Annotated in this window: 51 protein-coding genes and 1 pseudogene; 24 read left to right on the top strand and 28 right to left on the bottom strand. The window is 70.5% G+C overall.

Annotation, left to right across the window (positions count from 1 at the left end; genetic code table 11):
* Positions 1 to 252 precede the first annotated feature (252 nt).
* Positions 253 to 1,263, top strand: coding sequence for a DMT family transporter (locus ACTOWL_RS27165; protein WP_441324411.1), 1,011 nt, complete (start codon positions 253 to 255; stop codon positions 1,261 to 1,263).
* Here the strand turns inward: ACTOWL_RS27165 and ACTOWL_RS27170 are convergent.
* From ACTOWL_RS27170 to ACTOWL_RS27180, 3 genes are all read right to left on the bottom strand, one after another.
* On the bottom strand, positions 1,245 to 2,504 hold the full coding sequence (locus ACTOWL_RS27170) for a 3-phosphoshikimate 1-carboxyvinyltransferase (RefSeq protein WP_441324412.1): 1,260 nt from the start codon (positions 2,502 to 2,504) through the stop codon (positions 1,245 to 1,247). The two genes, ACTOWL_RS27165 and ACTOWL_RS27170, sit on opposite strands and share 19 nt — an antisense overlap.
* Positions 2,505 to 2,577: 73 nt before the next feature.
* The gene (locus ACTOWL_RS27175; protein WP_441324413.1) at positions 2,578 to 2,922 is read right to left on the bottom strand and encodes a cupin domain-containing protein; all 345 of its coding nucleotides are present in this window, start codon (positions 2,920 to 2,922) and stop codon (positions 2,578 to 2,580) included.
* 19 nt (positions 2,923 to 2,941) lie between these two features.
* Positions 2,942 to 3,844 carry a LysR substrate-binding domain-containing protein gene (locus tag ACTOWL_RS27180; RefSeq protein WP_441324414.1) on the bottom strand — a complete coding sequence of 301 codons (903 nt, stop codon included), beginning with the start codon at positions 3,842 to 3,844 and terminating at the stop codon, positions 2,942 to 2,944.
* 125 nt (positions 3,845 to 3,969) lie between these two features.
* Here ACTOWL_RS27180 and argH point away from each other — a divergent pair, with 125 nt between their 5' ends.
* The 6 genes from argH to ACTOWL_RS27210 all read left to right on the top strand — a co-directional run bounded on the left by argH (position 3,970) and on the right by ACTOWL_RS27210 (position 8,802).
* Positions 3,970 to 5,394, top strand: a complete 1,425-nt coding sequence (gene argH / locus ACTOWL_RS27185; RefSeq protein WP_441324415.1) for an argininosuccinate lyase — start codon at positions 3,970 to 3,972, stop codon at positions 5,392 to 5,394.
* Between the two features lie 13 nt (positions 5,395 to 5,407).
* Positions 5,408 to 6,295, top strand: a complete 888-nt coding sequence (locus ACTOWL_RS27190) for an amino acid ABC transporter permease (RefSeq protein ID WP_441324416.1) — start codon at positions 5,408 to 5,410, stop codon at positions 6,293 to 6,295.
* A gap of 3 nt (positions 6,296 to 6,298) precedes the next feature.
* Complete coding sequence (locus ACTOWL_RS27195) at positions 6,299 to 7,063, top strand: amino acid ABC transporter ATP-binding protein (RefSeq protein ID WP_441324417.1); 765 nt, start codon at positions 6,299 to 6,301, stop codon at positions 7,061 to 7,063.
* A gap of 32 nt (positions 7,064 to 7,095) precedes the next feature.
* Positions 7,096 to 7,920, top strand: a complete 825-nt coding sequence (locus tag ACTOWL_RS27200) for an ABC transporter substrate-binding protein (protein ID WP_441324418.1) — start codon at positions 7,096 to 7,098, stop codon at positions 7,918 to 7,920.
* Positions 7,921 to 7,990: 70 nt separating this feature from the next.
* Entirely contained in the window at positions 7,991 to 8,380 is a 390-nt protein-coding gene (locus ACTOWL_RS27205) for a low affinity iron permease family protein (RefSeq protein ID WP_441324419.1), read from the top strand.
* A 71-nt stretch (positions 8,381 to 8,451) separates the two neighbouring features.
* Positions 8,452 to 8,802 (top strand): hypothetical protein, encoded by a 351-nt coding sequence (locus tag ACTOWL_RS27210; protein ID WP_441324420.1) that lies wholly within the window; start codon positions 8,452 to 8,454, stop codon positions 8,800 to 8,802.
* A 13-nt stretch (positions 8,803 to 8,815) separates the two neighbouring features.
* On the opposite strand, the gene ACTOWL_RS27215 is transcribed toward ACTOWL_RS27210, so the two are convergent.
* From ACTOWL_RS27215 to ACTOWL_RS27225, 3 genes are all read right to left on the bottom strand, one after another.
* The gene (locus ACTOWL_RS27215) at positions 8,816 to 9,805 is read right to left on the bottom strand and encodes a glutathione S-transferase family protein (RefSeq protein WP_441324421.1); all 990 of its coding nucleotides are present in this window, start codon (positions 9,803 to 9,805) and stop codon (positions 8,816 to 8,818) included.
* A gap of 197 nt (positions 9,806 to 10,002) precedes the next feature.
* Positions 10,003 to 10,602, bottom strand: a complete 600-nt coding sequence (wrbA, locus tag ACTOWL_RS27220; RefSeq protein ID WP_441324422.1) for an NAD(P)H:quinone oxidoreductase — start codon at positions 10,600 to 10,602, stop codon at positions 10,003 to 10,005.
* Between the two features lie 126 nt (positions 10,603 to 10,728).
* Entirely contained in the window at positions 10,729 to 11,907 is a 1,179-nt protein-coding gene (locus tag ACTOWL_RS27225) for an MFS transporter (protein ID WP_441324423.1), read from the bottom strand.
* Positions 11,908 to 12,030: 123 nt separating this feature from the next.
* Between ACTOWL_RS27225 and ACTOWL_RS27230 the strand changes: the two genes are divergently transcribed.
* Positions 12,031 to 12,360 (top strand): ArsR/SmtB family transcription factor, encoded by a 330-nt coding sequence (locus ACTOWL_RS27230; protein WP_441324424.1) that lies wholly within the window; start codon positions 12,031 to 12,033, stop codon positions 12,358 to 12,360.
* A 193-nt stretch (positions 12,361 to 12,553) separates the two neighbouring features.
* Positions 12,554 to 13,402, top strand: a complete 849-nt coding sequence (locus tag ACTOWL_RS27235; protein ID WP_441324425.1) for a hypothetical protein — start codon at positions 12,554 to 12,556, stop codon at positions 13,400 to 13,402.
* On the opposite strand, the gene ACTOWL_RS27240 is transcribed toward ACTOWL_RS27235, so the two are convergent.
* Both ACTOWL_RS27240 and ACTOWL_RS27245 read right to left on the bottom strand, forming a co-directional pair.
* Positions 13,399 to 14,595, bottom strand: a complete 1,197-nt coding sequence (locus ACTOWL_RS27240) for an MFS transporter (protein ID WP_441324426.1) — start codon at positions 14,593 to 14,595, stop codon at positions 13,399 to 13,401. The two genes, ACTOWL_RS27235 and ACTOWL_RS27240, sit on opposite strands and share 4 nt — an antisense overlap.
* Entirely contained in the window at positions 14,592 to 15,242 is a 651-nt protein-coding gene (locus tag ACTOWL_RS27245; RefSeq protein ID WP_441324427.1) for a GNAT family N-acetyltransferase, read from the bottom strand. Before ACTOWL_RS27245 ends, ACTOWL_RS27240 begins: the two co-directional genes overlap by 4 nt.
* A 119-nt stretch (positions 15,243 to 15,361) precedes the next feature.
* On the opposite strand from ACTOWL_RS27245, the gene ACTOWL_RS27250 reads away from it, so the two are divergent.
* From ACTOWL_RS27250 to ACTOWL_RS27260, 3 genes are all read left to right on the top strand, one after another.
* Positions 15,362 to 16,255 carry a LysR family transcriptional regulator gene (locus ACTOWL_RS27250; protein WP_441324428.1) on the top strand — a complete coding sequence of 298 codons (894 nt, stop codon included), beginning with the start codon at positions 15,362 to 15,364 and terminating at the stop codon, positions 16,253 to 16,255.
* A gap of 61 nt (positions 16,256 to 16,316) precedes the next feature.
* Entirely contained in the window at positions 16,317 to 16,853 is a 537-nt protein-coding gene (locus ACTOWL_RS27255; protein ID WP_441324429.1) for a hypothetical protein, read from the top strand.
* Between the two features lie 73 nt (positions 16,854 to 16,926).
* Entirely contained in the window at positions 16,927 to 17,835 is a 909-nt protein-coding gene (locus tag ACTOWL_RS27260; RefSeq protein WP_441324430.1) for a LysR family transcriptional regulator, read from the top strand.
* A gap of 143 nt (positions 17,836 to 17,978) precedes the next feature.
* On the opposite strand, the gene ACTOWL_RS27265 is transcribed toward ACTOWL_RS27260, so the two are convergent.
* From ACTOWL_RS27265 to ACTOWL_RS27275, 3 genes are all read right to left on the bottom strand, one after another.
* Positions 17,979 to 19,454 (bottom strand): MDR family MFS transporter, encoded by a 1,476-nt coding sequence (locus tag ACTOWL_RS27265; protein ID WP_441324431.1) that lies wholly within the window; start codon positions 19,452 to 19,454, stop codon positions 17,979 to 17,981.
* 98 nt (positions 19,455 to 19,552) lie between these two features.
* On the bottom strand, positions 19,553 to 20,836 hold the full coding sequence (locus ACTOWL_RS27270) for an ATP-binding protein (RefSeq protein WP_441324432.1): 1,284 nt from the start codon (positions 20,834 to 20,836) through the stop codon (positions 19,553 to 19,555).
* A complete protein-coding gene (locus tag ACTOWL_RS27275; RefSeq protein WP_441324433.1) occupies positions 20,833 to 21,561 on the bottom strand; it encodes a response regulator in 729 nt (242 codons plus the stop codon). Before ACTOWL_RS27275 ends, ACTOWL_RS27270 begins: the two co-directional genes overlap by 4 nt.
* A gap of 210 nt (positions 21,562 to 21,771) precedes the next feature.
* Between ACTOWL_RS27275 and ACTOWL_RS27280 the strand changes: the two genes are divergently transcribed.
* The 4 genes from ACTOWL_RS27280 to ACTOWL_RS27295 all read left to right on the top strand — a co-directional run bounded on the left by ACTOWL_RS27280 (position 21,772) and on the right by ACTOWL_RS27295 (position 28,210).
* Complete coding sequence (locus tag ACTOWL_RS27280) at positions 21,772 to 22,368, top strand: Spy/CpxP family protein refolding chaperone (RefSeq protein ID WP_441324434.1); 597 nt, start codon at positions 21,772 to 21,774, stop codon at positions 22,366 to 22,368.
* A gap of 87 nt (positions 22,369 to 22,455) precedes the next feature.
* The gene (locus tag ACTOWL_RS27285; protein ID WP_441324435.1) at positions 22,456 to 23,964 is read left to right on the top strand and encodes an efflux transporter outer membrane subunit; all 1,509 of its coding nucleotides are present in this window, start codon (positions 22,456 to 22,458) and stop codon (positions 23,962 to 23,964) included.
* Positions 23,965 to 23,979: 15 nt separating this feature from the next.
* Positions 23,980 to 25,119 (top strand): efflux RND transporter periplasmic adaptor subunit, encoded by a 1,140-nt coding sequence (locus ACTOWL_RS27290; RefSeq protein WP_441324436.1) that lies wholly within the window; start codon positions 23,980 to 23,982, stop codon positions 25,117 to 25,119.
* A 13-nt stretch (positions 25,120 to 25,132) separates the two neighbouring features.
* Positions 25,133 to 28,210, top strand: a complete 3,078-nt coding sequence (locus ACTOWL_RS27295) for an efflux RND transporter permease subunit (RefSeq protein ID WP_441324437.1) — start codon at positions 25,133 to 25,135, stop codon at positions 28,208 to 28,210.
* 626 nt (positions 28,211 to 28,836) lie between these two features.
* On the opposite strand, the gene ACTOWL_RS27300 is transcribed toward ACTOWL_RS27295, so the two are convergent.
* Positions 28,837 to 29,562, bottom strand: a complete 726-nt coding sequence (locus tag ACTOWL_RS27300; protein ID WP_441324438.1) for a DUF899 domain-containing protein — start codon at positions 29,560 to 29,562, stop codon at positions 28,837 to 28,839.
* Positions 29,563 to 29,752: 190 nt separating this feature from the next.
* Here ACTOWL_RS27300 and ACTOWL_RS27305 point away from each other — a divergent pair, with 190 nt between their 5' ends.
* Positions 29,753 to 30,622 (top strand): hypothetical protein, encoded by an 870-nt coding sequence (locus tag ACTOWL_RS27305; protein ID WP_441324439.1) that lies wholly within the window; start codon positions 29,753 to 29,755, stop codon positions 30,620 to 30,622.
* A 104-nt stretch (positions 30,623 to 30,726) separates the two neighbouring features.
* Positions 30,727 to 31,422 (top strand): DNA-3-methyladenine glycosylase I, encoded by a 696-nt coding sequence (locus ACTOWL_RS27310; protein WP_441324440.1) that lies wholly within the window; start codon positions 30,727 to 30,729, stop codon positions 31,420 to 31,422.
* An 18-nt stretch (positions 31,423 to 31,440) separates the two neighbouring features.
* Here ACTOWL_RS27310 and ACTOWL_RS27315 read toward each other — a convergent pair whose 3' ends face one another.
* From ACTOWL_RS27315 to efp, 6 genes are all read right to left on the bottom strand, one after another.
* Positions 31,441 to 32,070, bottom strand: a complete 630-nt coding sequence (locus ACTOWL_RS27315; RefSeq protein ID WP_441324441.1) for an acyloxyacyl hydrolase — start codon at positions 32,068 to 32,070, stop codon at positions 31,441 to 31,443.
* Positions 32,071 to 32,159: 89 nt separating this feature from the next.
* On the bottom strand, positions 32,160 to 33,734 hold the full coding sequence (locus ACTOWL_RS27320) for a peptidoglycan -binding protein (protein ID WP_441324442.1): 1,575 nt from the start codon (positions 33,732 to 33,734) through the stop codon (positions 32,160 to 32,162).
* A 3-nt stretch (positions 33,735 to 33,737) separates the two neighbouring features.
* Positions 33,738 to 34,952 carry a flagellar motor protein MotA gene (locus ACTOWL_RS27325; protein ID WP_441324443.1) on the bottom strand — a complete coding sequence of 405 codons (1,215 nt, stop codon included), beginning with the start codon at positions 34,950 to 34,952 and terminating at the stop codon, positions 33,738 to 33,740.
* 11 nt (positions 34,953 to 34,963) lie between these two features.
* Positions 34,964 to 35,662, bottom strand: coding sequence for an OmpA family protein (locus ACTOWL_RS27330; RefSeq protein WP_441324444.1), 699 nt, complete (start codon positions 35,660 to 35,662; stop codon positions 34,964 to 34,966).
* A gap of 113 nt (positions 35,663 to 35,775) precedes the next feature.
* Positions 35,776 to 36,603, bottom strand: a complete 828-nt coding sequence (locus tag ACTOWL_RS27335) for an inositol monophosphatase family protein (RefSeq protein ID WP_441324445.1) — start codon at positions 36,601 to 36,603, stop codon at positions 35,776 to 35,778.
* A gap of 9 nt (positions 36,604 to 36,612) precedes the next feature.
* Positions 36,613 to 37,179 (bottom strand): elongation factor P, encoded by a 567-nt coding sequence (gene efp / locus ACTOWL_RS27340; RefSeq protein ID WP_441324446.1) that lies wholly within the window; start codon positions 37,177 to 37,179, stop codon positions 36,613 to 36,615.
* 199 nt (positions 37,180 to 37,378) lie between these two features.
* Here efp and epmA point away from each other — a divergent pair, with 199 nt between their 5' ends.
* Both epmA and ACTOWL_RS27350 read left to right on the top strand, forming a co-directional pair.
* The gene (gene epmA / locus ACTOWL_RS27345) at positions 37,379 to 38,470 is read left to right on the top strand and encodes an EF-P lysine aminoacylase EpmA (RefSeq protein ID WP_441324461.1); all 1,092 of its coding nucleotides are present in this window, start codon (positions 37,379 to 37,381) and stop codon (positions 38,468 to 38,470) included.
* Positions 38,471 to 38,521: 51 nt separating this feature from the next.
* Complete coding sequence (locus tag ACTOWL_RS27350; RefSeq protein WP_441324447.1) at positions 38,522 to 39,466, top strand: alpha/beta hydrolase; 945 nt, start codon at positions 38,522 to 38,524, stop codon at positions 39,464 to 39,466.
* Between the two features lie 6 nt (positions 39,467 to 39,472).
* Here the strand turns inward: ACTOWL_RS27350 and ACTOWL_RS27355 are convergent, their stop codons facing one another.
* From ACTOWL_RS27355 to ACTOWL_RS27370, 4 genes are all read right to left on the bottom strand, one after another.
* Entirely contained in the window at positions 39,473 to 39,928 is a 456-nt protein-coding gene (locus tag ACTOWL_RS27355) for a hypothetical protein (RefSeq protein ID WP_441324448.1), read from the bottom strand.
* A gap of 18 nt (positions 39,929 to 39,946) precedes the next feature.
* Complete coding sequence (locus ACTOWL_RS27360; RefSeq protein WP_441324449.1) at positions 39,947 to 40,393, bottom strand: NfeD family protein; 447 nt, start codon at positions 40,391 to 40,393, stop codon at positions 39,947 to 39,949.
* Entirely contained in the window at positions 40,390 to 41,412 is a 1,023-nt protein-coding gene (locus tag ACTOWL_RS27365) for an SPFH domain-containing protein (RefSeq protein ID WP_441324450.1), read from the bottom strand. Before ACTOWL_RS27365 ends, ACTOWL_RS27360 begins: the two co-directional genes overlap by 4 nt.
* Before the next feature lie 142 nt (positions 41,413 to 41,554).
* Positions 41,555 to 42,343, bottom strand: a complete 789-nt coding sequence (locus tag ACTOWL_RS27370; RefSeq protein ID WP_441324451.1) for an NAD kinase — start codon at positions 42,341 to 42,343, stop codon at positions 41,555 to 41,557.
* Between the two features lie 141 nt (positions 42,344 to 42,484).
* Between ACTOWL_RS27370 and ACTOWL_RS27375 the strand changes: the two genes are divergently transcribed.
* Complete coding sequence (locus ACTOWL_RS27375; protein WP_441324452.1) at positions 42,485 to 42,613, top strand: hypothetical protein; 129 nt, start codon at positions 42,485 to 42,487, stop codon at positions 42,611 to 42,613.
* Between the two features lie 9 nt (positions 42,614 to 42,622).
* Here the strand turns inward: ACTOWL_RS27375 and moaA are convergent, their stop codons facing one another.
* Positions 42,623 to 43,660: a GTP 3',8-cyclase MoaA gene (moaA, locus tag ACTOWL_RS27380; protein ID WP_441324453.1), complete on the bottom strand. Its 1,038-nt coding sequence runs from the start codon at positions 43,658 to 43,660 to the stop codon at positions 42,623 to 42,625.
* Between the two features lie 108 nt (positions 43,661 to 43,768).
* Here moaA and ACTOWL_RS27385 point away from each other — a divergent pair, with 108 nt between their 5' ends.
* The 3 genes from ACTOWL_RS27385 to ACTOWL_RS27395 are packed head-to-tail and all read left to right on the top strand — an operon-like array spanning position 43,769 to position 45,383.
* Positions 43,769 to 44,485: a hypothetical protein gene (locus tag ACTOWL_RS27385; protein ID WP_441324454.1), complete on the top strand. Its 717-nt coding sequence runs from the start codon at positions 43,769 to 43,771 to the stop codon at positions 44,483 to 44,485.
* Entirely contained in the window at positions 44,482 to 45,123 is a 642-nt protein-coding gene (mobA, locus tag ACTOWL_RS27390; RefSeq protein ID WP_441324455.1) for a molybdenum cofactor guanylyltransferase MobA, read from the top strand. The genes ACTOWL_RS27385 and mobA overlap by 4 nt, the downstream gene beginning before the upstream one ends.
* A complete protein-coding gene (locus ACTOWL_RS27395) occupies positions 45,120 to 45,383 on the top strand; it encodes a CDGSH iron-sulfur domain-containing protein (protein WP_441324456.1) in 264 nt (87 codons plus the stop codon). Before mobA ends, ACTOWL_RS27395 begins: the two co-directional genes overlap by 4 nt.
* Here ACTOWL_RS27395 and ACTOWL_RS27400 read toward each other — a convergent pair whose 3' ends face one another.
* The 5 genes and pseudogenes from ACTOWL_RS27400 to ACTOWL_RS27420 all read right to left on the bottom strand — a co-directional run.
* Entirely contained in the window at positions 45,384 to 46,298 is a 915-nt protein-coding gene (locus tag ACTOWL_RS27400) for a TonB family protein (RefSeq protein WP_441324457.1), read from the bottom strand.
* Positions 46,295 to 46,789 (bottom strand): protein TolR, encoded by a 495-nt coding sequence (tolR, locus tag ACTOWL_RS27405; protein ID WP_441324458.1) that lies wholly within the window; start codon positions 46,787 to 46,789, stop codon positions 46,295 to 46,297. Before tolR ends, ACTOWL_RS27400 begins: the two co-directional genes overlap by 4 nt.
* Entirely contained in the window at positions 46,789 to 47,457 is a 669-nt protein-coding gene (locus ACTOWL_RS27410; RefSeq protein ID WP_441324459.1) for a MotA/TolQ/ExbB proton channel family protein, read from the bottom strand. The genes tolR and ACTOWL_RS27410 overlap by 1 nt, the downstream gene beginning before the upstream one ends.
* 11 nt (positions 47,458 to 47,468) lie before the next feature.
* Positions 47,469 to 47,915, bottom strand: a complete 447-nt coding sequence (locus tag ACTOWL_RS27415; RefSeq protein ID WP_441324460.1) for a Tat pathway signal sequence domain protein — start codon at positions 47,913 to 47,915, stop codon at positions 47,469 to 47,471.
* Positions 47,916 to 47,922: 7 nt separating this feature from the next.
* Positions 47,923 to 48,310 (bottom strand): annotated as a pseudogene (locus ACTOWL_RS27420) (heme ABC transporter ATP-binding protein); the annotation flags it as partial.

The following is a 48,310-nucleotide window of genomic DNA, read 5'->3' on the forward strand; positions in this document are numbered from 1 at the left end:
TAGCGGCCGTCGTGCTCTGGCCTTCGGGACTCTGCATCATCGCCTCCAGGGTTGGTTCAGCAACCTCAACCTCTCACAGGCGCGGTCGCTATCCACTCCCCATAGGGTCTTGACCCGGGCATCCAGAGGGTCTCGACATTCTCTGGATTGCCGGGTCAAGCCCGGCAATGACAGTAAAAGTCAGCCGCGCATACTCCTTGCTAGACCATCCGGTGCCGCCGGTGCTCCGACGCTTTCACGGGCCAGTCCTGCATGGCGGGATTCGGCCGCAAGAACCGGGTGGCGGGCCTCTCCGGTCTCGGCGAGAACAACGGCATGAGCATCACCAAACCCGCAGCCCCGCCCGCGATGGCTCTCGCCGACTGGCTGCTGCTGATCGCCCTGTCGGTCGTCTGGGGCGGGTCGTTCTTCTTCGCCAAGATGGCGGTGGCCGAGCTGCCGCCGCTGACCGTCGTCCTCGCCCGGGTCGGGCTGGCGGCCGCGGCGCTGCTGCCGGTGCTGTGGCTGACCCGCCAGGCCCTGCCGCGCGACCGTGGCACCTGGGCCGCCTTCTTCGGCATGGGGATCCTGAACAACCTGATCCCGTTCTGCCTGATCGTCTGGGGCCAGACCCGGATCGGCAGCGGCCTCGCCGCCATCCTGAACGCCACCACGCCGCTGTTCACCGTGCTGGTCGCCCATGTCCTGACCGCCGACGAGAAGATCACGCCGAAGCGGCTGGCCGGGGTGCTGCTCGGCCTCGCCGGGGTCGTGGTGCTGATCGGCCCGCAGGTGCTGGGCGGGCTCGGGGGTGAGGTGACGGCCCAGATCGCCATCCTCGGCGCCGCCCTGTCCTATGCCTTCGCCGGCATCTTCGGGCGGCGCTTCCGCCGCCTGCCGCCGATGGTCACCGCCACCGGCCAGGTCAGCGCCACCAGCCTGATGATGCTGCCGATCGTCGCCCTGGTCGACCGGCCCTGGACCCTGCCGATGCCGAGCGGGACCACGGTGGCATCGCTGGTCGGCCTGGCGCTGCTCAGCACCTCGCTGGCCTATGTCCTCTATTTCAAGCTGCTGGCCCGGGTCGGCGCCACCAACACGGTGCTGGTGACGCTGCTGATCCCGCCCAGCGCGATGCTGCTGGGCCACCTGGTGCTGGGCGAGGTCCTGTCCGGCCGCGCCTGGGCCGGCATGGCGCTGATCGCGCTCGGCCTGGTCGCGCTGGACGGACGGCTGTTCGCGAAGCTGTGGCGCGGCGTGCCCGGTCAGGCCACCTCGTCATAGGTCACACCCAGGGATGCCAGGGCATCCCAGAAGCCGGGATAGGTCTTCGCCACGCAGCCGGGGTCGAGGATGGTGATGCCGCCGATCTTCAGCCCGGCCAGGGCGAAGCTCATGGCGATGCGGTGGTCGGCATAGGTCTCGATCCGGGTCGGCAGCATTTGGCCGGCCAGGGCAGGGTCGGAGGCGACGATCAGGTCGTCGCCCTCCTCGCGGCCCAGTCCGGGGCGGATGCGCGACAGCTCGGTCGCCAGCGCGGCGACGCGGTCGCATTCCTTGACCCGGAGATTGGCGATGCCGGTGAAGCGCACCGGCGTCTCATTGAACGCCGCCAGCACCGCCAGGGTCGGCACCGCATCCTGCATCTGCGATCCGTCGATCACTGCCGGCAACTGCGGGAACCGCGCGATCAGCGCCTGGGCCTTGGCGTCCGGCTGGGTGAACGCGGGCACGCCCAGGTCGATGGCGCCGCCGGTCAGCACCTCGGCGCCCCACAGATAGGTCGCGGCCGAGGCGTCGGGCTCGATCACATGGTCGGCGGCGCGGTAGCCGGTCGGCTGCACGCGCCAGGTCGCCTCGTCCAGCTGCTCGACCTCGGCGCCGAAGGCCCGCATCGCCGCCACGGTGAGGTCGACATAGCCGCGGGCGCCGATCTCCTTGCCCGTCAGCGCCACCTCGACCGGCCCGGTGCCGCAGGCGGCGGCCATCAGCAGGGCGGAGATGTACTGGCTGGACAGGCCGCCATCGATCTCGACCCGGCCGGCGGCGAAGGGCCCATGGCCGCGCACGGTCACCGGCGGATATCCGTTGCTGTCGGTGATGTCGATGCCGAGCGAGCGCAGGGCCTGCACCAGCGGGCCGATCGGCCGCTTGCGCATATGCGCGTCGCCGTCGACCACCACGGTGCCGTCGACCATGGTCACGGCGGCGGTCAGGAAGCGCGTCGCGGTGCCGGCATTGCCCAGGAACAGCGGCCCGGCCGGGGCCAGCAGCCGGCCGGTGCCGGTGACGGTGAAGCTGGTCTCGTCCGGCTCCTCGACCGTCACGCCCATGGCGCGCAGGGCGGTCGCCATCAGTTTGGTGTCGTCGCTCTTCAGCGCCCCGGTCAGGCGGCTGGTGCCGCGGGCCAGCGCCGCCAGCAGCAGGACGCGGTTGGTGATCGACTTCGACCCCGGCGGAGTCACCCGGCCGGTCAGCGGCCGGCCCGGCGCCTTGATCGTCAAACCGTTTGCGCGCGCATCCATGCCGGTCGTCCAGATCTCTGGTGTGATCGTCCTGTCCTAGCGGTCTCCGCGGCCTTCAACCAGCGCGATCGGCTCATTCGAGCCATTCGGTGATGAAGCTGCCGTTCTCGTGGATATCGATGGTCTGCAGCGGGCCGGGGCCGGGATTGGTGAATTTGTGCGGCGTGTTGGCCGGCACCACCACGATCTGCCCGGCCTCGGCCAGGATCTCCTGGGCGCCCAGGGTGAACAGAACACGGCCGGCGCGGATGATGAAGGTCTCGGGATAGGGGTGGCGGTGCAGCTTCGGGCCGCCGCCGGGCTCGGCCCGGTCGAAGAAGATCACCGAGACGCCGGCGCCGTGCTTGCCGAGCTGGATCTCACCATGCCAGCGCTCGGGATCCTCGGCCCAGGCCTGGCGGTCGATGACGGGCTTCATGACGGTCTCCCTTTGCGTTTCATGGATCCGGCCCGAGTGTCCGGGCCTCGCCCAGCAGCCAGTCGCGGAAGGCGACCAGGCCGGGCCGCGGTACCCGGTCCGTCGGCACGGTGAACCAGTAGCCGTGGCGGCTGTGGAAGCCCAGCCCAGCCGGATTGACCAACCGCCCGGTCAGCAATTCCTCGCCGATCAGGCAGCGCGGCACCAGGGCCAGGCCCTGGCCGCCGATGGCGGCGCGGATCACCAGCGCGTAGAAGCCGAAATGCACCATATGGGCCGGGGTGAACTCCACCAACCCCTGCGCCTCGGCGAACTCGCTCCAGCGCAGCGGCGTGTGGCGGTGGTCCAGCACGGTGTAGCGGCACACATCCTCGGCCGTGGCGATGCCGCCCATCCGCCCCAGCAGCGCCGGCGCCCCGACCAGCGCGACATCGCGGCCGAACAGGTACTCCGCCTCCTGGCCCGGCCAGTCGCCCTCGCCGAAGCGGAACACGCCATCGGCCTCCTCGACCGTGTCGCCGGTGGCCTGGGTGGTGAACTGCACCTCCAGCTCCGGCCGCGCCTTGGCCAGCTGCGACAGGCGCGGCACCAGCCAGCGATCGCCCAGGATCGGCAGGACATGCAGCCGGATGGCGTTGGGCGACCCGCGCAGCGCCGCGATCCGCCCGGCCGCGGTCTCCAGCGCCCCCAGCGCGATCCGCGCCTGGGCGACGTAGATCCGCCCGGCCTCGGTCGGCACCAGGCCGCGGCCGGTGCGGGCGAACAGCGGCAGGCCGGCGATCTCCTCCAGGCTGCGCAGCTGCTTGCTGACCGCGCTCTGGGTCAGGTGCACGCTCTTCGCCGCCTCCGAGGCCGAGCCGTGCTCGACCAGCGCGGCCAGGACGCGCAGCGCGGTGGTGGAGGGCAGGGGGATCTGCGGCATCTCTCGGGCTATGAGGGTTTGGACTGGCACGCACGATATTCCATTCCGGACTATCGCGGGGAAATCATTTCCATTGTCGCTGCCCCCGCCGCTTGCCAGCATCCCTGCCGAACAGGGAGCCGAGCATGACCGAACCGACCCGACTCTGGGGCGCCCGCTTCCGTGCCGCGCCCGCGCCGGAGCTGATGGCCCTGTCGCGCTCCGACCCCAGCCATTTCCGCCTCGCGCCCTACGATCTCGCCGCCTCGGCCGCCCATGCGCGCGAGCTGGTGCGGGCCGGCATCCTGACCGGGGCCGAGGGCGAAACCATCGCCGCCGCTCTGTCCGATCTGGCGCGCGACACCGCCGCCGGCACGGTCCGCCCGAACGAGGGCGACGAGGACGTCCACACCTTCCTCGAGCGCGCGCTGACCGAGCGGCTCGGGACCCTCGGCGGCAAGCTGCGCGCCGGAAGGTCGCGCAACGACCAGGCGGCCAACGACCTGAAGCTGTATTTGCGCGACGTCGCCCGCCGCCTGGCCGGCCATGTCATGCTTCTGCAGCAGGCGCTGGTCGGGCAGGCCGAGGCGCATGTGGCGACGCTGGCGCCGGGCTTCACCCATCTGCAGCCGGCCCAGCCGGTCACCTTCGCCCACCAGCTGCTGGCCCACGCCCAGACCTTCGCCCGCGATGTCGAGCGGCTGCAGGACTGGGACCGGCGCAGCGCACGGTCGCCGCTCGGTGCTGCCGCGCTGGCCGGCTCCGCCATCGCGCTCAGGCCCGACCTGTCGGCGGCCGAGCTGGGTTATGACGGCCCCTGCGAGAACTCGATCGACGCGGTCGGCAGCCGCGACCATGTCGCCGAGTTCCTGTTCGTCGCCGCGATGCTGTCGGTGCATCTGTCGCGGCTGGCGGAGGAGGTGTTCCTGTGGTCGTCGCGCCAGTTCCGCTGGGTCGAGCTGGACGACGCCTACGCCACCGGCTCCTCGATCATGCCGCAGAAGAAGAACGCCGACATCGCCGAGCTGACGCGCGGCCGCGCCGCCCGGCTGATCGGCGGGCTGACGGCGATGCTGACGGCGCTGAAGGGCCTGCCCTTCGCCTACAACCGCGACCTGGCCGAGGACAAGCGCGCCGCCTTCGAGGCGGTCGACACGCTCGACGCCGTGCTGCCGGCGATGGCCGGGATGCTGCGCACCTTGCGGGTCAATGTCGACACGCTGAAGCGCCAGTCGGTCGAGGGCTTCACGCTGGCGACCGAGGTGGCGGACTGGCTGGCCCGGCGCGGCGTGCCCTTCTCCGAGGCGCATGAGATCACCGGCGCCCTGGTCCGAAGCTGCGAGGACCGCGGCATCGGGCTGGAGGATCTGGCGGATGCCGATTTGGCGGCGGTCGACCCGCGGCTGACGCCGGAGATCCGGTCCTGCCTGACGCCGGAGGCGGCGGTGGCCGCCCGCAGCGGCCATGGCGGCACGGCCCGGGACCGGGTGCGCGAGCAGCTGGCGCGGCTGCGCGAGCTGCTGGTCGAGCAGGACAGCTGGGCCCAGGCCTATGATGGCCCGCGCGGCTGAACGGAGAGGGCTCATGACCGACACCACCGGCACCTCGCCCTATTCGATCGCCCATCTGCGCCATGTGCCGCGCCGGCACTACGGCCGCTGGGTCGCGGCGGCGCTGATCCTGCTGGCCCTGGCGGCGATCGCAAAAGCCTTCGCCGAGGGCCAGATCGCCTGGCCGGTGGTCGGGCAGTTCTTCACCGCCCCGGCGATCCTGTCCGGCCTGGCCAACACCATCCTGATGACGGTCTGCGCCATGGCGCTGGGCATCGCGCTCGGCGTCCTGTTCGCCATCATGGTGATGTCGCCCAACCCGGTGCTGAAGACCGTGGCGATCGGCTACATCTGGTTCTTCCGCGGCACGCCGCTGCTGCTGCAGCTGCTGCTGTGGTTCAACCTGGCGCTGGTGTTCCCGATGATCGGCATCCCCGGCCTGTTCGAGGCGCGGACGGTCGATCTGATGACGCCCTTCATGGCGACGCTGCTGGGCCTCGGCATCAACCAGGGCGCCTACACCGCCGAGGTGGTGCGCGGCGGCATCCTGTCGGTCGATCTCGGCCAGACCGAGGCGGCCAAGGCGATCGGCATGACCCGGCTGGTGGCGCTGCGCCGCATCGTGCTGCCGCAGGCGATGCGGGTGATCATCCCGCCGGTCGGCAACGAGGTGATCAGCATGGTCAAGCTGACCTCGGTCGCCAGCGTCATCCAATACGCCGAGATGCTGCGCAACGCCCAGACCATCTACTACGCCAACGCCCGGGTGATCGAGCTGCTGATCGTCGCCGCGATCTGGTACCTGGTGGTGGTCACGGTGCTCAGCATCGGCCAGCACTTCCTGGAGAAGCGCTTCGCCCGCGGCCGCGGCGACAACCGGGCCAAGCGCGCCGTGGTCATCGATCAGCCGAAGGAGGCCTGAGCCATGCCGCCGATGGTGGTCGCCGCCGATGTCGACAAACATTTCGGGTCGCTGCACGCGCTGCAGGGCGTGTCGCTGGAGGTCGAGCGCGGCGAGGTGCTGTGCATTATCGGTCCGTCCGGCTCGGGCAAGAGCACACTGCTGCGCTGCATCAACCAGCTCGAAAGCGTCGATGGCGGCGCCGTCTGGGTCGATGGCGAGCTCGCCGGCTTCCGGCAGGAGGGCGACGCCCTCTACGCCCTGACCGACCGCGAGGTGGCGCGCCAGCGCCTGGCCAGCGGCATGGTGTTCCAGCGCTTCAACCTGTTCGCGCACCTGACCGTGCTGGGCAACATCATCGAAGGCCCGGTGACGGTGCAGAAGCGGCCGAAGGCGCAGGTGGTGGCCGAGGCGACGGCGCTGCTGCAGCGCGTCGGCCTGGCCGACAAGCGCGACGCCTATCCGGCCGAGCTGTCCGGCGGCCAGCAGCAGCGCATCGCCATCGCCCGCGCCTTGGCGATGAAGCCGAAGCTGATGCTGTTCGACGAGCCGACATCGGCGCTCGACCCCGAGCTGGTGGGCGAGGTGCTGGCGGTGATGCGCGACCTCGCCGCCAGCGGCATGACCATGATCGTGGTGACGCACGAGCTGGGCTTCGCCCGCGAGGTTGCCGGCCGGGTCGTGTTCATGGATCGCGGCCGGATCGTCGAGATCGGCCCGCCGCAGCAGGTGCTGGGCAGCCCGCGCGAGGCACGCACCCGCGACTTCATCGCCGCCGTCCTGTCGTGACCGGCGGAAAACCAACAACAGGAGAGGCCTCAATGTTTCGTTTCGCCCTGCTCGCCGCTTCCGTCGCTGCGCTCGCCGCCGCATCCGCCTCGGCGCAGACCGTGCCCGACCGGATCAAGCAGGCCGGCAAGATCATCATCGGCACCAACAACAACTACCCGCCGATCATCTTCAAGGACCCGGCGACCAACGAGCTGCAGGGCGTCGACATCGACCTCGGCAAGGCGATCGCCAAGCAGCTGGGCGTCGAGGCCGAGTTCCAGGAGATCGCCTTCGCCCAGATGCTGCCGTCGCTGCAGACCGGCCGCATCGACATGGTGATGGCGGGGATGAGCGACACGCCGGCGCGGCGCGAGACCGCCGATTTCATCGACTACATGAAGTCCGGCGCGCAGTTCTACACGATCACGGCGCTGGCGGGTGAGATCAAGTCGACCGACGATCTGTGCGGCAAGGCGGTGGGCGCCAGCCGCTCGACCAACTGGCCGCAGCAGATCGGCGAGTGGAGCGACGCCAACTGCGTCGCCAAGGGCAAGCCGGCGATCACCGTGGTCGGCACCGAGGGCTCGGCCGACGCCCGCACCCAGCTGAAGACCCAGCGCCTGCAGGCCGCTGCACAGGGCAACGAGACGCTGCCCTATTTCCAGAAGCTGGAGCCGGACACCTATGTGCCGATCGGCCAGGCCTTCACCGAATCCCTGGTCGGCATCCCGGTGCTGAAGTCCGAGCCGCAGCTGCGCGACGCGGTCAAGGCCGCGGTCGAGACGCTGCAGGCCGACGGCACCTACGACCAGATCCTGGCCAAGTACGGCCTGCAGACCAACGCCCTGCCGGCGGCCCTGAACCAGGGGCAGTAACCGCCCCGCCTCGGCACGATCCGTCCGGTCGTCCCGTTCTCATGGCATCCACCCTTGCCCGGAGGATGCCGTGAAGGACAGTCCCTGGTTCGCCCGTTTCGCCACCCGCATCTCCCATCTCGCCGGCCACCCCATCACCTTCGGGGCGGCGGCAGGGTTGATCGTCTTGTGGGCCGCGATCGGGCCGTTCGCCGGCTTTTCCGACGCGTGGCAGCTCACCGTGAACACCGCCACCACGATCGTCACCTTCCTGATGGTGTTCCTGATCCAGAGCACCCAGAACCGCGACACCGCGGCGTTGCAGATCAAGATCGACGAGCTGATCCGCGCCACCAGGACGGCCCGCAATTCCCTGCTCGACCTCGAGGATCACTCCGAGGAGGAGATCCGTCAGATCCGCGAGGAATACGAGAAGCTGGCGAGCAAGGCGCGGTCCCGCGGAAATCGTATGGAGACTTGATGCCGGGGCGGCGCAGGGTCGCGCTCCGACACGGCCGCGATGACGCGACGGGCCGGTCAAGGATGACGATCATGCATGACACGGAAACCTCCCGGGCGGCCGCCCAGCCGGCCCCGGCCGGGACGATCTGGCAGCGCACCGACCCGGAGTCCCGCCGCCGCATCGCCAGCTTCGGCCTGCGGTTCGGCGCCGTGCTGGCCCTGCTCGGGGTGATCGCGCTGCCTGGCCAGCGCTCGCTCGCCGACATGCTGGCGCTGCTGCAGATGGTGATGTTCCTGTCCGCGATGTGGACCGCGCTGTTCGCCTGGGCCGCGCGCGAACCGCCGCAGCCGGGCCGCCTCAACCTGTGGGACGAGGCTCTGGCCTTCACCGCCCTGTTCCTGCTGGTCCGGATCCTCCGCACCGCGGTGCTCGGGGTCTGACCGGCGATCCCGGTCACCGCCCCTCCGGCAGACGCTCCCGTCCGTGCGGGGCCGCCAGGTCCAGCACCGGGCCCTTCGGCACGATGCCGGTCGGGTTGATGCTGTGGTGGCTCTCGTAATAGTGCCGCTTGATATGCGTCATCTCGATCGTCGCGGCCACGCCCGGCCGCTGCGCGATCTCGCGGGTGAAGCCCCACAGCGCCGGATACTCGTGCAGCGGCCGCAGGTTGCACTTGAAGTGACCGTGATAGACCGGGTCGAAGCGCAGCAGCGTGGTGAACAGCCGGATGTCGGCCTCGGTCAGCCGGTCGCCGACCAGCCAACGATGCGCCGACAGATGCGTCTCCAGCCGCTCCAGCGTCTCGAACAGCCGGGTCACCGCCTCCTCATAGACCGCCTGGTCGGTGGCGAAGCCGGCCTTGTAGACGCCGTTGTTCACCCGGTCGTAGACCTCGGCGTTGATCGCGTCGATCTCGGGCAGCAACGCGGCCGGCGATAGATTGACCGATCGATCGGCGAATTCCTCGAACTCCGAGTTCAGCATCCGGATGATCTCGGCCGATTCGTTGTTCACGATCGTGCCGGTCTGCTTGTCCCACAGCACCGGCACGGTGACCCGGCCGGTGTAGTCCGGCCTGGCCAGGGTGTAGACTTCGTGCAGCGCCGCCTTGCCGTTGACCCGGTCGCCGGTGGCGCCGGGCGAGCGCTCTCCGGTGCGGAGATCGGCGAAGGTCCAGCCCTGGGCGCCCATGAAGGGGTCGACCGCGTCGACCGAGACCACGTCCTGCAGCCCCTTCAGCGCCCGCACGATCAGGGTGCGGTGCGCCCAGGGGCAGGCGTAGCAGACATAGAGGTGGTAGCGGCCGGGCTCGGCCTTGAAGCCGGAGCTGCCATCGGCCGTGACCTTGCCGCGGAAGGCGCTGTCCTGCCGCACGAAGCGCCCGCCGGTCGATCTGGTGTCGTACCACTGGTCGGCCCAGCGGCCCTCGATCAGCAGGCCCATCGAATCCTCCATCCGCCGCCGAGCAGGACCCGGCGGCATCATCCAACAGATTCAGAGCCCGTTCGAGACTGCGCTGGTGTGAGTCGGCTGGCGGTGGTTTCGAGAACCGGCGCGCAGCGGACGTTAAAGTCCGTGAGCACCGGAAGCGGAGAAACCGCCGTCAGACGGCCGCACCAGTAGCAGTATCGGGCGGGCTCTCAGCCGGCGAGCTTCGCGGCGATCTTGGTCACATGCGCGCCCTGGAAGCGGGCGCCGGCGAGCTCGTTGGCGCTCGGCTGGCGCTGGCCCTGGCCACCGGCGATGGTGGTGGCGCCGTAGGGCGACCCGCCGGAGATCTCGTCCAGCGTCATCTGGCCCTGGAAGGAGTAGGGCAGGCCGACCACCACCATGCCCTGATGCAGCAGGAAGGTGTGGAAGCTCAGGATCGTCGCCTCCTGGCCGCCATGCTGGGTCGCGCTCGAGGCGAAGACGCTGCCGACCTTGCCGATCAGGGCGCCCTTCATCCACAGGCCGCCGGCCTGGTCGAGGAAGTTCCGCATCTGCGCCGCCATCATGCCGAAGCGGGTCGGCACGCCGAAGATCACGGCGTCGTAGTCGGGCAGCTCGTCGATCGTGGCGATCGGCGCCGCCTGGTCGAGCTTGAAGTGGGAGGCGCGGGCGGTCTCTTCCGGCACCAGCTCGGGCACGCGCTTGATGGTGGCTTCGCCGCCCGCCTCGCGCACGCCTTCGGCCACCGCCGTGGCCATGGTCTCGATATGGCCGTAGGAGCTGTAGTAGAGGACCAGGACCTTCGTCATCGCATGGATTCCCTTCGGGCTGGCAGCCTGTGCTGCGGCTGAAAGGTAGTCCTCGGAGCGAGGCGGGGGAACCCGCCGATCCGGCACAGGATTGTTTCCTGGGAGGCGACGATCCGGCTGGCGGCTCTACGCCGCCTGGGTCGCCGCAGCCGTCTCCCGCCGCCGCGCCGTCGCCGCCAGCAGGACGAGGGCGATCGCCGCCGACAGGGCGCCGACCCAGCCGAGCGCCGTGACTCCGCCCCGATCCAGCGTCGCCGCCCCGAGCGCCGAGCCGAAGGCGATGCCGGCATAGAGCGCCGAGGCGTTCAGCGACGCCGCGATCATCCCGACCTCCGGCGCCAGCCGGATCAGCCGCGTCGTCTGCGCCGGGTGGAAGGCCCAGCCGGCGATGCTCCAGACCAGCATCAGCGGCGCCACCGCGAACAGCGCCTGGCCGCTCGGCAGGGCGGTGGCGGCGCCCAGGCCGGCCAGGGCCAGGGTCAGGAAGACCAGGGCGCCGAGCTGCAGCCGCACCGGGCCGATCCTGTCGGTCAGCTGGCCGCCGAGGGCGTTGCCGATGGCGGAGCCGATGCCGAACAGGAACAGCACGGCGCTGACCCCGTCCGGGCCGATCCCGGCCGTGTGCTCCAGATAGGGCGCGATGAAGGTGTAGAGGACGAAGGCGGCGGCGATCCAGAAGAAGGTCACGACCAGCGCCTGCAGCACCGCCGGCCGGCGGGCCACGGCCAGCCGTTCGGCCAGGGTGCTGGCGCCGAGCGGCAGCTTCGCCGGCAGGCCGAAGCGCAGCCCCGCCACCCCGGCCAGGCCGAGCACCGCGACGATCACGAAGGTGGCGCGCCAGTCGAAATGGTTGCCGATCCAGGCGCCGAGCGGCACGCCCAGCGCTGTGGCGATGGTCATGCCGCTGGTCACCGCGGCGATCGCCCGGCCGCGCCGCTCGGGCGGCACCAGCGAGGCCGCCACGGCATAGGCGGTCGGCATGAACAGCCCGGCGCTGAGCGCCAGCAGCACCCGGGCGGCGACCAGCTGCCACAGGCTCCCGGCCAGCGCCGCCAGCAGGTTCGAGACGGTGAAGGCCAGCAGCGCCATGACCAGCAGCCGGCGCCGGTCGAGGCCGCCGCACAGCGCCGACAGGATCGGCGAGCCGACGGCATAGGCGAGGGCGAAGATCGTGATCAACTGCCCGGCGGTGGCGACGGAGCTGTGGAAATCCGCGGCGATCGCGGGCAGCAGCCCGGCGATCATCAGGGCTTCGGTGCCGATGGCGAAAGCGCCGATCGCGAGCCAGACCAGGGAGGCGGGCATCGACCGTGTTCCATTGTTCAATGATCTTTGAACCATACCCCGTCCCGCCGGCCGGCCGTCAAGCGGATTGTTCAAAATTCGTTGAACATTGAAACGCTGCGGCGGATCGGCTAGATCTGCCGCATGCGCCCGCCCTTCCAGCCCGATCGCGACCAGCTCGACCTCGTGACCATCCTGGCCGCGCTCAGCGACCCGACCCGGCTGGGCATCGTCGCCACGCTGGCCGAGGTGGGCGAGGTCTCCTGCAGCAGCTTCGGCGACGGGGCCACCAAGACCGCGCTGTCCTATCACTACGCCAAGCTGCGTGAGGCCGGGGTGACCTGGACCCGGATCGTCGGCACGCAGCGCTTCATCTCGCTGCGGCGCGACGACCTGGACGAGACGTTCCCCGGCCTGCTCGACTCCGTCGTGACAAATGCGCGCAGGACGAAGCCCTCCGGACCGGCGTCATAGCACGTCCCTGTCCAGCGAATCCGCGGCTGCCCGGAAACTTTCGGTTACGAAACGGTAATTTCGCGACACCCACCCCGCCGGTTATGGTGCCCCCCGCAAAGGCTCGGGAACGCTGCGGGTCCCCATGCGTTTCGAGCCCAAGACCCAGCGCAATCCCCAGATGATGACGCCCTTGCGTCGTCCGAGTCAGCCCATGCGGACATTCTCAGTCGTCACAACCTGCCATGCCGCCGGCTATGCCGAATACGGCCGGCGCATGATCGAGACCTTCGATCGGCACTGGCCGGACGAGATCCCCTTGATCCTGTATCGCGAGAACTTCGTGCCCGAGGTGCGAAGCGACCGAGTCACCGTGCGCGACCTGGTCAGGAGCTGCCCGGACCTGATGGCGTTCAAGCGCCGGCACGCCGACAACCCGCTGGCGCATGGCCAGACCCAGCGCTACCGCTTCAAGCTGTCGCGCAACCCCTACAAGAACCGGATCAAGCTGGGCGAGCGCAACTGGGGCGCCGGCTTCCGCTGGGACGCCGTGCGCTTCGCCCACAAGGCCTTCGCCATCTTCCACGCCGCCAGGACCTGCGACAGCGACGTGCTGATCTGGGTCGACGCCGACAGCCTGTTCTTCGCCGCGCCGACCTGGCAGGAGCTGGAGGGCTTCGTCCCGCCGGACTGCTTCGTCGGCCATCTGCACCGGCCGACCTACACCGAATGCGGCTTCATCGCCTACAACCTGCGCCATCCGGCGACGCAGGAGATGCTGGCGGCGTTCGAGCGGCTGTACACCGAGGACGGGCTGTTCCGGGAATACGAGTTCCACGACGCCTATCTGTTCGACGTGGTCCGCCGCCAGGTCGAGCAGGCCGGCCACCGGTCCCACGACATCGCCGAGGGCATCGGCGCCCGGGCCAAGCATGTGCTGATCAATTCGCGCCTCGGCCGCTTCATGGACCACGTCAAGGGCGGCCGCAAGGATGCCGGCCACAGCGGGCGCGGCGACCTGGTGGTCGACCGCCGCGAGGCCTACTGGGCCAACTCCGCCTAAGGACCTGACACGGGCGCCGTCCGGCCGGTCCGGCACACGGCGCACAGCCCCGCCGCCGCGGCCAGGGTGACGGCCGCCAGCGCGGCCGAGAGCCACAGCGCCGCGGCCTCGCCCAGCCTTTCGATCACCGCGGCATAGGCGATCGGCGCCGCGGCCGAGCACAGGAAGCCCGGCACCAGCAGCCTTCCGGCGATGGCGCCGTAGCGGCTCGGGTCGAACAGCACCAGGGGCAGCGTGCCGCGGGTGATGGTCAGCAGGCCGTTGCCGGCGCCGTAGAGGAAGGTGAAGGCGATCGCCGCCGCCGCGATCTGGCCGCTCCACAGCCCCGCCACGAAGCACACCGGCAGCACGGCCGCCGCCGCCAGGGTCAGCGCCGGCGGCGACAGCCCGCCGCCGAACAGCACCTCCGCCAGCCGGGCGCCGGACTGGCCGATGCCGCGCAGCGTCGCGATCCAGACCGCGACCGGCGCCGCCAGGCCGAGCCCGGCCAGGATGCCGATCATATGCGCCGACATGCCGGCGTTCAGGATGTTGGTCAGGGTCACGATCAGGGCGTAGAGCGCGCCGGCGATCCAGGGCTCCCGCCGGCTGCCGGCCAGCGGTGGGGGCGCCGCCGCGGCCGGCCGCGCGCGCTCGCCGCTGCGGCCGGCGGGCAGGGCCAGATGCAGCGGGATGGTCAGCAGCGCGAAGCCGGCATAGGCGAAGACCGCGCCGCGCCAGCCGAACAGCGTGGCCAGCTGCTCGCCGATCGGCCAGAAGGCGGTGGAGGCCAGCCCGCCCAGCAGCGTGATCTGCGCCATCGGCTTCCGCGCCTCCGCCCCGCCGATCCGCGCCAGCGCGGCGAAGGCGGCGTCGTACAGGGTGCAGCGCATCGCCAGCCCCAGCACCAGCCAGGCGCCATAATACGAGACCGGGTCCCGGGCCAAGGCGAGGCCGGCACAGCCGAGCGCCGACAGCACCGATCCCGCCGTCATCACGAAACGGCCGCCACGGCGGTCGATCAGCCGCCCGACCCAGGCGGAGGACAGCCCCATCACCAGCAGCGCGGCGGAGAAGCCGCCATGCACCAGGGTGTGGCTCCAGCCGGTCTCGGCGATGATCCGCGGGCCGAAGCCGCCGATCAGGTAGTAGGTGGTGCCCCAGCTGATCAGCTGGGCCAGGCCGAGTCCGAGGACGGTGCCGCGCCGGATCAAGCGCCCGGCCAGGGCTGGGGCGGGGCCGTGTCGCCGGGGCCGAGCGCCCGCTGCATCAGCACGGTGTCGACCCAGCGCCCGAGCTTGAAGCCGGTCGATTGCAGGAGGCCGGCCCGGCGGAAGCCGAACGCCTCGTGCAGCGCGATCGAGCCGGCATTGCCGCTGTCGCCGATCACCGCCACCATCTGGCGCCAGGGGCCGGTCTCGCAGCGCTCGATCAGCGTTCCCAGCAGGGCCCGGCCGATGCCGCGGCCGGCCAGGCCGTCGGCGACATAGACCGAATCCTCGATGGTGTGGCGATAGGCCGGGCGCGGCCGGTAGGCGCCGGCATAGGCGTAGCCGGCCACGCGGCCGTCGATCTCCGCCGCCAGATAGGGCAGGCCCTGGGCCAGCACTGCCGCCCGCCGCGCCGCCAGCTCCGCCGTCTCCGGCGGCACCTCCTCGAAGCTGGCGAAGCCGTGCAGCACGTGCCGGGCATAGATCGCCTGGACGGCCGGCAGGTCCGTCTCCGCCGCATCGCGGATGGTGATCGGGGAGGCGAGGGGACGGTCGGGCATCATGGTCTCTCGGTCAGGATCGGCGCGGCCGCGCAGCACCTCGATCTGGCGCCGGCGCGACTGCGGCGAGGCGGACAGCCAATGCAGCATCTCGGACAACACAGGGCAAGGCATCGGGCAGGGCCGTGGTGGGGACAGGCCGAGATTGCGCTTCCGTGACGGATAAGAGAAATTCGGATATCCAATGCAGAGCATAAGGAATTCTTTGGATGCGCGGGCTCAGCCTCGACCAGCTGCGCACCTTCGCCGAGGTGATCCGGGCCAGCAGCTTCTCCGGCGCCGCGGCCCGGCTGAACCTGACCCAGCCGGCGGTCAGCCTGCAGATCCGGCAGCTCGAGACTCGGCTCGGCATCCGGCTGGTCGAGCGGGTCGGGCGGCGGGCCAACCCGACCGCGGCGGGGCGGGACCTGCTGGTCCATGCCGGGCGGATTGAGGCCGAGGTCGCGGCGGCGGTCGAGGCGATGGCGGAGCACGCCGGCGGCACGATCGGGCGAGTCCGGTTGGGCACCGGCGCCACTGCCTGCATCTACCTGCTGCCGTCGGTGTTGCGGGCGCTGCGCCGCCGCCTGCCGTCGCTCGAGATCGTGGTCTCGACCGGCAACACCGCCGGCATCCTGCGCCTCTTGGAGGAGAACGCGCTCGACCTCGGCCTCGTCACCCTGCCGGCGCCGGGCCGCGCCTTCGCCGTGACGCCGCTGATGGAGGAGGAGTTCGTTGCCGTCGCCCCGGCCGAGGCCGACGACCTGCCGCCGATGGTGACGCCGGCTTCGCTGGCCGGCCGGCCGGTCGTGGCCTATGAGCCCGGCGGCCACACCCGGCGCATCGTCGACGACTGGTTCGCGCGGGCCGGGATCAGCCTGAAGCCGGTGATGGAGCTGGGCAGCGTCGAGGCCATAAAAGAACTGGTCGGCGCCGGCCTCGGCTGCGCCATCCTGCCCTCGATGGCGGTGGCGCAGGCGCCGGGCCTGGCCGTCCATCCGCTGTCGCCGCGGCTGCACCGCCGGCTCGGCCTGGTGCTGCGCCGCGACAAGCCGCTGGCCCGCGGCCTGCGCGAGACCATCGCCGCGCTGAACCAGGCGGTGGCGGAGCGATCCACAGTGTGATCTCTTGCCGAGGCTCCGGGACTAGGCGAAGCTTCCCTACGTCTCGGTGGGGCACGCGCTGATGAAACCTCTTCGGTTTCTCCTTCCGGTTATAGCCGCATGCTCGATCATCGCGATGGCAAGCTGCGCACCGGCAAGCAAGACGGCTTCCTCCCGCCCGAGCCCGACGCCATCGAAGTCGTGGGCGCTGCTGGCGGAGGGGCATCGTGAGCAGGGCAGGGTGGCGGATTTCCAGTCCGGGAGCTTTCTGGACCTCCGTCTGGACGACGGGACGATACGATTATTCGAGCTCGATTTCGCTCCTCCGGTGACCGATGCGATCCGGGCTGGAGATCGGGTTCAGGTGGTGTGGTTCGATGTGTTGATGATCATGCCGCCGTCGCCAAATGAGCCCGAAATCCTTACCGCCACCGCCACCGCAATCCGGACGAATGGCAGCACCACGACGGTCACGCTGCAGGCGCCAACCGGCGAATCCCTCACCATCAGCGGTACCGTCGAGGCCGGCGACGCGGATCTCTCCTTTCTCAAGCCCGGCGACCGGGTGCATGCGGAGCATTCGGTTGCCGTCCGGGAGATCACCAAGATTCCTCGTTGAGAGCCTGCCCTTATCCCTCGGAGCCGGCGTCGAGGCGTTGACCCCGCGCTGCGCCTCGTAGACCTTGCCGGTCATGGACATGCCCGGCGCCATGATCGTCTTCGCCCAGGTCGTCGACAGCCGCAGCTTCTCGGCCGCGGCGGTGCGGCTCGGCCTGTCGAAATCCGCGGTCAGCAAGCAGATCGCGAAGCTGGAGGACCGGCTCGGCGCCCGGTTGCTCAACCGCACCACCCGCACCCTCAGCCCGACCGATGCCGGGCAGGATTTCTACGAGCGCTGCATCCGCGTCGCCCGCGAGGTCGAGGAGGCGGAGCGGGCGATCACCCATCTCTCGGCCGAGCCGCGCGGCCTGCTGCGGCTGAACGCGCCGGCCAGCTTCGGCCGGGAATACCTGGCGCCGCTGGTGCCGGAGATGCTGGCGCGCTGGCCCGAGCTGCGGATCGAGGCCCTGTTCGAGGACCGCTTTGTCGACGTCGTGGCCGAGGGCTTCGACCTGGTGATCCGCATCACCCGGCTGCAGGATTCCAGCCTGGTAGCCCGCCGCATCGCCCCCTGCCGGCGGCTGGTCTGCGCCGCGCCGTCCTATCTCGAGCGCCACGGCGTGCCGCGCACGCCGGCCGACCTCGCCCGGCACGACTGCGTCCTCTACAGCTATGCCGCCGACCAGAACGAGTGGGAGTTCCTCGGCCCGGACGGGCGGCTGGAGACGGTGCGGGTCGACGGCCGGCTGCGCGCCAACAATGCCGAGGTGACGCTGGCGGCGCTGCTGGCCGGCGCCGCGCTGGCCCTGTCGCCGGACTTCATCGTCGGCCCGGACATCGCCGCCGGGCGGCTGGTGCCGCTGTTGACCGACTACGAGAACCCGTTCGGCGCGATCTACGCCGTCTGGCCGCACAACCGCAACCTGGCCCCCAAGGTGCGGGCGGTGGTGGATTTTTTGGTCGAACGCTTCGCCGCCGAGCCGATCTGGGAGCGGCGTTAGGAGCCCGTTCGAGAATGCGCTGGCGTGAGTCGACTGGCGGTGGTTTCGAGAACCGGCGCGCAGCGGAAGTTTGAGTCCGTGAGCACCGGAAGCGGAGAAACCGCCATCAGGCGGCCGCGCCAGTAGCATTATCGGACGGGCTCCTAGCCCGCCCCGCTGTCGGCGTTGTGGGTCTGGCTGCGCAGCGGCCGGTGCTCGACCCGCAGATAGGTCACCAGGCTGAGGGCGAAGACCGCTGCCACCGCCGCGAACAGCACGGCGAAGGCGCGGGCGATCTCGACGCGCTCGGCCTCGCTCAGCGGCCGGCGCACCAGCTCCTCCAGCCCCGAGACCGAGGCGACCGACGGGCTCCAGGCCACGATCAGCCCCAGCACCAGCGCCGACCCGGCCGCGACCAGGATGGCTCCGCCGAGGGCGCGGGAGAAGCCGACGGCCCCGGTCACGGCGCCGAGGTCGCGGATCGCCGCGGCGTTCTGCGACGCCACCATGCTGGCCGGGAAGATCGGGCCGACGCCGAGCCCGATGATCATCAGCAGGCCGGAGGCGACCAGCGGCGTGGTGTGCGTCGCCACCGCAGCCAGCACCAGCGCCGCCACGATCGCCACCGGCAGCCCGACCATCGGCGGCCGGCGATAGGTGCCGGTGCGGGTGATGTAGCGGCCGCACAGCGAGGCGGTGACGGTGGTCGACACCATCAGCGGGATCATCAGCAGTCCGACCTCGCCGGTTCCGGCCTGCAGCGCCACCTGCAGATAGGTCGGCGCCAGCACCGCCAGCACCAGATATCCGCCGAAGGCGAGGAAGACCGCGGTCAGCACCGGCCCGACCACGGCGTCGCCGAGGAAGCGCGGCGGCAGGATCGGTTCCGCCACCCGGCTCTGGCGGCGGAAGAACAGCCAGCCGCCGAGCCCGGCCACCGCCACCGCGGCGACCACCGGCAGCGAGGCCCAGGGAAAGGCCGTGCCGCCCCAGGACAGGCCGAGCAGCAGCGCCGTGGTGCCGAGGGTGAGGAGGGCGATCGAGATGAAATCGATCCGCGCCTTGACCCGCGGCACCGGCAGCTTGCGCAGCGCCCGGTCGACGATGCCCAGCGCCAGCAGGCCCAGCGGCAAGTTGATCCAGAAGATCCAGGGCCAGCCGACGTACTGGGTCAGGGCGCCGCCGAGGGTCGGGCCGATCAGGGCGGAACCGGCCCAGACCGTGGCGAAATAGGCGGCATAGCGGCCCCGCTCGCGCGGCGCCACCACATCGGCGATCACGGTCTGGGCCAGGGTCAGCAGGCCGCCGCCGCCCAGCCCCTGCAGGGCGCGCGACGCGATCAGCATGGTCATGGAGGTCGAGAGGGCGCACAGCGCCGAGGCGGCCAGGAACACGATCAGGCAGCCCAGCAGCATCAGCCGGCGGCCGTACAGGTCGCTGAGCTTGCCGAGGATCGGCGTGGCGCAGGTCGAGGTCAGCAGATAGGCGGTGACGACCCAGGAGATCAGCTCGAAATCGCCCAGCTCGCGCCCGATCGAGGGCAGGGCGGTGGCGACGATGGTCTGGTCGAGCGCCGACAGGAACAGCGCCAGCAGGGCGCCGAGCACAATGGTGTGGGTCTCGGACTGGGTCAGGTTCATTTTTTGCCGCTTCCTCCCGCCCCGCGCGAGTCGGGACGCCTATCCTAGCGGCTCAGGCAAGCGGGGAGGGCGGCGAAGGACCGGGACCAGCCTTGCGGCTAGGCCGCCGCGTCCTTCAGCGGCAGCGTCACGATCTGGACCAGGCCGCCTTCCGGCCGGTTGGCGATCTCGATGCGGCCGCCGGTGCGGTCGACGATCTCCTTGGCGATGGCGAGGCCCAGCCCGGCGCCCGGCACCGTCTGCCGCCGCGCCGGGTCGACCCGGAAGAACGGCTCGAACACCCGGGCCAGCAGCTCCGGCGGGATGCCGGGGCCGCGGTCGGCGATGGTGATGCGGGCCTCGCCTTCGCCCTCGCCCCGGGCAGCGTCCAGCGTCACTTCGGCCCCCTTGCCGTGGGTGGCGGCGTTGATCACCAGGGTGCGCAGCGCGCGCTTCAGCGCCAGCGGTCCGGCCTTGACCGAGGCCGGCTCGGCCCGCAGCAGCGTCACCGGCAGCCCCTGCTCGGCCAGCTCTGTGCTGACGGTCTCGACCAGCCGGTCGAGCCGCAGCGGCTCGGCGTCGCCGCCCTCGACCTCCTCGCGCACCAGCCGGATGGCGCTGTCGGCGATGCGGTCGAGCTCGTCGAGATCCTTCAGCCAGGCGTCGCGCTCTTCCTCCGGCAGGAACTCGGCGCGCAGCCGCATCCGGGTCATCGGCGTGCGCAGATCGTGCCCGGCGGCGGCGACCAGCCGCATCCGGCTCTCCATCGCCGCGCGCAGCCGGGCCGACAGGCGGTTCAGCGTCCGCGCCGTGGTCTTCATCTCGGCCGAGCCGGTCTCCGGCAGCTCCGGCAGGGTGCCGTCCGGGCCGATCCGGGCGATGGTGCCCTCCAGCAGGGCCAGGGGCCGGATCACCCGGTCGGCGGCGACCGCGGCGATACCGGTCGCCCCCAGCACCAGCAGCAGCATCCAGCCGGCGAAGGCCGTCGGCAGGCCCTGCGGCAGCGGCAGGTCGGACATCGGCAGCCACAGCCAGCGGCGCGGGTCGATCTGCACCGACAGGGTCGGCGACATGTCGGGGGACTGCCGGCTCACGATCACCGGCAGCACCGGGCCGGTCTTGCGCATCGCCTCCTGCAGGAACTCGGCGATGCGGGGGTTCGGCTCGCCGGGAGCGGGGCCCGGATGCAGCTCGAAATCCGCCGTCCGCCCGGGATTGTCGACCGGCCCGATGCCGTTCTCGACCAGATCGGCGATCAGGCGGACCTGGCGGGCGAAGGGATCGATGGTGCGGGTGGGCGAGGGCTCGCGCAGCAGCAGCAGGGCGACGAAGCTGGCGATGCCGACCACGGCGATGATGGACACCGCCAGCAGCAGGATGATGCGGGCGCGCAGCGAGTTCACGCCGGCCCTCCCATCTGCTCGACCGAGACGGCGAGCTGGTAGCCGCCGTTGCGCACCGTCTTGAACAGCTGGAACCGGCCGCCGTCGCCGAGCTTGCGGCGCAGCCGGCTGACCAGCACGTCGATCGACCGGTCCAGCGGCTCCGCCTCGCGGCCCTGGGTCAGATCCAGCAGTTGGTCGCGCGACAGGATCCGGCCCGGCCGCTCCAGGAAGGCCAGCAGCAGCTCGAACTCGGCGCCGGTCAGGATCACCTCCTCGCCGGTGTCGTCGACGATGCGCCGCGTGGCGGGGTCGGCGACGAAGCTGGCGAAGCGATAGTGGCCGAGCGGCGGCGTTTCGTCCGGCACGGCCACCGCGGTCCGCCGCAGCACGGCGCGGATCCGCGCCACCAGCTCGCGCGGGTTGAACGGCTTGCCGAGATAGTCGTCGGCGCCGATCTCGAGGCCGATGATGCGGTCGACATCCTCCTTCAGCGCGGTCAGCAGGATCACCGGCAGATGCGGCTTGCGCCGGCTCAGCTCGCGGCAGATCTCGAGGCCGGAGCCGTCGGGCAGCATGACGTCGAGCACCAGCAGGTCGATCCGGCCCGCGGCCAGACGCTCCTCGCATTCGCGCCGGTCGGCGGCCAGGGTGACCCGGAAGTTCTGGCCGTCGAGATAGCGGCCGAGCAGACGGCGGATCTCGGGGTCGTCGTCGACGACAAGGATATGGGGAGAAGTCTGCATCGATCGTGAAGTCGCCAAGGCTGTTGTCATGATCTTTACGGTGTCGAAGACGGCAAGCGGCGAATTTTGTGCAACGGAGTATTGCCGGCGGCCGGATGGCAACGTTGGGCAACCAATTTCCTCTGGCGGTCCACATTCGGCAATGGGCGGACCAATGGCAGAAACATCGCAGGCCTAGCTTCGCCTCGTTCACAGCAACAGGAGTCATCGATGAAATCCACTGTCGCCATCATCGGGGTTGCGACGGCCGGTGTCATCGGTCTCACCCTCGGCACGGTGATGAGTCCGGGCGGCACCGCCCTGGCCGACCCCGTCAACGTCGATGCGATCCACACTGCCGCGCCGGACGCGCTGCCGCCAAGCCCTGGAGGCATGGGCGGTCCGGACCGGCCCGGCCCCGGCTGGCGCCGCGGTCCGGACTTCAAGATGAAGCTGGCCCGCGACCTCGCCGGTCTCGAGACCCTGATCGGCATCCGCGCCGACCAGCTCGACGCCTGGCGCGACTACACCAGCGCCCTCCTGGCCGTGGCGGGGCCGACGCGGCCGCCGATGGGCACGCCGGCGGATGGCAAGGAGGCCTTCGCCCCGGCCGAGCGCCTGGCCGATGCCGCCATCGCCCGGGCCGAGGCGGCGGAGACACTGAAATCGGCGATCACGACCCTGCGCGACAAGCTGACGCCGGAGCAGATCGCCCTGCTGCAGCAGGCGGAGCGGCACATGGGGCCGCCGCCTCCCTTCCCTGGTCCCGGTCCGCAGGATCAGCGCTTCGGCCCCCCGGCCGAGCGTCCGGCGCCCCACGCCGGCTGACGGACCGGTCGGGCCGGCCCGGTGTTCCCCCCACGCAACCGGGCCGGCCCGATGGTTTCTATCTGTTCCCGACACTGATCGGTCATCGTGAGATCACATCTTCTGCGGGGCGCCGCGTCGCTCACCGCCCTGATCCTGGCGGGCTGCGCGGTCGGTCCCGACTTCGAGCGTCCGGCCGCGCCCGGCGTCGGCCAGTACACGCCCGGCACGCCCTTGGCGCAGACCGCCTCTGCCAATGTGCCGGGCGGCGCCTCGCAGCGCATCCAGAACGGCCGGGACATCCCGGGCGACTGGTGGCGCGTGTTCCGGTCCGACCCGCTGAACCGGCTGGTGGCCGAGGCGCTGAAGGCCAATCCCGACATCCAATCGGCCCAGGCGACGCTGCGCCAGGCGCAGGAGAACGTTGCCGCCGGGCAGGGCGCGCTGTTCCCGACCGTCAGCGGCTCCAGCTCCGCCACGCGGGAGCAGAGCAACAGCACGGTGTCGACCACCGCCGGCTCGCAGACCGTGACCTCGGTCTACAACGTCACCGGCGCCTCGGTCGACGTGTCCTACGACCTCGACGTCTGGGGCGGCACAAGGCGCAACATCGAATCGCTGCAGGCCACGGCCGATTACGAGCGCTACCAGCTCGAGGCCAGCTACCTGACGATCAGCAGCAACGTGGCGACGGCGGCGATCCAGGAGGCCTCGCTCCGGGCCCAGATCGCGGCCACCGAGGACATCATCAAGACCGAGCGCGCCTTCCTCGGCATCCTGCAGCAGCAGTTCGCGCTCGGCGGCATCTCGCAGGCCGATGTGGCGGCGCAGCAGGCCACGGTGGCGCAGGACGAGGCGCTGCTGCCGCCGCTGCAGAAGCAGCTGGCGCAGCAGCGCAACCAGCTGGCCATCTATCTCGGCCGCTTCCCCAGCGAGATCTCCGGCGACGATTTCGAGCTGACGTCACTGACGCTGCCGAGCGACCTGCCGCTCAGCCTGCCGTCCCAGCTGGTCGAGCAGCGGCCCGACATCCGGTCATCGGAAGCGCAGCTGCACACGGCCAGCGCCAAGATCGGCGTCGCCATCGCCAACATGCTGCCGCAGATCTCGCTCAGCGCCAGCTACGGCAGCAGCGCCAGCAGCTTCGGCGACCTGTTCTCGCCCGGCACGGTGGCCTGGACCCTGGCCGGCAGCATCACCCAGACCATCTTCGACGGCGGCACGCTGCTGCACGACAAGCGCGCGGCCGAGGCCGGCTTCGACATCGCCGCCGCGCAGTACCGCAGCACCGTGCTGTCGTCGTTCCAGGACGTCGCCGACACGCTGCACGCGATCCAGTACGACGCCGACACGCTGAAGGCGCAGCTGGCGGCGGAGCAGGCGGCCCAGCGCAGCCTGACCATCGCCCTCAGCCAGTACCAGGCCGGCGCCACCACCTACACCACCGTGCTGACCGCCCAGACGGCCCTGCTGAACGCGCGGATCAGCCGGATCCAGGCCCAGGCCCTGCGGCTCAGCGACACCGCGGCGCTGTACCAGGCGCTCGGCGGCGGCTGGTGGAACCGCACCGACACCCCGGCCGGCCGGAAGCAGCCGACCCCCAGCCTGCCCGATTGACCGACGGATAGAGAGATGGCCAAGAGCAGAACGGCTTCGCTGATCATCCGCATGGGGATCATGCTGATCGTGATCGGCGTGATCCTGGGCGGCATCTTCGGCTTCCAGGCCTTCAAGAGCCAGATGATCGCGCAGGCGATCGCGGCCCGCAGCAACCCGCCGCAGACGGTGTCGACCACCACCGCGACGTCGTCGGACTGGCAGGAGCGGCTGGAGGCGGTGGGCAGCTTCCGGGCGCTCAACGGCGCCGACCTGTCCTCCGAGGTGGCGGGCATCGTCGAATCCTTCAGCTTCCAGGACGGCCAGGACGTGGCCGCCGGCACGCCGCTGGTGCAGCTGCGCGCCGAAGAGGACATCGCCACGCTGCGCCAGTACCAGGCGGCGGCCGACAACGCCCAGGTCACCTATGACCGCGACCTGCGCCAGCTCAAGGCCCAGGGCGTCAGCCAGGCCACGGTCGACAGCGACCTGGCCACCCTGAAGGCCGACCAGGCCCAGGTCGCGGCGCAGCAGGCGCTGATCGACAAGAAGACGGTCAAGGCGCCCTTCGCCGGCCGGCTGGGGACGCGCCAGGTCGATCTCGGCCAGTACCTCTCGGCCGGCACCACCATGGTCACCCTGCAGTCGCTGGACCCGATCCTGTTCGACTTCACCCTGCCGCAGCAGGCCCTGGCCAAGCTCAAGGTCGGCCAGCCGGTGTCGGCGACGCTTGACGGCTATCCGGGCCGCGGCTTCGACGGCACCATCACCGCGATCAGCCCGCTGGTCGACAGCACCACCCGCAGCCTGACGGTGCGGGCCAGCTTCGCCAACCCGGACCACCTGCTGCTGCCCGGCATGTTCGCCAAGGCCGCGGTCGCGGTCGGCCAGCCGCAGCGCTACGTCACTTTGCCGACGACGGCGATCGTCTCCAACCCCTATGGCGACATCGCCTACATCGTCTCCGGCGCCGCGCCGGGCCAGACCGTGAAGCAGATCTTCGTCACCACCGCCGGCAGCCGCGGCGACCAGGTCGCGGTGTCGAAGGGCGTGGCGGCGGGCGATACCGTCGTCACCTCCGGCCAGCTCAAGCTGCAGAACGGCTCGCCGGTCACGATCAACAACGCGGTGACGCCGCCGAACGACCCGAACCCGTCCGTGGCGGACCCGAGCTGAAGGCGTCACCCCGATGAACTTCACCGACATCTTCATCCGGCGCCCGGTGCTGGCCCTGGTGGTCAGCGCGCTGATCGTGGTCCTCGGCTACCAGTCGTACCAGTCGCTGGCGGTGCGGCAGTACCCGAAGACCGAGAACGCGGTCGTGACCGTGACCACGACCTATTACGGCGCCGACCCGGACGTGGTCGCCGGCTTCATCACCACGCCGCTGGAGAACGCCATCGCCCAGGCGAACGGCATCGACTACATGACGTCGTCCTCGACCAGCGGCACCTCGATCATCACCGTCAACCTGCGGCTGAACTACAATTCGGACGCCGCGGTGACCGAGATCAACACCAAGGTCAACTCGGTGATCAACCAGCTGCCGGCGGCGGCGCAGCAGCCGACCATCACCCTGTCGGTCGGCCAGACCATCGACGCCATGTATATCGGCTTCTACTCCGATGTCCTGGCGGCGAACCAGATCACCGACTACCTGACCCGCGTGGTGCAGCCCAAGCTGCAGTCGGTCGAGGGGGTGCAGACCGCGGAGCTGCTGGGCCCGAAGGTGTTCGCGCTCAGGGTCTGGCTCGACCCCGACAAGCTGGCCGGCTATGGCCTGACCGCGACCGACGTCTACACCGCGCTCAGCAACAACAACTACATCTCCGGCGTCGGCACCACCAAGGGCCGGATGACCGAGATCACGTTGACCGCCTCGACCGACCTGCACGATGTCGAGGAGTTCAAGAACCTGGTGGTCAAGCAGGCCGACGGCGCGGTGATCCGGCTGAAGGACCTCGGCAACATCGTGCTCGGCGCCCAGGACTATGAGAGCCGGTCCACGGTCGACGGCAACACCGGCGTCTTCATCGGCATCCAGGTGGCGCCGACGGCCAACCTGCTCGACGTCGTCGCCGGGGTGAAGGCGGCGCTGCCCGGCATCCAGGCGCAGCTGCCGGCCGGGCTGCACGCCACCGTGATCTACGATTCCAGCGCCTTCGTCACCAGCTCGATCACCGAGGTCGCCACCAGCCTGGGTGAGGCGCTGGTGATCGTGGTGCTGGTGGTGTTCCTGTTCCTCGGCTCGCCGCGCTCGGTCTTCATCCCGGTGGTGGCGATCCCGCTGTCGCTGGTCGGCACCTTCGCGATGATGCTGGCCTTCGGCTTCTCCATCAACCTCCTGACCCTGCTGGCGCTGGTGCTGGCGATCGGCCTGGTGGTCGACGACGCCATCATCGTGGTCGAGAACGTCAACCGCCACATCGAGGAGGGGGCCAAGCCGCTGCAGGCGGCGATCGACGCGGCGCGCGAGCTGGTCGGGCCGATCATCGCCATGACCGTGGTGCTGGTCGCGGTCTATGTCCCGATCGGCTTCCAGGGCGGGCTGACCGGCGCGCTGTTCACCGAATTCGCCTTCACCCTGGTCGGCGCCGTCGCCGTGTCGATGGTGGTGGCGCTGACCCTGACGCCGATGATGTGCTCGCGCATCCTGAAGCCGCATCTGACCGACCGCAGCGGCTGGGAGGAGCGGCTGTCGGACTTCATCGACCGGCGCTTCGAGGGCATAAGGCGGCCCTATCAGCGGATGCTGCACGGCAGCCTGAACACCGTGCCGGTGGCGCTGGTCTTCGCCGCCATCGTGCTCGGCAGCATCTATTTCCTCTATGCCGGGGCGCAGACCGAGCTGGCGCCGAACGAGGACCAGGGCGCGGTGCTGGTCTCGACCACCAACCCGCCGCAGGCCTCGCTGGACCAGAAGGCGTCGAGCTCCGACCAGGTGGCGGCGGCGATGCGGGCTTATCCCGAGACCGGCCACACCCTGGGCATCGACAGCAGCGCCACCTCGATCGCGGTCCAGGTGCTGAAGCCCTGGGACCAGCGCGACCGCACCGCCGGCACCGTCCAGACCCTGCTGCAGCAGGACATCGCCAAGATCGCGGCGGCCCAGAGCGTGGCGTTCCAGCCGGCGCCGCTGCCGGGCAGCAACGGCCTGCCGATCCAGTTCGCGATCGGCACCACCTCCGGTTTCGAGGAACTGAACGACGTCGGCGCCGCCTTCCAGCAGGCGGCGCAGAAGACCGGCCTGTTCATCTTCCTGACCCGCGACCTGCAGATCGACAAGCCGCAGGCCGAGATCGTGATCGACCGCGACAAGGCGGCCCAGCTGGGCCTGACCATGAACAATGTCGGCAGCGCGCTGGCGGCGATCCTCGGCGGCGGCTACGTCAACTATTTCAGCATCGAGGGCCGGTCCTACCAGGTGATCCCGCAGGTGCAGCAGATCTCGCGCCTCAACACCGACCAGATCCTGAACTACCCGATCACCGCGGTGGACGGCACCCAGATCCCGCTCTCCTCGATCGCCACGATCAAGACCGAGGCGGCGCCGCGGGCGATCTCCCACTTCCAGCAGTTGAATTCGGCCACGATCTCGGGCGTGCCGGCGCCCGGCGTCTCGACCGGCCAGGCGCTGGCGGCGCTGAACGACCTCGCGACGAAGACGCTGCCGCCGGGCTACTCGGTCGATTACGGCGGCCAGTCGCGCCAGGCGGTGCAGGAATCGAGCGGCCTGGTGCAGATGTTCGCGCTGGCACTGATCATCATCTTCCTGGCGCTGTCGGCCCAGTTCAACAGCTTCCGCGACCCGCTGATCATCCTGGTCTCGGTGCCGATGTCGATCGCCGGGGCGCTGGCCTTCATCAGCGTCGGGGTCGGCGGCGCCACCATGAACATCTACACCCAGGTCGGGCTGGTCACCCTGATGGGGCTGATCAGCAAGCACGGCATCCTGATCGTCGAGGTCGCCAACGGCCTGCAGAAGGCTGGCAAGACCAAGCGCGAGGCGATCGAGGGCGCCGCCTCGATCCGGCTGCGTCCGATCCTGATGACCACGGGTGCGATGGTGCTGGGCGTGGTGCCGCTGATCCTGGCGACCGGTGCGGGCGCGGTGTCGCGCTTCAACATGGGCCTGGTGATCGCCAGCGGCCTGACCATCGGCACGATCTTCACCCTGTTCGTGGTGCCCGCCGTCTACATGCTGCTCGCCGCCAACCACCATGCCGAGGGCGCGGTGGAGGCGGAGCCGAAGCCGACGGCGGCGTGAGCGCGCGGCCGGCGGGCCGTTGAACTCTCGCCCCCGAACCGCCGCTGCGAGGAGGCACAGCCGACGAAGCAGTCCATAGGGCCGATGCGGGCGGCCCCGGCAGCTTGCTTGCTCGCAAGTTCTCGGCAATCATTCGAAAGGCGGTAGCTCAATTTTCCAGGTCGCGTACGAGTTGAAGGCGTCACATGGATTCGAGGGCTCTCGGCAACCTGATTTTCATGAGTTACCGGCGGGCGGACGTCGCACCGCAGACCCTTGCCATCAAGCTCGAACTTGAAAATTGCGGTGACATTGCATGAATTCGTCGGCTCCGGATGGGATGGGGAGCGCTGTGGCTCGGCCGGCGCGCGCGGTCTTTCCGAGCTTCCCGCTATGTCGCCCGGTGCGAGCCGCACGGGCACTTCCGTCAAGCAGGGCTGCAGGTCCGCCAGAAATGCACTGTCGCCGCAATTTCCGCCGTCCACCATGCCGAGGGCGCGGCCGGCACGGCGCCGGAGCCGACGCTAGCGTGACGGCTCCGGCGACCAGCCCGGCGAACGAAGCCGACGGCTCCCGCCGCCGGACCTGTCTCACGCCTTCGGGCCCTTGTCCTTGTCCCGGAACGCAGCCTCGCCGGCGTCCGACACCTATTTCCGGTCCGGCGCGGCGCCCTCGACGTAGCTGTCGTGCCAGTTCCACCAGTTGTAGGCCGGGGTCTGCGGATAGCCCTTGGGCGAATCCTCCCAGGCCTCCTGCCGGCCCAGCGGCGTGATGTCGAGGTAGGTCCAGGTGCTCCCCATCTGCTCGTCGCCGCGGTTGTTGATGAAGTAGGTGCGGAACACGCGGTCGCCGTCGCGGTAGAACACGTTCGTGCCGTGCCACTCGTCCACGCCGAAATCGGCGTCGAAGCTGTCGGTGAGGGTGACCCACGGCATCGTCCAGCCCATCCGCGCCTTCAGCCGCGCGATCTCCGCCTGGGGCGCCCGCGAGGCGAAGACCAGGGTGGTGTCGCGGGCGTTCAGATGGGCGACATGGGCGACCTGGTCGGCCACCATCGAGCAGCCCTTGCAGCCGTGGTCGGGCCAGCCGGACACCCCCGGCTCGAAGAAGGCGCGGTAGACGATCAACTGGCGCCGGCCGTCGAACAGGTCGAGCAGGCTGGCCTTGCCCGCCGGCCCCTCGAAGGCATAATTCGTCTCCACCGCCATCCACGGCATCCGCCGGCGCTCGGCGGCCAGGGCGTCACGGGCGCGGGTCTGGGCCTTCTCCTTCACGAGCAGCTGCTCGTGGGCGGCCTCCCAGGCCTCGGGCGACACGACGGGCGGCGTGTCCATGGCGGTCTCTCTTCGTCCGGTCTCGGCTGATCTGGTCATGGCGTTTCCTCCGAATTCGGGCGAGGCCTTGCGGCCGAAGCGCAAGGCCGCTGATCGCCCGGTGTTGCTGGTGAGATAGGGTGATGCCGGGCCTTGGACAGCGGGAGTGACAAGTGTGGCGCGAGTCCCGTGCCGGCCCGGGACGGCTCGTAAACGCAATGTTCATTGCGCGCTCTACCGAATCTCGTTCATGATACGTTCCATGGAGCCCGCACCAGCAGATCTCGACGTCCTGGCGTATTGCCGCAGCCTCGCGCTGCAGCAGATCCAGATGCTCACGCGCCTGGCCGAGATCGGCATGCAGCTGGCCGAGGCCGAAGGTGCGCGGGCGCTGGCCGCCCAGTCCCAGGCCGCCTGGCCCAAGGCCGACGCGGCCGCGGTGGAGGCGGCCCGGGCCGAGGCGCAGGAGGCCGGGATGGCCTTCAGCCGCTTCTCCCGCTCGGTGCAGCGCTCACTCGCCCTGCGCAGCCGCGCCGCCGACCAGCTCTGTGCCCGCGAGAAAGTCCAGGCCGCCGACCGCGAGGCCGCCCAGCAGGCTCGCCGTGACGATCACCGCAACCAGGTCGAGAGCACCCTGGGCGAGATCATCTGGCAAGAGATCAAGGATCGCGATCGCGCCGCCACCCTCCAGGACGAGCTCGAGGAGCGGGTCGAGGATCTCTACGACAGCGACGAGCAGGTCGAGGACCGGCCGCTCGGCTCGGTGATGGCCGAGCTGGCCTGCGGCCTCGGCCTCACCGAGGAATGGCGCCTCTGGGCCCGCCCCTGGCAGACCACGCCGCGGCCGGCCCGGCCGGCCGGCGACGAGGCCGAGATCCAGGCCGAGCGGGCCCGGCGCCGGGACGCCGCCAGCGCCGCCGTCGAGCAGGCCTTCGCCAAGCTCGATCCGGCCCGCATCCCCGGGCTCAGGGCCGGGCTGGCGGTCCGGCTGCAGGAGGCCGATGTGGTCGGATGGTTCGACACCGAGACCATTTTCAGCATCGCCGAACGACTCTCCCGCTCCCTCGGCATCGACCCCTATCTCTGGCTCGACGATCCGGACGCTCCCGACACCGGGTGATCGGCGCGGCGTCGGCGCGGCGCAACGGTCCGGATTTTTCCTCTGGATCGATGCGGAGGGAGAGGCTCTCCTGTCCGCCTGCGCCGAACCGGAGGACTGCGGGCATGGGTGATTTCGCCAAGATCGTCGCGCTGGCGGCGGAGCGTCGCGGCGGCATGGACGTGCTCGAACGCGCCCTCGCCGAGACGAAATCGAAGACGCCCGCCGAGATCGCCGCCACGCCCGACGACCGCATCCTGGCGGAGATGACCCGGCGTATCTTCAACGCCGGCTTCGCCTCCAAGGTGATCGCCGCGAAATGGGATGGCTTCGAGGCCGCGTTCGACGGCTTCGATCCCCGCCGCTGTGCCGCGCTGTCGGAGGAGCGGTCCGATGCGCTGTTGAAGGACAGCCGCATCGTCCGGCACGGCGCCAAAATCCAGTCGGTCACGGCCAACGCCCAATTCCTGCTGGACCTCGCGGCCGAGCACGGCAGCGCCGCGAAATTCCTCGCCGATTGGCCGGATGCCGATTATGTCGGCCTGCTCGAGATCCTGAAGAAGCGCGGCAGCCGCCTGGGCGGCGACACCGGCATGCGCTTCCTGCGGGCGATCGGCAAGCCGGCCTTCATCCCGACCGGCGACGTCGTGGCCGCGCTGATCCGCGAAGGCGTCCTGGCCAAGGCGCCGGGCGGCAAGGGCGACTTCAAGACCATGCAGCAGGCCTTCAACCGCTGGTCGGCGGATTCTGGCCGCGACCTGACCGAGATCAGCCGCATCCTCGCCATGAGCACCGGCGACGTCGGCCACGGCCGCCGATAGAGCCGCGACGTTGGCCGCTCAGTTCAGCGGGATCGAGAGGTTCAGCGTCAGAGTCTCGACGCCCGGGTTCACGTCGCCGATGCCGGCGTTGGAGATGTGATGGAAGGCGGCGCCGATCCGCATCCGGTTGTCGAACTCCCACGCCGCCTCGATGCCGGTGCGGAATTCGAGGGTCGAGCCCATGTCCCGGCCGTCGCCGTTGAAATAGGCGCCGACCGCGGCATTCGGCGACAGGATGAAGTGCTCGCCGAAGCGGACGTCGAGCATGCCGCCGCCATAGACGTAGGTGGCCGACTCGGTGTTGCCTTCGATGCCGATGAAGGGCCGGATGCGCAGGAACTCCTGGTTGAACCGCAGCTCCACCCGGCCGATGCCGGCGCCGCCCTTGTCGCGGTCCTCGTGGCCCGGCTCGCCCTTGTCGTTCAGGATGTTGTAGTAGCCCGCGCCGAGCGTCAGCGACAGCGGCAGGTCGGTGGCGCCGTTGCCGACGCGGATGTCGCCGATGTCCGAATTCTCGCCGAGGATGCCGGCGGCGAGGATCGCGGCCGAACCGATGCCGATCCAGATGGGCACCGACTGGGCCTGCGCCGCCTGCACGGATCCGAGCACGACGGCAGCCACGGCGACGCCGGTCAGGAGCTTCTTCATTCCACACCCTTCATTCCTGCCGGAGCCAGGCCCCGGGGTTGGGGATGATTACGGGCGTGCGAAACCCGACGCAACGCTTTTCCGCCCGCTCACTGCGCCACGGCCGCGGTGTCCGGGCCGCTGTCGCCACGCTGGTCGAGGCGCAGCTCGATGCGGCGGTTGCGGCGATAGGCGTCGGGCGTGTTGCCGGTGTCGAGCGGCTGCCACTCACCGAATCCCGCGGCCGCCATGCGCTGCGGCGGGATGCCCTGGCTCGACAGGAAGTTCAGCACCGACAGCGCCCGGGCGGTCGAGAGCTGCCAGTTGGTCGGGAACGGCCCGCCGGTGATCGGCTGGCGGTCGGTGTGGCCGTCGATGCGCAGCAGCCAGTCGACATCGGGCGGGAACTGGGCCGCGATTCGCTTCAGCGTCCCGGCGAAGGTGGCCAGCTGCTCCTCGCCGCCCGGCTGCAGATCGGCCGAGCCGACCGGGAACAGCACCTCCGACTGGAACACGAAGCGGTCGCCGACCACCCGGACGTCCTGCCGGTCGCCGAGCACGTCGCGCAGCCGGCCGAAGAAGACGGAGCGCGAGCGATTGAGCTCGTCGACCCGGCGCACCAGCGCCTGGTTGAGGCGCGAGGTCAGGTTGGCGATCTCGACATCCTTGTCGCCGACCGTCTTCTCCGAATCGCGCAGCGTGCCCTCGATGTCCGAGAGCTGCTGGCGCAGCGCCGCCGCCTCGGCCGCCAGCTGCTCGCCGCGGCTGTGCTCGCTCTCGCTGGTCGACTTCTCGGTCGCCAGCGCCGCGGTGGCGCGGTCGAGCGTGCCGCTGAGCTCGGCGATGCGGGAGTCGAGCTGCGCTACCTGGGCGGTCAGGTCCTGCACGTCCTGCTGCGAGGCGGCGACCTGCGACTCCAGCGCCTCGGCGCGCTGCTGCCCGGCCTTGACGTCCTGCTGCGAGGCGGCGAGCTGCGTCTTCAGCGCCTGGGCACGCTCCTGTCCGGTCTTCAAATCCTGCTGGGCGCGGTCCCGCTCGGCCTGGGTGCGGTCCAGGTCGGTCCGGGTGCGATCCAACTCGGCGCCGAGATCCGAGGCCTCCTTGCGGCTGGCGTCCAGCGCGGTCGAGAGGTTGCCGACGGTCAGGTCGCGGTCCTGGGTGCCGGTGCGCAGCGTCGCCAGGTCGGATTGCAGCTGGGCCAGCTCGCGCCGCTGCCGCTCGATCGTCGCCTGGTTGTCGCGGATCACCCGCGTCGCCTCCTGCAGCTGGGCGTCGCGGTCGGTGGTGCCGCCGGTCAGGGTCTCGACCTGGGCGAGGGTGGTGCGCAGCTGCCGGTCGATGGCGTCGCGGTCCTGCTGCACGGCGGCGAGGCGGCTGCCGAGATCGGTCCGCTCGCGGGCGCTGCCCTCGAGATCGGCGGACAGGCGGTCGATCCGGGTCTTCAGGTCGCGCCCGCTGTCCTGCTCCAGCGCCAGCCGGTCGGTCAGCTCGGAGACCTGGCGGTTCAGCCGGCCGACGGTCTCGTCGCGGCCGCTGACCACGGTCGACAGGTAGAATTGCGAGGCCAGGAACACCATCAGCAGGAAGATGACGACCATCAGCAGGGACGACAGCGCGTCGACCCAGCCGGGCCAGACATCGACCTGGCGTCGATCGTTGAAGGAGAACCGGCCGCGCATCGCCATGCGTCAGCGCCCCTCGGTGCCTTCGGCCAGGGCGGCGATGGTGCGGGCCAAGAGCTTGATCTCGCCCCGGATCTCGCCGGAGAGCTGGATCCGGCCGGTCGACATCTCCTCGATCATCCGGCGCACCGTGGTGTCCAGGCTGCGGATGTGCTGGCGGGTCGGCTCGTCGATGCCGAAGCGGTCGGATTCGAGGGCGGTGGCGAGGCGGCTGAGCACCGCGGCGGTCGCCGCCTGGCCCTCGGCCAGCCTGGCCGTCATCGCCTGCTGGCTCTGCAGATGGTCGTCGATCGTCGCCAGCTGGGTGGCGACGGCGCCGAGCGCGCCACCCTGGCCGCGGCGCTCCTCCTCCGCCTGCACGGTCAGGCGGCGCAGCGCGTCGAGATTCTCTGCGGTCTGCGCCACCACCGATTCGATATAGGCGGGGAACACCGGCTCGCCGGCCTCGATCTCGTAGCCGCCTGCCTGCGGGCCGGCGGACAGGCGGGTGTTGGCCGACAGCCAGTCCTCGAGCTCGTTGTAGAAGCGGTTCTGCGCCTGGCTCGCCTGCAGCTCGAGGAAGCCCAGGGCCAGCGAGCCGGCGAGGCCGAACAGCGAGGCGCTGAAGGCCGTGCCCATGCCCGTCAGCGGCGCCTCCAGCCCATGCTTCAGGGTGGCGAAGGCGGCGCTGGGATCGGCGGCCTCCATGTCCAGCCCGGCGATCACGCCGCTGGCCGAGCGCACCGTCTCCAGCAGGCCCCAGAAGGTGCCGAGCAGGCCGAGGAAGATCAGCAGGCCGATCAGGTAACGCGAGATCTCGCGGCTTTCGCTGAGCCGGGCGCCGATGGCGTCGAGCAGGGAGCGCAGCGCCATCGGCGACAGGCTCAGCTCGCCCTGCTGCTCGGCGATCACCCGGGCGATCGGGGCCAGCAGGCGCGGCTGCACCGGCGCGATCCGGCCGCCCTGGGCGCGCTGCGCCAGATGCGCCTCGATCCAGCGGATGTCGGGCTCGAGGTTCACGACCGCCCGGAAGCAGAACACGATGCCGAACACGGTGGTGGCCAGGATCACGCCGTTCAGCGCCGGATTGGCCATGAAGGCGGAGGACACGCCCGGCCCCAGCACGGCCGCGACGATGGCGACGATGATGACGAAGGCCGTCATCCGGACCAGATACCGCCGCGGGCTGGACATCGCCGGGCGTATCGAGGTCGGGCGGGCTGCCAGGGCGGTGATCGACATCAGGCGGCTCTCTACTGGATCCGGAGGTCGACGCGGTCCGCGGGCTGGTCCGGCGGCGAGGTGTTGCCGAGCGCGCGCAGGGCGATGCGCTTGCTGTCGACGCCGCGGTCGATCAGGAAGGAGCGGATGTTGAGCGCGCGGCTGAGCGAGAGGCGGCGAGCATTGGCCGGGTCCGGCTTGGCCCCGGCATAGGCGCGGATCTCGATCTGGCTGGCGCCGTCGGCGGCCAGCTTCTCGACCAGGCCGGACAGCAGGTCGCCGGCCTCGGTGCCGATCTCCTCGGTGCCGGGGGTGAAGCGGATGCGGAAGCCGTCGCCGACGATCAGGCCGACCATGTCGCCCGGGGCCATCCCCGGCACGGCCTTGGCCTTGACGTTGGGGTCGGCGAAGCCGGCGCCCTTGACCACCACGTCGGCGTCATAGGCCGGCGCCGGCTCGTCGACCACGCCGGGCAGGGACGGGATGGCGGGCTGGTCCGGCTCCAGGAACGGGATCGGCCCGGTCACCGGCCCGGCCGAGGTCGGCACCGGCAGCGGCGCCGGGGGCGCGGCCTCGCCGCGGGTCAGGATGCGGGTGTCGAGCGGCAGGTCGCCGGCGGCGAGCGGATCCTCCGCCCTCGCGGTCGCCGCCCCCAGGATCAGGGCGGCGGGAAGAACCAGGACTGCCACGCGGGCCCACGCCCGCTGGTCGGTCTGCTGACGGTGGGCCAAGCCGAACCTCACAACGCTACGGACCATGGATCATACACCCGCATGCAACGGGGCGGACCATAGCCTAGCGGATAAGGGCGAAACAATCGTGAACCAGCGTCAGGACGCCAGCGTCAGGACGCAGCCGCGGCCTTCGGCGCGCGCGGGCCGCGGGCCTTGGCCATCGCCATGGCCAGGGTCTTGTGGATCAGCGCGTTGCCGGCCACCACCGTCTCCGCGGTCAGGGCCGGGCCCTTGCCGTCGATGTCGGTGACGAAGCCGCCCGCCTCCTGCACCATGACGATGCCGGCGGCGATGTCCCACGGGTTCAGCCCGGCCTCCCAGAAGCCGTCGAAGCGGCCGGCGGCGACATAGGCGAGGTCGAGCGAAGCCGCGCCCATGCGGCGGATGCCGGCGACATGCGGCATGATCATCGCCAGTTCGCGCTGATAGGCGACGCTGTCGCCGCGGCCCATGAACGGCATGCCGGTGCCGATCAGCGCGTCGGGCAGGTTCTTGCGGGCGGAGACGCGCATGCGCCGGTCGTTGAGGAAGGCGCCGGCGCCCTTCTCGGCCCAGTACAGCTCGTCGGACACCGGGTTATAGATCACCCCGGCCACCGGCACGCCTTCCTGCTCCAGCGCGATCGAGATCGCGAAATGCGGGATGCCGTGCAGGAAGTTGGTGGTGCCGTCGAGCGGGTCGACGACCCAGCGCCGGTCCTTGTCCTCGCCCTCGACCACGCCGCCTTCTTCCATCAGCCAGCCGAAGCGCGGGCGGGCGCGGGTCAGCTCCTCGCGCAGGGTCGCCTCGGCCTTGAGGTCGGCGGCCGACACGAAGTCGGCGGGGCCCTTGCGGCTGACCTGCAGGTTTTCGACCTCGCCGAAATCGCGGACGAGGCCGCGCCCGGCCTTCTGGGCCGCGCGGATCATGACGGTGATGAGGGGGGAACGTCCGGCCATAAGAGGAGATCAGTCCTTCGCGCGCTCGAGATAGGTGCCGTCGGCCGTGTTGATGACGATCCGGATGCCCGAGGAGACATGCGGCGGCACCATCACCCGCACGCCGTTCTCCAGCACCGCCGGCTTGTAGGAGGAGGAGGCGGTCTGCCCCTTCACCACCGGATCGGCCTCGGTGATCTGCATGGTGACGGTCTGCGGCAGCTCGACCGACAGGGCCGAGCCCTCATACATGGTCACGGTGCAGACCATGCCTTCCTGCAGGAAGCGCGCCGGCTCGCCGACCGTGTCGACCGGAACCTGGGTCTGCTCGAAGCTCTCATTGTCCATGAAGGTGAAGTGGTCGCCTTCCTGGTATAGGAACTGCATCTCGTGCTCGTCCAGCCGGGCCCGCTCGACCGTCTCCTGGGTGCGGAACCGCTGCTGCGTCTTGGTGCCGGTGCGGGCGTCGCGCATCTCGACCTGGATGACGGCGTTGCCCTTGCCCGGCTGAATGATCTCGATCTTGGTCACCAGCATCAGCTTGCCCTCGTATTCGAGGACGTTGCCGGGACGGATCGTGATGGCGTTGACCTTCATGGCGGATCTTCTGCAGATAAATGCGTTTCGCGCCCCACTGGCGCGCCGGGGCGGCACGACAGGGCGGCGCGATGGGCGCGGACCCTAGCAGCAAGTCCCGCCAAGGGCAACGTCGAGTCGGGGCCGCCATAGCAACGCTGCACCGCGCGCCGCGACCTGCTATCGAGGCGGCATGACGGGATCGGATCGAACCATGGCGATGGAAGCAGGCATCCGCGGGCTGCGCGGCCGCTGGTGGCAGAGCGGCGTCTATGCCCGCAAGCGGCCTTACCTGGAGGCGCGGGCGCGGATCACGGCCGCCGTGCGGCAGGTCTTCGCCGAGCGCGGCTTCCTCGAGGTCGACACCCCGGCGCTGCAGGTCTCGCCGGGGCTGGAGCCGCATCTGGTCGCCTTCGCGACCGAGCTGCGCGGCCCGCATCCGGACGACGCCCAGCGCCTGTACCTGCACACCAGCCCCGAATTCGCGATGAAGAAGCTGCTCGCAGCCGGGCTGGAGCGGATCTTCCAGCTGAGCCATGTGTTCCGCAACGCCGAGCGCAGCGCCACCCATCACCCGGAATTCTCGATGATCGAGTGGTACCGGGCGGGGGAGGGGTACGAGACGCTGATCGACGATTGCCGCGCCCTGTTCCAGGCGGCGGCACGCGCCGCCGGGCGAGACCGGCTGAGTTGGCGGGGGCAGGAGTGCGACCCCTTCGCCGAATGGCGGGTGCTGACGGTGCAGGAAGCGTTCCTGGAATTCACCGGCATCGACCTGCTGGCGACGGCGCCGGATCCGCTGAGCCCGGACCTGGCCCTGCTGAACGCGGCGACCACGGCGATCGGCATCCCGGCGCGCGACGGCGACCGCTGGGACGACCTGTTCTTCCGCGTGTTCCTGGAGCGGATCGAGCCCCGGCTCGGCCTCGGCAGCCCCTGCGTCCTGACCGAATACCCGGTGTCGATGGCGGCGCTGTCGCGGCCGAACCCGGCCGATCCCCGCACCGCCGAGCGATTCGAGCTCTATGTCGCCGGGCTCGAGCTGGCGAACGCCTTCGGCGAGCTGACCGACGCCGAAGCCCAGCGCGCGCGGTTCGAGGCCGACATGGACCTGAAGCAGCAGCTCTACGGCGTGCGCTACCCGATCGACGAGGACTTCCTGGCGGCGCTGGACCCGGACCGCGGCGGCGGCCTTCCCGATTGCAGCGGGATCGCGCTAGGGTTCGATCGCCTGGTGATGCTCGCGACCGGGGCCGACCATATCGACGACGTGCTGTGGGCGCCCGTCATCGGAACGATGGTCGCGCGCTGAACGTTTCGGCCGGGCTATACGAGGGGCCGTTCCGTCGATCCGGAGTTCTTGATGATCCTGCATCCCGACTGCGAGACGTATCTGGAGGCGGTGGAGCGGTGGCGGGAGAAGACGAGCATCCAGTCCTGGGCCGATATCGGGGCGGACCGGGCCAGGGCGGTGTTCAGCGAGCTGAAGCTGTCGCGGATGCCGAAGCTGCCGGAGATGGACCTCGTCGAGGATTATGAGATCGAGGGCCGGGCCGGCCCCCGCCGGCTGCGCATCCTGCGGCCGAGGGGGGCGGAGACGCGCCCGCTGCCGGTCGCGCTCTATTTCCACGGCGGCGGCTATGTCCTCGGCGGCATCGAGGAGAGCGAGGACGAGGCCCGGCGGATCGCCGCCAACACCCCGGCCTTGGTGATCTCGGCCAGCTACCGCCTCGGCCCCGACCATCCGTTCCCGGCGGCGATCGACGACGCCTATGACGCGCTGCTCTGGGCCGCGCATCACGCCGCGAGCTTCGGTGGCGACCCGCGCCGGCTGATGGTCGGCGGCACCAGCTCCGGCGCCGGCCTCGCCGCCGCGATCAGCCGGCTGGCGGCGACCGAGAACGGGCCGCGCATCGCGCTGACCTATCTGCTGTGCCCCTGGCTCGACATGACCATGAGTCAGCATTCGGTGCTCGATTACGGCGAGGGCTACGGGCTGGACCGGGTCGACCTCGAATGGTTCCGGCAATGCTATCTCGGGCCGGACGAGGCGCCGGACCACCCGCTGGCCTCGCCGATCCTGCACCCGATTCCGGCGCGGCTGCCGAAGACCTTCGTGCTGGCGGCGGAATGCGACCCGCTGCGTGACGAGGCCCGGGTCTATGCCCGGATGCTGAAGGAGGCGAAGGTGCCGGTCACCTATGTCATGGCGCCCGGCATGATCCACGCCTTCAACGCCCTGATCCACCTGATCCCCGGCGGCCTGCCGCAGATCGCCGCGATTGACGAGGCTCTGAGATCGATATGACGCCCGTCACGACATGAAGCGCAGGACGATCCCGCTGGAGGCGACGACGTCCGCGACCCAGGGCCCGACAAGATAGATCAGGGCCGCGGTGATCGCCGCGGCGCCGAAGAACACGGTCACCGTCAGCGGCGTGGCCGGCTGCTCGCTGTCCAGGCGCCATTTCACCGGCCCGACGGGCTGGTAGGGCGCTGATGGTTGAATCCGGAATGTCTTGGGGATTGCGATCACAGCGACCGCGGAGCCGACCATGAAAAGGTACATCAGCAGCGACAGCCCGATCGTCTCCGCGGCCGAGAGATAGACGTAATGGCCATGGCTGTTCGAGACGTAGATCAGACCCGACACCGGGTCCGGATGGGTCGGCCGCGTGACATGATACTGCTCGAACAGGATGAGATGCCCGGCGAAGCTGGTGACGGCCAGCGCCCCTCCTGCAGCGGCGATCGCACGTCTGATCTCCATGGCCGACCCGATCCGTGGCTATCCGAAATCCTGCTCGACCCTGAACCGGGTCCCGACCACGGCGGCGATGCGGATGCGGGTGCCGGCGGGCAGATCCGGGCCTTCCACGCCCCAGGTCGCGTCCGCGACCCGGATGCGGCCGACGCCGTTGGCGATCGGCTCGGTCAGCGTCAGCACCCGGCCGACATACTGCTCGCCGCGGCGGTTCAGCGTCGGCTGGTCGCTGGCCTCGGTGTGCGGCTTCAGCCAGACGCGCCAGGCCACGACGCTGACCACCGACAGCACGGCGAAGATCAGCACCTGGGTTTCCCAGCCGATCGACGGGACCAGCCAGGACAGCAGGCCGACGATGCCGGCGGCGATGGCGAGCCAGAGGAAGAAGGTGGCGGGCGCCATCACCTCGAGGATCAGCAGCAAGACGCCGGCGATCCACCACCACCAGAATTCCGGGCCCTGGACGATCATGCCTTCGGCCCCCACGGCCCGCCCTCGGGCGCCGGCGCGGCAGGATCGGCCGGCGGCCGCCGGGACGCCGGCGGCGGGTTCCCGTCGGTCCTTGAGCCAGAGGGGCCGAACGCTTCCCGCGCGATCTCGGCGATGCCGCCGATGGCGCCGATCACATTGGCGGCGTCGAGCGGCAGGAACAGCACCTTGTGGTTCGGCGCACTGGCCATTGCCTTCAGCGAATCGACATATTTGGTGGCGACGAAGTAGTTGAGCGCCTGGACGCTGCCATTGGCGATGGCCTCGCTGACCATGCCGGTCGCCTTGGCTTCCGCCTCGGCCGAACGCTCGCGCGCCTCGGCGTCGCGGAAGGCGGCCTCGCGCCGGCCCTCGGCCTCCAGGATCGCCGCCTGCTTCAGGCCCTCGGCGCGCAGGATCTGCGCCTGCCGCGTGCCCTCGGCCTCGAGGATGGTGGCGCGGCGGTCGCGCTCGGCCTTCATCTGCCGGCCCATGCTCTCGACCAGGTCGCGCGGCGGGGTGATGTCGCGGATCTCGATGCGGGTGACCTTGACGCCCCAGGGCTCGGTGGCGTCGTCGACCACCTTCATCAGCTTGACGTTGATCTGGTCGCGGTTGGACAGCAGCTCGTCCAGGTCCATCGAGCCCATCACCGTGCGGATGTTGGTCATGGTCAGGTTGATGATCGCGGTTTCGAGGCTGCCGACCTCATAGGCCGCCTTGGCCGCGTCCAGCACCTGGTAGAAGATCACGCCGTCGACCGTCACCATGGCGTTGTCGCGGGTGATGATCTCCTGCTGCGGCACCTCCAGCACCGTCTCCATCATCGACAGCTTGGCGCCGATCTGGTCGACGAACGGGACGATCAGGTTCAGGCCGGGGCGCAGGGTGCGGGTGTAGCGGCCGAACCGCTCCACCGTCCATTCTCGGCCCTGGGGCACCGACTTGACGCCCATGAAGATGACGACGATCGCCAGAACCAGGATGGCCAGGACGATGATCGCAAACGGCGAGATCGGCATGATGGAGTTCCGCTCCTCTTGGCGCGGCCGCAGTGTGCCATAGCGGCCACAGGGCCGGCCGGATTATTTCACCGGAACTTTGTGGCGGAATCGCAGCCGGGCGGGGCAACGTAGCAGGGCGACCCAGGGGGCCGGAGGCGGATCAGGGCTCGAACTGCTCCTTCAGGATCCGTTCCTCCAGCGTCTTGCCCGGATCGAACAGCAGGTGCAGCGACACCGAGCGGTCCTCGGCGATCTCGACCCGCGCCACGTCGCGCACCTCGGTCGAATCGGCGACGGCGCTGACCGGGCGCTTCGGCAGCTCCAGCATGTCGAGCACGATCTTCGCGCGCTGCGGCAGCAGGGCACCACGCCAGCGCCGCGGCCGGAAGGCGCTGATCGGCGTCAGCGCCAGGATGCCGGCGCCGAGCGGGATGATCGGCCCATGCGCCGACAGGTTGTAGGCGGTGCTGCCGGCCGGGGTGGAGACGATGGCGCCGTCGCAGGTCAGCTCCGGCATGCGCACGATGCCGTCGACCGTGATTCGCAGCTTCGCCGTCTGCCGCGTCTGGCGCAGCACCGAGACCTCGTTGATGCCGAGCGCCTCATGTACCGTGCCGTCGACCGTGGTCGCCCGCATCCGCAGCGGGTGCAGGATCACGGTGCGCGCCGCCGCCACCCGGCTGGCCAGATCCTCCTCCTGGAAATCGTTCAGCAGGAAGCCGACCGAGCCGCAGTTCATGCCGTAGATCGGCCGGCGCCGGTCGACGCAGCGGTGCAGCGTCTCCAGCAGGAAGCCGTCGCCGCCCAGCGCGACGATGACGTCCGCCGATTCCGGGGGGTGCTGGCCCCAGCGGGCGACGAGCCGGGCCTGGGCCGCCAGGGCCTCGGCGGAATCGGCGGCGAGGATCGCCATGCGCGGCGGGGCCGGATCGGGGGAAGCGAGGGTCATGGCCGGTGACTGTAGTCGAAGTGGAGCCGCGGTCCACCCCGGCCGTGAGGCAGTGTGAATCGGCCGTTCACGGTCGTTTCACGGAAGGTGGGGGAGAGTGGCCGGGTCATCAACGGGGAATGCCAGTGGGAGGGCAGTTGGATGATGATTCCGGCTTTGGTGGGAGTGTTCGCGACGGTCGCCGTGCTGCTGTCCCGGTGCGGCCTGAGCTTCGCGGTGGTGACCGCCGGCACGGCGCTGTCGGGGACCATTCTGATGCTCACCCTGTGACCGGCGGAGCTAGCCGCCGGTCACGCTCATGTGCCGCGCCACGGCGGGCTGCGTGTGGCGGCGGTCGATGAAGAAGTCGTGTCCCTTCGGCTTGCGCAGGATGGCCTCGCGAATCGCGGCCTCCAGCGCCGCATCGGTCGGATCGGCGCGCAGCGGCGCCCGCAGATCGGCGGCGTCGTCCTGGCCGAGGCACATATAGAGGGTGCCGGTGCAGGTCAGCCGCACCCGGTTGCAGCTCTCGCAGAAATTATGGGTGAGCGGGGTGATGAAGCCGAGCCGCCCGCCCGTCTCCTCGACCCGGACATAGCGCGCCGGCCCGCCGGTGCGATAGTCGGTCTCGGTCAGGGTCCAGCGCCGGGCGAGATCGGCCCGCACCTGCGACAGCGGCAGATACTGGTCCAGCCGGTCCTCGCCGCCGATGTCGCCCATCGGCATCACTTCGATCAGCGTCAGGTCGTGGCCGTTCTCGCCGCACCAGCGGATCAGCGAATCGAATTCGTCGTCATTGACGCCCTTCAGCGCCACGGCGTTGATCTTGACCTTGATGCCGGCGGCCTTGGCCGCGGCGATGCCCTCCATCACCTTCTCGAACTTGCCCCAGCGGGTGATGGCGAGGAACTTGGCCGGGTCCAGCGTGTCGAGGCTGACATTGATCCGGCGGATTCCACAGGCGGCCAGGTCCTCGGCGTGACGGGCGAGCTGGCTGCCATTGGTGGTCAGCGTCAGTTCCTCCAGCGCGCCGGTGCCGAGATGCCGCGACAGGCTGCGGATCAGCGTCATCACGTCGCGCCGGACCAGGGGCTCGCCGCCGGTCAGGCGCAGCTTGCCGACGCCATAGCGGATGAAGGCGCTGCACAGCCGGTCCAGCTCCTCCAGCGTCAGCAGCTCCGCCTTCGGCAGGAAGGTCATCTCCTCCGCCATGCAGTAGACGCAGCGGAAGTCGCAGCGATCGGTCACCGACACGCGGAGATAGCGGATGGCGCGGCCGAACGGGTCCACCAGCGGGGCGCTGGAGGCGGGGGACGGATCGATCCTTGGCGTCGGCATCTGGAGCGTCATATACGACAATATAGGACGCCCCCCCGGCGAACGCGATAGGCCGCCCTTCGCCGAACGCGTATGATTTTTCGCAATGTGAGAAGACGGCGGGGACCGATGATCCGCAAACTGGTGGGTGTGCTGCTGCTGCTGATGGGCGCGTTCCTGGCGTTCGGCGCCGGCAAGGCCGCCTGGGACCGCGAGCAGTGGCGCGAGGACGCGGTGGAGGTCCAGGGCCTGGTTGTGCCGCCCGGGGCCGGGGACCGATCGTCGCCGGCGCTGGCCGGGGCGCAGACGGTGGTGCGCCTGGGCACGCTGCGCGCCGTCTACGCCGCCGTCGACACCGGCCTGGCGACGGCGCCACAGCCGGGGCAGCGGGTGGCCGTGCTGATCGACCCCGACCAGCAGGACCGGGCCGTGCTGGACCACCCGCTGGCGATCTGGGGCGACCAGCTGATCGCCGGCGGCATCGGCTTGGTGCTGGCCCTCGTCGGCTTGGTTTGGATGCGCTCCCGGTCGCGCCAGCCGGTCGCGGCGGGGAGTGCCGCGACGGCAATCGCGGCGGCGCTGCGCCAGGTGACGGCGCGGCGGACGGAGGCCAAGCCTGCGCCGCAGAAACCGCCGCAGCAACAGGCCGCTGCGTCGTTCCGGGTCGCGCGCCCGGTCACCGCAGCGGCCGTGGTCCAGCGCATGCGCGACAGCCCGGTCACCGTGCAGCGGGTCGGCGAGCCGGCCGTGAGCCGCATCGTCGAGCGGCCGAGCGGCGTCGGCCCGATTCTGGTCGCCGCCCTCGTGGTGGTTGCCCTGGCCGTCGTCCTGGTCGCCGTGGCATGAGCCCGGCCGGCGCGGTCCCGCCGGTGCTCGGCGTGATTCTGGCCGGTGGCCTGGCCCGGCGCATGGGCGGCGGTGACAAGGCGCTGCGGCCGCTGGCCGGCGTCACGCTGCTCGACCGGGTGATCGCCCGGGCGGCGCCGCAGGTGGCGGCGCTGTGCCTCAACGCCAATGGCGACCCGTCCCGCTTCGCCCGCTGGGGCCTGCCGGTGGTGCCGGATGATGTGCCCGGCGCGCCGGGGCCGCTGGCCGGCATCCTGGCGGCGCTGGACTGGGCGGCCGTGACCAGGCCGGAGATCGATCTGATGGCCAGCTTTCCCTGCGACGCGCCCTTCGTCCCCTGCGACCTGGTGCCGCAGCTGGCGGCGGCGCGGCGCGACCACGGGGCGGAGATCGCCGTCGCCGCCTCGGGCGGCCGGACCCATCCGGTGGTGGCGCTGTGGCCGGTGGCGCTGCGCGGCGACCTGCGGCGGGCCCTGGTCGAGGAGGAGATCCGCAAGGTCGAGCGCTGGATGGCGCGCCACCGGACCGCGGTGGTCGAGTTCGCGCGTGACCCGGTCGACCCCTTCCTGAACGGCAACACCCCGGAGGATCTGGCGGAGGCGGAGCGCCTGCTGGCGCGGCATCCGGAGCTGGCATGACAGCCGAGCCGGTCTGCGCCGGCGACGCGCCGATCCCGGTCGAGCTGGCCGAGGGCCAGGCGGTGCGCTGGTGCGCCTGCGGCCGCAGCGCCGCCCAGCCCTTCTGCGACGGGGCGCACAAAGGCTGCGGCATCGGCCCGGTCGCCTTCGTGGCGCCCCGGGCCAAGACCTATTTCTTCTGCACCTGCAAGCGCAGCGGCCGGCAGCCCCTCTGCGACGGCCGCCATAACTTCATGGCGCCGAGTAGAGCCCGGTTGTGATCAGCGGGGTGGGCGAAGGTCGAAGGGGAAGGCGTAGTTGGCCATGCGGGCCGGGGGAGCAGGGACGGGTGACGCGGCACGCACCTTCCGCAGGAGCTCCCTGTCCACGGAGGCGGATCCCGAGGACTGGGTCAGCTCCACCGCGCTCAGGGTCCCGTCGGCTTCGATGGTCACCGTGACCGTGGCAAACGTCTGTTCCCGCACCAGCGAGTTGACCGACCTCATGCGCGGTCGAAGGTAGGCGCCGAGCCGGCTCGTGTAGTCCGCTTTCGCCTGAACGCTGGGCGCGGATGCGGCGGCGGGCGGAGGGGAAGCCTGCGGCGGCAGCGCCGCGGTCTCGGCGGGCGCTGCCGTGGGCTGCTCCGCCCGGCGCGGCTGCTCGCGCCGCGGCCGACGTTCGGCGCGGGGCTTCGGCTTGGTCGGCGGCGGCACCACCTCGGGCTGCACCACCTCCGGCTCCACGGCCTGGACGGTGTCCGGCACGGCGGCGACCACGGCCTCGGTCTCGCCGGTCGTGGTCACCAGCTCCGGCGGCGGGGTCTCCGGCGCCGGCTCCGGCGGCTCGACCTCGGCCGCCTCCGTCACCGGTGTCTCGGCCGGCGGGGGCGGCTCCTCGACGACGGTCTCGACCGGATCGGGCTGGGCGGTCTCGACCGGCTGGGTCGGCGCGGTCTCGACGGGCACCGCCTCGGTCGGCTCGATCTGCTCGGGCTGCGCGGTCTCGACCGGTTCCGCCGTGTCCAGCGCATCCGCCGGCCCGCCGAAGCCGGCCATCTCGATCGCCATCGGCGTCTCGGCCGGCGTCGGCTCGGCCGACCCCGTCAGGCTGGGCAGCAGCACCGCGACCACGCCGGCGTGAATCAGCGCGGACGCGGCATAGGCGACGCCGCGTCCCGTCACGCGCAACCGGGTCATGGCGCGGTCGGCGCGGCGCCGGCCCCGGTTGCAGCAGGCGCGCCGGCGGCAGCGGCCGGCTGGGGCGCCGCCCCCTGGGCGATCAGCGACACCTTGGTGAAGCCGGCCTGGCCGACCACGCCCATCGCCTCCATCACCTTGCCATAGGGCACGTCGCGGTCGCCGCGGACATAGACCATGGCGTCCGGATTGGCCTGGTGCGCCGCCTGCAGCGCCGCCGGGGCGGTCTCCGGCGTCAGCACCTGGCCGTTCTCGATCGACCAGGTGCCGGCCTTGTCGACGGTCAGGATCACCGGCTTCTGCGGCTGGCCGATCTTGGCGGCGCTGGTCTTCGGCAGGTCGACCGGCACGCCGACCATCATCAGCGGCGCCGCGACCATGAAGATGATCAGCAGCACCAGCATGACATCGACCAGCGGCGTGACGTTGATCTCGGCCAGCGGCGCGTAGTCGTCGCCGCCGTCGCCGGAATCGAGCAGGGCGCCGGCCATTACTCGGCGGCCTCGCGCCGGGCGGCGGCGGCACGCCGCGTGCCGGACAGGTGCTCGGCCATCTGGCCGATCGCGGTGATGAAGGTCTGGTTGATCCGGCGCAGATCGGTCGAGAACTTGTTATAGGCCATCACCGCCGGGATCGCGGCGACCAGGCCGATCGCCGTCGCGAACAGCGCCTCGGCGATGCCCGGGGCCACCACCGCCAGGCTGGTGTCCTGCGAGCTGGCGATCGAGGTGAAGCTGTTCATGATGCCCCAGACCGTGCCGAACAGCCCGACGAAGGGCGCGGCCGAGCCGATGGTGGCCAGGAACGGCAGCCCCAGCTCGCGCCGGCGGATCACCTCGCCGGCGGCGCGGCGCATGGCCCGCTCGATCCGGTCGCGGCATTCGGCCCGGCTCTCCTCGGGGTCGAGCGCCCGCCACTGGGCCAGGCCGGCCTCGACGATCGGCTTGGCCGGGTCGGCCGGGATCACGTCGACCTCGTGCTCGGTGTCGACCCGGCGGCGCAGCGCGGTGGCGGCGCGGCGCAACCGGCCGATGGTGAACAGCTTGTCGAGGACGATGCCCCAGCAGCCGATGGAGGCCAGCACCAGCAGCGCCAGCACGCCCTGGACGATGATGTCCGCCTGCTGCACCAGGGTGATGATCGAGAGATCGTGCGACATCGGTGGCCTCCTCAGCGCATCAGGGCGACGGGCAGGCGCGACCTGGTCTCGACCCGGTCGATGCAGTCGGCCACGGCACCGGCCTCGGTGCGGCAGTCGAGCACGTCGTTGACCAGGACCGAGCCGATCGCGTCGCAGGCCAGGCCCGAGACCTCGAAGGCCTTGACGCTGGTCTTGCGGGCGCGGAGCGGTGCCGCGTCGACCGCCAGGCGCTTGCGGATAGCGCCGTCGGTGCCGAAGAAGACGAGGTCGAGCTTGAACGACTGGTAGGCGTCGTCGCCGGTGCCGAACACCATGTTCACGGCGCAGTTCTGGCCGCGCGGCTCGAGCGTGTTGAGCTCCAGGCTGACGCCGTTCGGGGCCGCGGCGGGGGCAGCGGCTTCGGCCAGGGCCGGCGCCGCGGAGAAGGCCAGAAGCAGGGCGAAGAGCGCGGACACTGATTGGCGTCGGCTGGTCATGATGTCCTCAGAGCGGAACAAGGAAGGGCCTGTCGGATTGCGGATGGGAAATGACCTCGACCGGGCAGCCGAACACGGCCTCCACGGTCGCGGCGGTGAGCACCTCGGCCGGCGGGCCGGCGGCGAAGACACGGCCGCGGCGCAGCAGCACCACCTCGTCGGCGAAGCGGGCGGCCTGGTTCAGGTCGTGCAGGATCGCCAGCACGCCGGTGCCGGAATCGGCCAGGCCGCGGGCGACGCGCAGCACCGCGGATTGATGCGCCAGGTCGAGGCTGGCGGTGGGCTCGTCCAGCAGCAGATAAGTCGGCGCGGCGGCAATGGTCCCGTGGATCTGGGCGAGCGCCCGGGCGAACTGGACGCGCTGCTGCTCGCCGCCGGACAGCGTCGGGTAGGAG

This window comes from Inquilinus sp. CA228, from assembly GCF_052078665.1.
Classification (GTDB): Bacteria; Pseudomonadota; Alphaproteobacteria; order DSM-16000; family Inquilinaceae; genus Inquilinus.

Excerpts from the sequence above, each read along its gene's own strand:
- ACTOWL_RS27195 (WP_441324417.1), top strand. The coding sequence starts at position 6,299 with ATGCCGCCGATGGTGGTCGCCGCCGATGTCGACAAACATTTCGGGTCG.
- ACTOWL_RS27415 (WP_441324460.1), bottom strand. The coding sequence starts at position 47,915 with ATGACCAGCCGACGCCAATCAGTGTCCGCGCTCTTCGCCCTGCTTCTG.
- ACTOWL_RS27165 (WP_441324411.1), top strand. The coding sequence starts at position 253 with ATGGCGGGATTCGGCCGCAAGAACCGGGTGGCGGGCCTCTCCGGTCTC.
- ACTOWL_RS27370 (WP_441324451.1), bottom strand. The coding sequence starts at position 42,343 with ATGACCCTCGCTTCCCCCGATCCGGCCCCGCCGCGCATGGCGATCCTC.
- ACTOWL_RS27225 (WP_441324423.1), bottom strand. The coding sequence starts at position 11,907 with ATGCCCGCCTCCCTGGTCTGGCTCGCGATCGGCGCTTTCGCCATCGGC.
- ACTOWL_RS27250 (WP_441324428.1), top strand. The coding sequence starts at position 15,362 with ATGCGCGGGCTCAGCCTCGACCAGCTGCGCACCTTCGCCGAGGTGATC.
- ACTOWL_RS27365 (WP_441324450.1), bottom strand. The coding sequence starts at position 41,412 with ATGCCGATCTCGCCGTTTGCGATCATCGTCCTGGCCATCCTGGTTCTG.
- ACTOWL_RS27295 (WP_441324437.1), top strand. The coding sequence starts at position 25,133 with ATGAACTTCACCGACATCTTCATCCGGCGCCCGGTGCTGGCCCTGGTG.
- tolR (WP_441324458.1), bottom strand. The coding sequence starts at position 46,789 with ATGGCCGGCGCCCTGCTCGATTCCGGCGACGGCGGCGACGACTACGCG.
- ACTOWL_RS27170 (WP_441324412.1), bottom strand. The coding sequence starts at position 2,504 with ATGGATGCGCGCGCAAACGGTTTGACGATCAAGGCGCCGGGCCGGCCG.
- ACTOWL_RS27290 (WP_441324436.1), top strand. The coding sequence starts at position 23,980 with ATGGCCAAGAGCAGAACGGCTTCGCTGATCATCCGCATGGGGATCATG.
- ACTOWL_RS27400 (WP_441324457.1), bottom strand. The coding sequence starts at position 46,298 with ATGACCCGGTTGCGCGTGACGGGACGCGGCGTCGCCTATGCCGCGTCC.
- ACTOWL_RS27310 (WP_441324440.1), top strand. The coding sequence starts at position 30,727 with ATGGGTGATTTCGCCAAGATCGTCGCGCTGGCGGCGGAGCGTCGCGGC.
- ACTOWL_RS27260 (WP_441324430.1), top strand. The coding sequence starts at position 16,927 with ATGGACATGCCCGGCGCCATGATCGTCTTCGCCCAGGTCGTCGACAGC.
- ACTOWL_RS27300 (WP_441324438.1), bottom strand. The coding sequence starts at position 29,562 with ATGACCAGATCAGCCGAGACCGGACGAAGAGAGACCGCCATGGACACG.
- ACTOWL_RS27230 (WP_441324424.1), top strand. The coding sequence starts at position 12,031 with ATGCGCCCGCCCTTCCAGCCCGATCGCGACCAGCTCGACCTCGTGACC.
- wrbA (WP_441324422.1), bottom strand. The coding sequence starts at position 10,602 with ATGACGAAGGTCCTGGTCCTCTACTACAGCTCCTACGGCCATATCGAG.
- ACTOWL_RS27305 (WP_441324439.1), top strand. The coding sequence starts at position 29,753 with ATGATACGTTCCATGGAGCCCGCACCAGCAGATCTCGACGTCCTGGCG.
- ACTOWL_RS27175 (WP_441324413.1), bottom strand. The coding sequence starts at position 2,922 with ATGAAGCCCGTCATCGACCGCCAGGCCTGGGCCGAGGATCCCGAGCGC.
- ACTOWL_RS27200 (WP_441324418.1), top strand. The coding sequence starts at position 7,096 with ATGTTTCGTTTCGCCCTGCTCGCCGCTTCCGTCGCTGCGCTCGCCGCC.
- ACTOWL_RS27325 (WP_441324443.1), bottom strand. The coding sequence starts at position 34,952 with ATGTCGATCACCGCCCTGGCAGCCCGCCCGACCTCGATACGCCCGGCG.
- ACTOWL_RS27275 (WP_441324433.1), bottom strand. The coding sequence starts at position 21,561 with ATGCAGACTTCTCCCCATATCCTTGTCGTCGACGACGACCCCGAGATC.
- ACTOWL_RS27355 (WP_441324448.1), bottom strand. The coding sequence starts at position 39,928 with ATGGAGATCAGACGTGCGATCGCCGCTGCAGGAGGGGCGCTGGCCGTC.
- ACTOWL_RS27335 (WP_441324445.1), bottom strand. The coding sequence starts at position 36,603 with ATGGCCGGACGTTCCCCCCTCATCACCGTCATGATCCGCGCGGCCCAG.
- ACTOWL_RS27395 (WP_441324456.1), top strand. The coding sequence starts at position 45,120 with ATGACAGCCGAGCCGGTCTGCGCCGGCGACGCGCCGATCCCGGTCGAG.
- ACTOWL_RS27360 (WP_441324449.1), bottom strand. The coding sequence starts at position 40,393 with ATGATCGTCCAGGGCCCGGAATTCTGGTGGTGGTGGATCGCCGGCGTC.
- ACTOWL_RS27235 (WP_441324425.1), top strand. The coding sequence starts at position 12,554 with ATGCGGACATTCTCAGTCGTCACAACCTGCCATGCCGCCGGCTATGCC.
- ACTOWL_RS27280 (WP_441324434.1), top strand. The coding sequence starts at position 21,772 with ATGAAATCCACTGTCGCCATCATCGGGGTTGCGACGGCCGGTGTCATC.
- mobA (WP_441324455.1), top strand. The coding sequence starts at position 44,482 with ATGAGCCCGGCCGGCGCGGTCCCGCCGGTGCTCGGCGTGATTCTGGCC.
- ACTOWL_RS27385 (WP_441324454.1), top strand. The coding sequence starts at position 43,769 with ATGATCCGCAAACTGGTGGGTGTGCTGCTGCTGCTGATGGGCGCGTTC.
- ACTOWL_RS27410 (WP_441324459.1), bottom strand. The coding sequence starts at position 47,457 with ATGTCGCACGATCTCTCGATCATCACCCTGGTGCAGCAGGCGGACATC.
- ACTOWL_RS27190 (WP_441324416.1), top strand. The coding sequence starts at position 5,408 with ATGACCGACACCACCGGCACCTCGCCCTATTCGATCGCCCATCTGCGC.
- ACTOWL_RS27180 (WP_441324414.1), bottom strand. The coding sequence starts at position 3,844 with ATGCCGCAGATCCCCCTGCCCTCCACCACCGCGCTGCGCGTCCTGGCC.
- ACTOWL_RS27350 (WP_441324447.1), top strand. The coding sequence starts at position 38,522 with ATGATCCTGCATCCCGACTGCGAGACGTATCTGGAGGCGGTGGAGCGG.
- efp (WP_441324446.1), bottom strand. The coding sequence starts at position 37,179 with ATGAAGGTCAACGCCATCACGATCCGTCCCGGCAACGTCCTCGAATAC.
- epmA (WP_441324461.1), top strand. The coding sequence starts at position 37,379 with ATGGAAGCAGGCATCCGCGGGCTGCGCGGCCGCTGGTGGCAGAGCGGC.
- ACTOWL_RS27315 (WP_441324441.1), bottom strand. The coding sequence starts at position 32,070 with ATGAAGAAGCTCCTGACCGGCGTCGCCGTGGCTGCCGTCGTGCTCGGA.
- argH (WP_441324415.1), top strand. The coding sequence starts at position 3,970 with ATGACCGAACCGACCCGACTCTGGGGCGCCCGCTTCCGTGCCGCGCCC.
- ACTOWL_RS27255 (WP_441324429.1), top strand. The coding sequence starts at position 16,317 with ATGAAACCTCTTCGGTTTCTCCTTCCGGTTATAGCCGCATGCTCGATC.
- ACTOWL_RS27245 (WP_441324427.1), bottom strand. The coding sequence starts at position 15,242 with ATGCTGCATTGGCTGTCCGCCTCGCCGCAGTCGCGCCGGCGCCAGATC.
- ACTOWL_RS27320 (WP_441324442.1), bottom strand. The coding sequence starts at position 33,734 with ATGGCGATGCGCGGCCGGTTCTCCTTCAACGATCGACGCCAGGTCGAT.
- ACTOWL_RS27210 (WP_441324420.1), top strand. The coding sequence starts at position 8,452 with ATGCATGACACGGAAACCTCCCGGGCGGCCGCCCAGCCGGCCCCGGCC.
- moaA (WP_441324453.1), bottom strand. The coding sequence starts at position 43,660 with ATGCCGACGCCAAGGATCGATCCGTCCCCCGCCTCCAGCGCCCCGCTG.
- ACTOWL_RS27375 (WP_441324452.1), top strand. The coding sequence starts at position 42,485 with ATGATGATTCCGGCTTTGGTGGGAGTGTTCGCGACGGTCGCCGTGCTG.
- ACTOWL_RS27265 (WP_441324431.1), bottom strand. The coding sequence starts at position 19,454 with ATGAACCTGACCCAGTCCGAGACCCACACCATTGTGCTCGGCGCCCTG.
- ACTOWL_RS27215 (WP_441324421.1), bottom strand. The coding sequence starts at position 9,805 with ATGGGCCTGCTGATCGAGGGCCGCTGGGCCGACCAGTGGTACGACACC.